We start from the raw sequence: 55,051 nt of genomic DNA, 5'->3' as shown, positions 1-55,051 counted from the left end.
CCCCCCCCCCCCCCCCCCCCCCCCCCCCCCCCCCCCCCCCCCCCCCCCCCCCCTTTTTTCAAGCATAAGACGGCATACGAGATGGTAACGCAGGTCTCGTGGGCTCGGAGATGTGTATAAGAGACAGTCTCATATCTCTAAAATAAAAACCGTCATTGTGAAGAGAAGCAACTTGACCATCCGATGATAGGGATGAGTTCATTATCTTCGCAATGACGGTGTTACAGTTATTTTTCTGTTATATCAGCTCTACGCTGCGACTAACAAAAGCAGTTAATTCTGCTCCGGTTAACATTCCCTGCGAAAGCAAGGCCAGGTCAACCGCTTGTTTGGCAAATTTACCTTGTTCCTCTTCGCTGGCACTTAGAATTTTGTTAACTAATTTGTGGTTTCCATTGATGGCTACCTTATAGCTGTCGGGCATATTTCCATAAAAATTCATTCCTCCACCCATTTTTGCCATATCTTTCATGCGACGCATGAATTCGTCCATGGTAATGGTTACCGGAGCATCTTCTGGATGAAGTCCAACAACTTCTACCGTATAGCCAGGTTTGTTAATGGCCTTCTCGAAAATTCCCTTAACCGTAGTCGACTGCTCTTCACTTAATACCGATTCTAGCTTTTCCTCTTTTTCTATCAGTTGATTAACTACGCTCGAATCAACGCGTTTCAATAAGGTTTTTTCTAGTTTTTGCTCTAAGCTGCTTACAAAATGCCCATCGATAGGGGAATTCATCACCAGTACATCGTATCCTTTCTTTTCTGCAGCTTGTATAAAACCGTCTTGTTTATCGGGATCTGTGGTGTATAGATAAACCACATTGCCATTCTTATCGGTTTGAACAGGACTTATTTTTTCCTTATACTCTTCTAGTGTAAAGCTCTCTTTTTTAGTATTGGTTAGCAAAGCGAAATCTTTAGCCTTGTCATAGAATTTTTCCTCGCTGATCATTCCGTATTTTACAAAAAGACCAATATCGCTCCATTTTTCTTCGTAAGCTTTGCGGTCTGCCTTAAACAATTCGCCAAGCTTATCTGCTACTTTTTTGGTGATGTAGTTGTTGATTTTCTTTACATTGCTGTCGGCCTGTAAGAAGCTTCTAGATACGTTCAAAGGAATATCAGGACTATCAATCACCCCATGAAGCAGCATTAAAAACTCAGGTACAATGTCCTTAACCTCATCGGTAATAAATACTTGACGACTGAACAATTTGATCTTGTTACGCTGCATGTCGAAATCTTCTTTCACCTTAGGGAAATAAAGTACACCAGTAAGGTTAAACGGATAATCTACATTGAGGTGGATCCAGAATAAAGGATCTTCCGAAAAAGGATAGAGTTGCTTGTAGAAGTCTAGATAGTCGGCATCTGACAAATCTGCAGGGGCCTTGGTCCAGATAGGGTTGGTCGTGTTTACGATATTGTCAACCTCTACACTTTTATATTTGGGTTTGCCTTCTTCATCTTTTCCATCTTCTTCTTGTTCAGTTTTGGTGCCGAACTTGATGGGAACAGGAAGGAACTTGGCATATTTGTCTAAAATTTCCTGAAGCTTGTATTGGCTTAAGAACTCTTCGCTATCTGCATTGATATGTAGAATAATATCTGTACCACGCGTGGTTCGGGTACCCGTAGAGATTTCAAATTCGGTACTGCCATCACAAGTCCATTTTGCGGGTTCTGCACCTTCTTGGTAAGATAATGTATTAATCTCAACTAAGTCAGCTACCATAAATGCCGAATAGAAGCCTAAACCAAATTTACCAATGATCTCATTCGCATCTTTGGCGTCCTTAAATTTCTCCACAAATTCACTGGCACCAGAAAAGGCAACTTGGTTAATGTATTTTTTAATCTCTTCGGCAGTCATTCCCAAGCCATTGTCACTAATGGTAATGGTTTTTGCTTTTTCATCCAATTTAACTTCCACCAGTGGTTGACCCACCTCTCCGTTAAACTGCCCTAATGCACCTAAGCGTTTTATTTTTTGTACAGCGTCAACTGCGTTAGAAACTAATTCCCTTAAAAAGATCTCATTGTCCGAATACAGGAATTTCTTGATGATAGGGAAAATGTTTTCAGTGTGTATGGAAATACTTCCTTTTTCTGTTGTCATATTTTAAACTATTTTTTTTGCTTATACCTTTGTTTATCAATGCCTGTTCCAAAATAAAATACAAGTCAAAATGACAGGTGGAGGCGCTCAAACCTTATGGCTTTTATCCAATAATCCGATAAATTGAGGAAGTTTTAATTTTTTTAAGTAGCTACAGTGGTTTTTAGGTACGATAGTCCCGCTTTCCGTTATCATCTTTTTGCTTCAACGCTTGTCATCCCGAGCTTGTCAAAGTATTTGTTTCATTGGTAGCCAATACTTCGATAAATTCAACGTGACATTATATCAAGAACAGTGATAGTAAAAGTATTTCCATTGCTAGAGGGTTGTTAAACTAAGGGTTTGTAAAAAAAAGTTTCTTACAAATAGCTTACATTTTATGGAAATTAGCGCAATATTTAATCCTGAGAATATGAAGATAAGTTTGGTAATATTAGTTTGCTTTTTCTGTATATCGCTATCTGTAAATGCACAAAACCTGAATAGAAAGAGCATTGCGTTTTTGGATTGGTTTTTTAACCAAAACAAGGGAATTCAATTGAAAAAAGGGCGTAATTTTTACTTGTCAGGGTTTTCTAAATACCAAATTGAGGGTTTGGAAAAACTTTTTTCCAAAGATACATTGCACCATATGAGGCAAAGCCGTACTGATACACCTCGATTTATATGCTTGTCAAAAAAAGATAAAACCTACATACGTCATCAAATCAAAAAATTAGGCGTGCAACAGTTGCCCAAAGAGATTTTGCCTCAGCTACAATATTTAGCGCCAGATACCATTAAAGCGCTTCCTCAACGATACCTTTTCTGGGAAAGTGCCTATAAGAAAGGAATACACGGTTTTTATGCATTTAATACACCTATATTTTTCGATAATGGAAAATTATGCTTATTTGTTTACGACTATAGCTGTGGTAATTTATGTGGATATGGTACGATTTCTATTTATAAAAAAACAAAAGTGGGCTGGGTGCAATATGTAGAACTCTCCAATTGGATCAGTTAGCTTAGGGATAATAACCTTACAATATTTCAACGTTTTAACTACAAAACAATGCGTATCTTTGCCGCTTCAAATGGAGTACAACGTACACACACTTAAGAATGGCATTCGTATTTTGCATGTTCCTGCAGTTTCGGCAATATCGCATGCCTGTATTTTAATTAATGCCGGTTCCCGTGATGAAGAAGATGCGCAAATGGGTTTGGCACATTTTATAGAACATCTTATTTTTAAACGTACCGAAAAGCGAAACACCATACAGATCCTAAACAGGCTAGAAAGTGTTGGTGCAGATCTTAATGCCTATACTACTAAGGAATACACCTGTGTTCATGCTTCTTTTCTGCATTCCTATCTGGACAGGACTTTAGAACTGTTTAATGATATTGTGTTTCATTCTACCTTTCCAGAAGATGAGATGGAAAAAGAGAAAGGGGTCATACTTGACGAGATTACTTCTTATCTAGATCAGCCTGAAGAGGCTATTAATGATGATTTTGAAGATATGCTCTTTAAAGGACATCAATTGGGACGAAATATATTGGGTACGCCCGAAACGGTGTCCCGTTTGTCTAAAAAGGATATTCGATCGTTTATTCAAAATGAATACCGCACAGATCAGATCGTGATCGCCGTGCTTGGTAATTATCCCTTTAATAAATTGACGAAGTTGGGCGAAAAGTATTATGCTGATGTGCCGGAAAAAACCTCTGCCAATAAAAGAATGGCCCCAACGGTAAATCCGGCTTTTCATCAGGTGATAGATAAGCAAATTTCACAAAGCCATTGTATGATGGGTACACAAGCTTATTCTTTGCATCATCCTTACAAAACAGGTTTGTTGTTGCTGAACAACATTTTTGGGGGCAATGGAATGAGCTCTGTTCTTAACTTACAGTTGAGGGAGAAATATGGCATAGCCTATACTATAGAATCGGCTTATAGTCCATTATCTGATACAGGTATTTTTGCCATTTATTTTGGTACTGATAAGGAAAAGACCGAAAAGGCCATGCAGCTCATTCGTAGGGAAATGACTAAGCTGAAACAGAAGCCATTAACGACTGTTCAATTGCATAAGGCCCAAAATAAATTTATAGGACAGATTGCCTTAGGTGAGGAGAATAGGATTGGACTGATCATCGCTATGGCCAAAAGCCTGTTAGACTATGACAAGATAGATAGTCTACAGACTGTTTTTCATAAGATTCGAGAAGTAAGCACGGAAGATATGGCAAATATTGTAAATGAAGTGTTTGATGAAAAAAAGCTGACGGCTTTGGTTTTCAATCCAATAGACTAGGTTTGTTGCATTTTATAGGTCATTCTAATTTAAAGAAGTGAGCCTATAGGTAACATTAGCCGCCAAAAAAAATCTTTTTCTTACCTTTGTATCATGAACTATTAGGGTTTTAACTATATGTAAAAATCATTTGCCAAGCCCATCATAGCTCATCGACCATTAAAAAATTAAAATACCCTGATGAAATTACCTATTGTAGCTTATGGAGATCCAGTTTTAAAAAAGGTCTGTGGACCAATTGACGAAAGTTATCCTGAATTGAACACCTTGATAGAAAACATGTGGGAAACCATGTACAATGCAAGTGGAGTAGGGTTGGCGGCACCGCAAGTTGGATTGCCTATTCGTTTATTTGTGGTAGACACAGGCGATAATGATGAGGAAGAACGATACAAAAAAGTATTTATCAATGCACAGATCATATCTGAATCTGGTGAACCTTGGGGATTTAATGAAGGTTGTTTGAGTATTCCTGAAATTCGCGAAGAGGTCATGCGAAAACCAAATATTGTCATCAGCTATTACGATGAAAACTGGATGAAACATGAAGATGAGGTGAGCGGTTTCTCGGCCCGTGTGATCCAGCATGAGTATGATCATATAGAAGGAAAGCTGTTTACCGAAAAACTAAGTTTATTGCGTAAACAATTGCTTAAAGGGAAATTAGATAAGATTGCCAAAGGAGAAGTCCGTACGGATTATAAAATGCGTTTTCCAAGGCAGTATAAAAGGAGATAAAAAAAGGCCAAGATTAATCTTGGCCTTTTTGTTAAAAGTAATTAAAGCACAATCAATTTGATATGCTTTTTAAAATCGTGGTCTGCCAAGGTTAAAATATACTGTCCTTTTGGTAGTGATCTTTTTAGGTTCAACTGAAATTGGGAAACTCCAGAGGCGGTATTGAACTCTTCTTCATGTACTATTTGGCCATACAAGCTGATCAGTTTTGTTTTAATAGACTTTCCAGTAAAGTTTTCTAGGTTAAAGTTGATATCTCTTCGTGTAGGATTTGGAAAGGCTTTTGCATCAACTACAATCAGTTCGCTAAAATTAAGAACGGCAGTTTCTGGTGTCGATGCTTTGCCGTCATTGTCGAACTGGGTTAGCTTATAATAATTTATTCCGTTTATTGGCTTATAATCCCATGTGAAATAGGTGCTAATTTCCTTTGTATTGGTTTTTACAGAAGGTTTTTTATCCAGAAAACCAAAAATGCCATTTGCTCCGGCCTTTTCTACCAAAAAATAGTCGTTGTTGGTTTCATTGGCGGTAGACCATTCTATTTTTACCCGATTGCCATTTTTCTTTGCCTTAAAAGCGATCAATTGTACGGGTAAAGTGACGGCATCCGGAACAATGTTGCTGGCTAGGCTTTCATTATTTATGCGATCTAATGAAGTAACAGCATAATAGTAGGGCGTGCCCTGCCCCGGAGACACTGAATTATCCGTATAGGTGGTATTTTCACTTGAAATCACTGCAATTAAATTGGTAGAATTATTAAAGTCGACACTTGGAGAAGTAGAGCGATAAATGGCATATCTCTTTACTTTCTGCAGTTCAATAGAAGTACTGGCAGGGGCTGTCCATGTTAATTTGGTTTTGCCACTGGCCAGACTAGGTGTTAGGTCAGTGGGTTCGGCAGGTGGAACATTATCTATCCAGGTCATGGCAGGAAGTAGGGCAGGTGTATTGTAAAGCTGACGAACTAGATCCATGGCTTCTTTAACGCCTGTTTTAGTGGAGATCAGGTCATGGGAAGTAAAATGAGCGGTGCCCATTATATTTGGGGTACTGGTACGTAAATAACTAATTTGATTTTTGATTTCGTTGATGGAAATTGTAGACGACCAGGCCGATCCATCTGCAGGGTCTACCCTATAGGTAGCCAAACCAATATATAAATGTCGAGCAAAGTTCTGCCTATTCCAGTAGTCGCTTATGTAGTTAAATTTGGCATTGGCTGTAGATTGGCTAAATGCCCAGTACACCTGAGGGATTAAGTAATCAATTAATCCCTGTTCCATCCAATATTTGGTGTCGGCATATTGAACGCTATAATGCTCCGAGCCAGTTGTGTTGGTGGTAGGGCTAACATTAGGCACCGTAAAGTTCCGATAAATTCCAGAGGGCGAGATGCCAAATTTTATCCATGGTTTTAAGGCTTTAATTTTCTCACCAACACCTCTGATCATTAAAGTGACATTATCTCTTCGCCAATTAGCTCTAGAAGTAAAGCCTCGGGGGTCCGATGTAAATTGGGCATTATCATCAGCATCTGAAATGCCTGATAGATAGAAATAATCATCAAAGTGTATACCGTCAATATCATATTTAGTGATGATCTCTTCGATTACATCTACAATATGGCTTCTGACACCTGCAATTCCAGGATTTAAATATTTGGTGGTGCCACTGGTAAGCAACCAGTCTGGATGGTTTCTGGCTACATGGTTTGTGGCGTATGTTGTAGCATAGGTGGAGGAAATCGCAGCTCTATATGGATTTAACCAAGCATGTATTTCCAGCCCCCTTTTGTGAGCTTCGTCAATTGCAAATGCTAAAGGGTCCCACCCGGGATTTTGGCCATAAGTTCCGGTTAACCAATGTGACCATGGAACTAGTGAGCTGTTATAAAGTGCATCTCCCGTTGTCCTAACTTGAAAATAAACAGCATTAATACCTACATCCTTTAACTTGTCCAAAATAGCAATCAATTTTGTTCGTTGCGTAGCAGGAGCATCACTAGCGCTTGGCCAATCGATTCCGTAAACAGTCGATATCCAAGCAGCCCTCAACTCTCTTTTTGGATTTTGTGCATTTGCCACCTCGTGAAATTGCAGGATAATAATAAGCAATACTAAAAGTCTTTTCATTGCCGGTTAGTTTGGTTTTTGCGGTTTTATGCAATGAATATAGTAAAATATTGTTTATTTAAGTGTTTTTGCGGTTTTTTATTGCAGCTTAAGGTGTTTTATGATGTATAAAATTTGGTCAAAATGAAATCTGAGTACTGGATGAGAATTAGGGTTAGCACAGATATCAAACTATAGAAAGGCTTAATATAGCTAGTCAATGCTAATGCTTCAAGAAATAATGATGGTTGTGCTTTTAAGCATTAATTTTGTACATAAAAAAGCATAATGATTATGCTCTACTATTTTAGGGAAACAGCAAGGGAATTGATCATGTACAAAACAAGGTCTTTAAATGCTGGAAGCTATTTTCTTTTATATGTGAATATAAGCTGAGAAGTTACAGGCGAATTATTCTGCGTATTTAGAATTATCAGGTCCTCTCTCCTTATTTCTAGCTGCGTACCATTATTTTTGAGTTGAAAGGCGTTAAAATATTTCCTTTCGCTTATGGTGTAGTTATCTTTAAATTCTTCAATAAAAAATAAAGTATTATTGCTGATGCTGAATTTTGAAGAAGTTGTAGGGAAATCTTTTTGATCACCTTCCCATATTAAATATCTAGCATTTTTATATTTGGTGACAAATTGCTCAACTATGCTGGTTGAAAGATCGTTATTAAGTCCCAACAATATTTTTCCAAATTGTTCTGTTCTCTGAAACGAAGAGTCGGTATTAAAAGTAATATTACAAGCTATGAAATTCTTGAAGGAATCTATAGGTAGCACAATTTGATTTTGGCCTGTAAAGGTAATGCTGCTTAATTCCCAGCTGCCTATTATTGTATTTTCAGTTTCTTTTTTATCTTTTTTACAGGATGATAATACATTTAAAAATATAACGAATGTACTTAAGATGATTATAGATTTTTTATAGGCTATCATAAATGCTTATTTGTCTTCGCTACTTCTGGCTTTATCGCCATTAAAGATTTCCTGCATGAGTTTTCCCCATGCAAAAGGATTTAACAAGGGGTTAGTTTGACGCATGTTGACATTCATCATCCTGTCGAAATTGTAGCGATAATTGCTATTGCTAATTTCCTGCGCATCTCGAGGGAGGGTGAGCTTCATGCCATTTATACTTTGTCGGGATAAATTTTTCTTTGCAATGGCCATATCGTCATCTGCAACTTTCATCGAAAGAAAGTCTTTATTGAATTCTTCTACCGTAGCCCATGGATTAACCCTAACCGTTTGTAGATAAACCACCTCAGACTTCATCTGGATCATAGCCGTGTACTTGTTTTCAACAATTGTTCTGGGCAGTACTAATGTTTTACTGGTAAAACCAACAGCCGAGAAAACTACGGTATCTCCAGGATTAACAATAAAAGAGAAGAAACCCTGGTAGTTTGCAGCATATTTTTGGCCTTTGTTGCTCAGGTTGGTGATGGTAACATAAGGCACAACCATATTGCTGTCAGCATCGGTAACTATGCCCGAAAACTGTACCAATTTGTTAGCCTTGGTTTTGTCTTGGGCAAAAACCGTTGCAACAAACAAAAGCAATATGATGGTCAATGCAAACTTCATCTGTATATATCCTGTTTTTTGGAACGTTTGCTTTAAAGTGCCAATTTATGGTTTTAAACCAAACGCTTATATATTACAAATGTAAATGTAATAGGTTTATATTTTTGGTTAAAATGTGTTAAAGTTATACTTGTTCAGCTAAATCAACCGCAATTACTCCCTTAATTTCAGGAACTTCTTTCATGATCGCTTGTTCAATACCTGCTTTCATGGTCATGAAGCTCATTTTGCAAGAGCCACAATTACCTAATAATTTTACTTTTACGATATGGTCAGGCGTAATTTCTTCAATAGCCACATTTCCCCCATCCGCTATCAAATAAGGTCTGATAGTTTCTAAAGCTCGCTCTACTTGTGCTGTTAAATCCATGTTATTATTTTTTTAAAATATAAAAATAGTAAAAATTTAGCAATTAGCCATTGGTTGCGCATTGCTGATTGAAATTTGTTGGGCAATTTTACCGGCAATTTCTGCAAATGCAATGGCTTGTGGATGGCCTTTCTCCATGGCTATAGGGGTGCCTTTATCACCAGCCTCGGTAATGCTTTGTACTAAGGGAATCTCCCCCAAAAAAGGTACATTAAAGCTTTTTGCCAATTCTTTTCCTCCATCTTTGCCAAAGATGTAATACTTGTTTTCCGGAAGTTCGGCAGGGCTAAAGTATGACATATTCTCTATTACGCCCAAAACAGGGATATTTATTCCCGGCATGCCGAACATGGCCAATCCTTTCCTGGTATCGGCTAGCGCAACCTGTTGGGGAGTGGTTACAATGACAGCGCCAGCAATGGGAAAACTTTGACTAATGGTAATATGTATGTCGCCAGTTCCAGGAGGCAAATCCACTAATAAATAATCTAACTCACCCCAGTCGGCATCATTAAATAATTGTTTAATGGCATTCGAAGCCATTGGTCCGCGCCAAGGCACAGGTTGGTCTGGATCGGAAAAGAACCCAAGAGATAGTAGCTTAATGCCATATTTCTCTATCGGAAGAATTAAGGTTTTCCCATCTGAGGTTTCCTTGGCACTGGGCTTTGCACCCACCAATCCAAACATGATGGGTACAGACGGGCCATAGATATCTGCATCGATCAGGCCAACTTTAGCGCCGTCTGCAGCTAAGGTAACGGCCAAATTACTGGAAACGGTAGACTTGCCTACCCCACCTTTACCAGAAGAAATCAGAATAATGTTCTTAATCGCTTTTAACTGACTGGTGTCAACAGGTTTGGTTACCCTAGAGGTAATGTTGACCTGGATATTTGCTTCTGCATCAACAAAATGTTTGATGGCATTGGTACAGGCATTTTTCAGCATGTCTTTTAGAGGACAGGCAGGAGTAGTAAGCTCTAAGGTAAAAAGAATATTTTTATCGTTGATTTTAACGTCTTTGATCATGTTCAAGGTCACCAGGTCTTTTTTTAAGTCTGGATCTTCAACATGGCGCAAGGCCGCTAAAATTTGTTCTTCGGTAATTATCATCTTCCAAAATTACTAAAACATAGCTATAAATAATTTTGTATCTATCTTTTTGTTGTAATTTTAACACGAAATAAACATTTGCCCTGAGCGTTTGTTAAAGCAATATTTCCTACATTTAGTTTATGCAGCTACCCAAAATAGTAATACCGAAGAAATACTTGAAGATTGGCGCCTGGGTTCTGGGCATTTTTATACTTTTATTAATATCGATAGGGGCTGTAGCTTATAGTAAACGCGAAGCGCTTTTAAAGAAGATGGTGGCAAAGGCCATTGCCAAAGCAGATAAAGATTTTGGGCTGAATGTAAAAATAGCTTCTTTCGGGTTTGAAGGGATGAGTTCTGTGCATATGAGTGGGATCTCGGTGGTACCTAAAGATAGGGATACCTTAACTACCATAAGTGATATTACCATTGGCGTGAAAATATGGCCATTGATTTTTGGTGATGTTAAACTTTCGGCCATAGATCTTAACCATGGCAAGCTCAATGTGGTGATGAGAGACACCCTAACCAATATAGATTTTATTTTAAAGAGAAAAAAGAAAGATAGCACAACGACCACAAACAAGGTGGCATTGAGCGAAATTGCCAGCAATTTACTGAATCAGGTGTTTTATAAAATTCCTGATGATATGGTGGTTAAAGACTTTGTAATGGGATTGAATGATAACGATACAGCCTTTGTAAAGTTTAATACCACAATAGCAACTATAGATGGCGGAAATCTTCAGTCGACCATTAAGGTAAATGATACTGCTGCCATATGGCATTTGAATGGCAAGTTAAACCCTGGCAGCAAAAAGTTAAATGTCATGTTATTTGCAGAGGGCAAAAAGGTAGAACTGCCCTATTTGGAGCGTAAGCTGCAGACCAAGATTAATTTTGATACCGTAAAGACGGAGATGAAAGATGCGAGTTTTAGTGGAAGCGACTATAGAATAGTTGGGTCTTGGTCCATCAAGAATTTGCTTATCAATCAAAAGCGGATCTCGGCTGATGATATTATTGTTCCCGATGCAAAGATTGAAGCGGATATGATTATTGGAGAGAATTTTGTCTGTTTAGATAGCACCTCTACGGTTTATCTAAGAGATGCCTATATCCATCCCTATTTGAAATACACCTTGTCACCCCACAAGATCTATGAAATGAAGCTTAATGCCCAAGAGCAAGATGCCCAAGCCATTTTTTCTTCTTTTCCGGTAGGGCTTTTTGAATCATTGGAAGGGATAAAAGTACAAGGAAAACTAAAGTACAGCTTAGATTTTTATCTGGACACTTCAATACCTGACAGTGTTAAATTTAGTTCTACTTTAACACCGAGTAATTTTAAGGTATTGCAATGGGGGAAAACTGATTTGCAAAAGATAAATTCCGACTTCATATATACTCCTTATGAATATGGTAAGCCAATGCGCAATATTACCATAGGGCCATCAAATCCTAATTTTACCAGGTTGGAAAATATCTCGCCAAATTTTAAAAATGCTTTGTTAACAGCAGAAGATCCTTCATTTTTCAGGCATAAAGGTTTTGTAGAGGAGTCGATCCGCAAATCAATTGCAGTAAACTTTAAAGAGAAGAAATTTAAAAGAGGGGGCAGTACAATTTCCATGCAGCTGGTCAAAAATGTTTTCCTGAGCCGTAAAAAAACACTGGTCAGAAAGGCAGAAGAAATTTTAATCGTGTGGTTGATCGAGAACAATAGATTGGTGAGCAAAGCCAGAATGTTGGAAGTTTATTTTAACATTATCGAGATGGGAAATAATGTTTATGGCATCGGTGAGGCATCGAGATATTATTTTGGTAAATCGCCGGCTGAGCTTAATATTGGCGAAAGCATATTTTTAGCCAATATTGTACCGAAGCCCAAAGCTGCTTTATATAAATTCATGAGCAATGGAGGATTGAAAGAATATTTATTGCCTTATTTCAGGTTTATTGGCGGTACAATGGCCAGAAGGGGACTTACTCCCGCAGATTCTGCTGGCTATGGCTTTTATGATGTACGCCTTAGAGAAGGTTTGAGGCAATACCTGTTGCCAGATTCTACCGTCATAGATACGGCCTCGGTAGATGTGGATGAAGATGGCATGATTACCCCCGAAGGGATGAACGATAAGTCTAAGAGTTTATTCGATAGACTATTCGGCTCTTCTAAAAAAGATACCGTCACAAAAGTACAGCCAGGTCAGGATACGGTTAAAACACGTAAACAATTAAGGCAGGAGCGAAGGGAAGAAAGAAGAAGACAAAGGGAGAAAAATGGATAATAGAATAGCTGTTCATGAAAAGGAGTTTGAACTACTCTTAACCCAAGAAACCATTTACAAGCGCATCAGATTAATGGGTATACAGCTGAATATGGACTATGAAAATAAGAGGCCAATATTCATTGGGGTATTAAATGGAAGTTTTCTTTTTATGGCCGATTTAATGAAGGAAGTAAATATTTCCTGCGAAATGGAATTTATAAAGGTGGCTTCCTATCATGGGACCAATAGTACAGGTACGATCAAAGATGCTTTAGGTATGCCTGAAAACCTAAAAGATAGGGATGTTGTTCTTGTAGAGGATATTATTGATAGCGGGCAGACCATGAAATATATTCTCGGTAGGCTTTATGAACAGTTTCCTGCTTCTGTTGCGGTTTGCACTCTTCTGTTTAAGCCTGCCGCCTTAAAAGAAGAGATAAAGGAGCTTACTTATGTAGGTTTTGAAATTCCTAATGAGTTTGTGGTGGGTTATGGCTTAGATTACGATGGTTTGGGCAGAAACCTTAACCATATTTACCGAGCAATTTAGGCTTTAGGGCAGAGATATTAAATCTTCGCTTTCGCTGATTGTTGGTGCCTACTATTCCGAGCCTCAAGACCTATTTCGTAAGGTAAAAGAAATTTCTTAGCTACTTGCCATCTCCAACTGGCGTTTAATTTGGTCTTAAATGCTTGTTTTACCATTGTTGTGTTTAATCAGAACATCAGGCAGTGGTAAAATAGACCTGATTGGATCGAATATACAGCCCAAATAATGGGCAAGTAAAGCGAAAAGCAGGAATATATTAAATAGCACTACTGTTTTTGCTCTTCAAAAAAGTAGGGCATAGAGGAATAACTAACTTTTTAGATTCCTTACTTCACTCCGAATGAAAAAAAAGTCCCCCAACAATATGCTGAGGGACTTGGTCTTTATTCTTTATGCTATTTCAGCTCTTTGCTTTAAGCCTTCAGCTTATTTGGACAAATACATCGATTTATCTTTAACCAGTTTTCGGAAGTAAGGATCTTCCAAATCTTTGATGAAACGAATGGCTTCACCGGTTGATTTCATCTCTGGACCTAATTCTTTGGCCACTTCAGGGAACTTTTCATAAGAGAACACAGGTTCTTTAATGGCAAATCCTTTTAGCTTACGCTCGATATTAAAGTCTTTTAACTTGTTCACGCCAAGCATAATTCTAGCTGCAATATTGATGTAAGGCACATCGTAAGCTTTGGCAATAAAAGGTACCGTACGTGAAGCACGAGGGTTGGCCTCAATTACATATACTTTATCATCTTTAACTGCAAATTGAATATTTAACAAGCCAATTACATTTAATGCCTTTGCAATTTTCTTCGAGTAGTTTTCCATGTCGGCAATTACCTTGTCAGACAAGCTGAAAGGGGGAAGTACAGCACTTGAATCTCCCGAGTGTATACCTGCAGGCTCAATATGCTCCATTAAACCAACAATGTGTACATCGGTACCATCACAAATCGAATCTGACTCGGTTTCTTCTGCCCTATCTAAGAAGTGGTCAATCAATACGCGGTTGCCAGGCAGATCGCCCAACAACTTCACTACTGCTTTTTCCAAGTCTTCGTCGTTAATGACGATGCTCATCCCTTGTCCACCTAATACATAACTAGGACGCACCAATACGGGGTAGCCTACTTCGTTAGCCACTTTGATTGCTTCCTCGGCATTTTCAGCAACACCGTATCTCGGATAAGGAATCTCTAATTCTTTCAATAAATCGGAGAAACTACCACGGTCTTCGGCAATATCCATGTCCTCGTACGAAGTGCCAATAATGCGGATATTGTTTTCATGTAGCTTCTCGGCCATTTTCAAGGCAGTTTGGCCTCCTAATTGAACAATTACACCGAGTGGGTTTTCAAGGTCGATGATTTCACGAACATGCTCCCAGAAAACAGGCTCGAAATAAAGTTTGTCGGCCATGTTAAAATCTGTGCTTACCGTTTCTGGGTTACAGTTAATCATGATCGCTTCGAAACCATTTTCTTTGGCCGCTAATAAACCGTGTACACAAGAATAATCAAATTCGATACCTTGGCCAATACGGTTAGGACCAGAGCCTAACACAATTACTTTCTTCCTGTCGGAAACGATAGATTCGTTAGTGCCAAGTTCATCTCCATCAGATAAAACTTCTCCGCTAACTAAAGAAATTTGTTGAGGAGCTTCTTCAAAGGTAGAGTAGAAGTAAGGTGTTTGTGCAGCAAACTCGGCAGCACAAGTGTCAACCATTTTGTAAGCTCTTTTAATGTTCAGCTCCTTACGGCGGTTGTAAACATCATCTTCAGTTACATTGCCTAAAATGAAGGCAATTTGTATATCAGAGAAACCTTTCTGCTTCAGGTTGAAGAAGAAATCTCTTGGGATGTTGGTTAACGAATAACGTTTTAGTTCGGTTTCTAAAGCGACTAGCTCTTGTATTTGATTTAAGAACCATTTATCAATTCTAGTTACCTTGCGGATAGATTCTAGTGGTACGCCCATGCTCATGGCATCTTTAATCAAGAATACTCGATTCCAGCTTGGGTGCTGTAGGCCATACATAATTTCTTCGATGTCACGTTTCTGACGACCATCTGAACCAATACCAGCACGGCCAATCTCTAAACTCTGACAAGCTTTTTGCAAGGCCTCGATAAAGCTGCGGCCAATGCCCATTACCTCACCCACAGCTTTCATCTGTAAGCCAAGCTCCATGTTGGCACCTTTAAATTTATCGAAGTTAAAACGAGGTATTTTTACAATGACGTAGTCTAGAGTTGGCTCAAAATAAGCCGAAGTGGTTTTGGTGATTTGATTTTCAATCTCATCTAAATTGTAACCGATAGCCAATTTAGCTGCAATTTTAGCAATCGGATATCCAGTTGCCTTACTTGCTAACGCTGATGAACGAGATACACGAGGATTGATCTCTATGGCAATAATTTCGTCGTTATCTGGGTTGACCGAGAATTGTACGTTGCAACCACCAGCGAAATTACCAATGGCTCGCATCATTTTAATGGCCTGGTTACGCATCTCTTGGTAGCAACGATCAGACAATGTCATCGCAGGAGCCACTGTGATCGAGTCTCCGGTGTGGATGCCCATTGGGTCAAAGTTTTCGATAGAACAAATGATAATTACGTTATCATTACTGTCTCTCAACAGTTCCAATTCATACTCTTTCCATCCCAAAACGGCCTGTTCTACGAGAACTTCATGAGTTGGCGAAGCTTCTAATCCACGTTTGAGCGCTGCATCAAAATCTTCTTTTCTGTGAACAAAACCGCCTCCAGAACCACCAAGTGTATATGAAGGGCGGATTACCAAAGGAAAGCCTATGATCTGTGCCGCTTCCTTGCCCTCTAAAAATGAGTTGGCAATTTTAGAAGTAGCTACGCCAACGCCTATGTCGACCATTAACTGGCGGAAAGACTCCCTGTTTTCAGTCTTATCAATCGCAGCAACATCAACACCGATAATTCTTACATTATGGTTTTTCCATAAACCTCTTTCCTCAGCGTCAACACAAAGGTTTAAGGCGGTTTGTCCACCCATGGTAGGCAGAACTGCATCAATTGTGGGTAGATTAGGGTTGTTTTTGTGTTCAATTAAAATCTCTTCAATCGACTCGAGTGTTAGCGGTTTTAAATAAACATGGTCACCAATTACCTTGTCGGTCATAATGGTGGCTGGATTGGAATTAATAATGGAAACCTTAATTCCTTCTTCTTTTAAAGAAAGTGCGGCTTGAGAACCAGAGTAGTCAAATTCGCAGGCTTGTCCGATAATAATGGGGCCAGATCCGATAATTAATACTGAATTGATGGAAGTGTCTTTAGGCATGTGGGTTTTTAAAAAAAAGTCTAAAGTGATAGTCTAATTGACCGATAGCTGGGAGAATTCCTCTTGCTATAGAAACGAAAATCCCAACATCTCTGTCGGGATGCAAAGATACGGTTTCGTAGCTAATTTATTAATGATTATTTTAAAATATATTCTGGTGGAAGATATAGTATAGCCAAATCAATAAATAAATCTTCGGTAAAAGGAGCTTAAGCTGTTTAACCGCCTATATATGCTATAAAACCGACCAAACTTTTTTTGCTAAAAGCGAAGGTTATGGTAGGTCCGTAAGGGTTGCCATAATGCCAGATGGTATATTGCCCGTGGCAGGCCAGGTAAGAGGAGTGATTTGGCGAGTGGCGATGAGATTTTTTGTTTAACTTATTGGTTTTTAGGTTTTTATTTATGTATGTTTTACTGTACACTGTCTGTTAAATAGGGCTATCACATGTACGCCAGATGCCAAAATGTGCTGCCATAATTAACATAATATGTTAATATTAACTTGACCTAAAAATAGGATAGTGTGCTTTAAACACCCTCATTATCCTTAAAAGGTCATGTTAACGTCATGAAATGGGGCTTTTTAAATTATTGGCAAAAATGTTGTAATAAAAGTAAACAAATAGAGTTTTATTATTGTTAGTAAAACAGATTGATGGTTGAGACATCAATTAAATTTTGAAAAATTGATCTAAAGCATCCTCGAAAGAGGGTATTCTTCATAAATAGTTTGTTTGGTTTATTTTCCGGTAGGGGTTGTTCCCTACCGGATTTCTTTTTTATAGACCTTATTTTTCCAGTTTAAACTCAAGAGTATTTTATACTTTTGGTACGTGTTACTTCTTATACTATCGATGAAGGAAAGTTTACAGCAGTTTTTTTTAGGAACTGGAGCTTTAGAGTGGGCAGGTGTTTTTACGGGACTTTTATGCGTTTGGCTCGCTGCGAAAAATAACATATGGAACTGGCCAATTGCAATTGTCAGCGTATCTATTTATATCTTTATCTTTTTTGAAAGTAAGCTTTATGCTGATATGGGGCTGCAATTCTACTTTTTTGCCATGAATATTTATGGATGGTATTATTGGAGTAAGACAAAAGATGATCCAAGTTTGGAAAGACCAATTAGCTTAATGAGCAGGAAAGAATGGCTTGGGTCAGTAATAGCCATTGGTATTTTTACCATATTGTTGGGTACCACCCTGCATAGACAAACGGATGCCTCTTTTCCGTTTATCGACAGTTTTTGTACAGCTTGCAGCTTAATAGCCCAGGTGTTCTTGGCAAGAAGGGTATTGCATAATTGGTTGATCTGGATTTTTGTGGACATTATTTATGTAGGTGTATATTTCTCTAAAGGATTATATCCAACGGGATTAATGTATGCGGTGTATATTTTTATTGCCGCTATGGGCTATAGAGATTGGAGAAAAATTTATCGTGAACAGAAGAATTAGAAAAATTGCCATTGTAGGCCCTGAAAGCACAGGGAAATCTACTATTTCTGCGCAATTGGCTAAATACTATCAAGTAGCCTGGGTACCGGAATATGCCAGATATTATTGTGCAGCACTTACCGAGGCCTGTACGCTACAGGATGAGGTTAATATGTTTCATGGACAGGTGGCTTTAGAGGAATCGGTGCTGTCTATGGTAGAAACAGATTTCATTATCTGCGACACCACTTTTCTTACCGTAAAAATTTGGAGTGATGCTTTTTTTGGGGAAACACCACAGGTTGTTTTAGATGCGCTAAAAGAAAGGCCCTATGATTTTTATGTGCTATTAGATATCGATCTGCCTTGGCAAGATGACCCATTAAGGGATTTTCCCAACCAAAGGGAACATTTTATGGAGGTTTGGCATCGCGAGCTAAAGGTATTGAATGCCAATTATCAAGTAGTTTCGGGTCTGGACGATGACCGATTTAATAATGCCATTGCTGCAATTGATCACTTTCTGCTGAATGTCGTAGATTAACTGATGCTGAACAGACGTAGCTAAATCTCCTTATTAACAGGAACGGTTTGGCTATTCAAAAAAAATAATACCTTTGTAGCATCAATAAGGGGTGCCTTGTTTTGCATAAAACACAAATAAAGGCTGAGAACATACCCATTTTAAGTAAAAAGTGAAAAGCAAAAAGTTTGAACAACTCAGACTTTGAACTTTAAACCTTAAACTTAAATGCACCTGATCCAGATAATGCTGGCGTAGGGAATGGTTTATGGAGTTTAACTAAAGTCGGGAGTAACCCCTACTGTCGGCAGGTTTAACTAAAAACAACAAAAAGTTGAAAAAATTAATGATCGCAGCGTTAGCTGTAGTTTTGTGTCCTGTTTTTTCGTGGGCTCAATTCAAAATTTCAGGAAAAATTACTGAAACAAATGGTAGGGCACTTTCTGGTGCAAGTATCAGGTTAAAAAACAAATTGTTTACGGCAGCCAGCAATAGCGCAGGTCTTTATGAGTTTAGCAATTTGCCGGCAGGAAATTATCAGATTGTAGTGAGTTATTTGGGCTTTGCTACGCAAGAAAAGAATATTCAGCTTTCTGGTCATGTTACGGCAGACTTTACCCTGAGCCCTTTGGCTTTTGTGGCAGATGAAGTGGTGGTCAGTGCAACAAGGGTTGCCAAAAATGCAGCATTTACTTATAAAAATCTTACAAGAGCCGATTTAGAGAAGGTAAATCAAGGTCAGGATTTGCCTTATTTATTGAATCAAACCCCCTCTGTAGTGGTGACTTCAGATGCGGGTGCGGGAATCGGCTATACAGGTCTGAGGATAAGGGGTAGCGATGCTACAAGGATCAATGTGACCTTGAATGGCATTCCTTTAAATGATGCGGAAAGCCAAGGTAGTTTCTTTATCAACTTGCCCGATTTGGCTTCTTCTGTTGATAATATACAAATCCAGCGGGGCGTAGGAACTTCTACCAACGGGGCAGGAGCCTTTGGCGCAAGTTTAAATATACAAACGACTACGCGTAGGGATTCGGCCTATGCTGAACTGAATAATACTTATGGTTCGTACGAAACTTGGAGAAACACGGTAAGCGCAGGAACTGGTTTGATTAATAATAAGTTTAGTTTTGATGCACGTTTGTCGAGGATTAAGTCTGATGGCTATGTAGATAGGGCTTCGTCGAACTTGAAATCTTTTTTTGTAACGGGTGCTTATTATGGTAAAAATGATATTTTACGTTTAAATGTATTCAGCGGAACGGAGAAAACTTATCAAGCTTGGAATGGTATTAGTGAAGAAATGTTGCAGACTAACCGTAGGCATAACGATTTTACGTACGATAATCAAACGGATAACTACCAACAGGATCACTATCAGTTATTTTATACCCGTAATATTACGAAGCAATTGGTCGCTAATGCAGCTTTGCATTATACCTATGGTAGAGGCTATTATGAAGAGTTTAAGAAAGATAGAACGTTGTCAGACTATCAGATAGATCCGGTTATAATTGGAGGGACCACCATCTCTAAATCTGATTTGGTGCGTCGTTTATGGTTGGACAACGATTTTTATGGATTGACCTATTCGTTGACATACACGCCAAAAACTAACTTGAATTTTACTTTGGGCGGAGCTTATAATCGCTATGATGGTAAACACTTTGATGAAGTAATTTGGGCGCAGTTTGCTAATTATAATGGAAGTGGTTCTATTAGACATAGGTATGACGATAATGATGCTTTTAAGAGCGATTTCAATATTTTTGGTAGAGTAAGCTATCAGCTAGGCCAGTTGAATATATTTGCTGATTTGCAGTACCGGAATATTTTCTATTCTTACTTTGGCCTAGATGAAAATGCAGATCCTGGCCAACAGCGTGCCCGTCTGGAATTTTTTAACCCCAAATTCGGTTTAACCTATAACCTAACGGACAAGAGCAATGTATATGCTTCAGTTGCAGTGGGGAATAAGGAGCCTAATCGCAGAGACTTTACCGATTCGAATGTAAATACACGTCCCAAACATGAAAATTTAACCGATATTGAGTTTGGCTATAGAACTCAATTGGCCAAACTAACAGCTGGCATAAATGGTTTTGCCATGTTGTACAAAGATCAGCTTATCAATACAGGCAAATTAAATGATGTAGGAGGGCAAACCCGTCAAAATGTGCCAAACAGTTATAGGATAGGTTTAGAATTCGATGCCCGTTGGCAGATCGTTAAAAACTTCTCGTGGACGGCAACGGCTACCTTAAGTCAAAGCAAGATCAAAAACTTTACGGAATATGTTTATGATGATACCATAGATGGGGATTTGTTGACTTTTGATTATAACAATACCAATATTGCTTACTCCCCAAAAATTGTGGCTTCAAATGAATTTGCTTATTCGTATAAAAATGCGGGGATAGCTTTAATCAGTAAATATGTAGGTGAACAGAACTTAGATAATACTTCTGCTAGTGATCGGGTTTTGGATGCCTTCTTCGTGAACGATGTGCGTTTAACCTATAATCTATCTTTGCCTGGTATTAAAAATGTAGGCTTAAACTTTTTGGTGAACAATATTTTTAATGTAAGGTATGAGTCAAATGGTGGAAGCGGGGCCTATTTATCGAACGGAGATTTTGGTCGATATAAGTACTTTTACCCACAAGCTACACGTAATTTCTTGTTGAGCTTGAACTTGAAATTTTAGTTTGATAGAGCGGTCGTCATTTCGAGCATAAAGTAGTGGGCCGAGAAACCCATAAACCTCGTAGGTTTTAGATCTACGAGGTTTTCTTTTAAGTTACTTCTTCAACGGCTGCAAAAGATATTCTAGCCCATTAAGTTTGATCTCATAAAGTGTACCCAGCAACATCCCTAATTTTCCAGCGGGAAAACCTTTTTCATTGTACCATACTAAATAGGGCTCTGGCAAATCACACAACAGCCTGCCTTGATATTTGCCATAAGGCATTCGCATGGTCACCAAGTCCTTCAAAAGTTGTGGGTTCATGGTTTAAAGGTAGACATTTTTAGGGAAGGGGCAGTATTTCAATTCAGGAACAGTTCGCTTATAAATATAACTATACGTTATATTTATAATGATTTATTATAATTTTTTACGAGTTTTGCACTAAACTAAAAAAGAATTAAATGACAATACATAAAGAAGGATACACCTCCATTGCGCTAACCGTACTTTTTATATTTGTAATCAATGCATTTGTAGATTACAAATTTGCAGATATTACTTGGCTGAGATGGTTTGTCTATATTCTATCGTTTGCGCTATTTGTTATTGTACTACAGTTTTTTAGAAATCCGAAGCGTACTTTTACCAACGGTAATAACCTGATTATTTGTCCTGCAGATGGCAAGGTAGTGGTGATTGAAGAGACTGAAGAAGGAGAATATTTTAAAGATAGGCGCCTACAGGTTTCCATCTTTATGTCTCCCGTAAATGTTCATATCAACCGAAATCCCATTTCTGGAGTAGTTAAGTTTTTTAAATATCACCCGGGTAAGTATTTGGCTGCTTGGAATCCAAAATCGAGTACAGAGAATGAACGTACAACAGTGGTGGTGGAGCATCAAAATGGAACACCTGTATTGTTCCGTCAAATTGCAGGAGCTTTGGCCCGTCGTATTGTTTGGTATGTGAAAGAAGGTGACCAAGTAGTGCAGAATGAACAATTCGGCTTTATCAAATTTGGTTCTAGAGTTGATATCTTCCTCCCTTTAGGTACTAAGGTTAATCTAGAATTGGATCAAGTGGTAAAAGGTGGCATTACTGTGCTTGGAGAATTAAGCTAAAAAATTAATCGGCAGCGATATAAAGCCTCGTGAGTTTGAAACTCAAGAGGCTTTTTTGTGGTTTCCCTTGGTCTTCGAATTAATAGTGAGCTAAAGCTGGTTTAAAAGCTGATGCTGAAATAAATCCGATAGGTATCGGATCAGCATGATGGATTTTGCAAATGTAACACCACTCTGACCTGTAGCAAAGAGCTATAAATAAATTTATTTTTAGGGCTTGTCATAGACATGAAAATGCTTTTGCATAAAATTACTCCGTTACTTGGAATGGCGTAAAATGTAAAAAAGATTGAAACGAAAAGCCCGACTAAAATTAATCGGGCTTTTATAATTGGCTTTCTAAACAAAAGATTACTTACCTGCGGGCGCTGTATTTTCGCCTACGGTACGTTGTGTTGGGTATGCAAATTCAGATCCATTGCGTTGTACAATCTCAATGATCTTAAAATTAGCTTCTTCCTTGATTTTTAACAGGTCAAACTCTTTTTTCATTGGAACTAAATAGATGATTTGCACCTTTAATGATGAATCGCCGAAAGAGTCGAGGGCAACAGTGCCATCCGTAATACCGGGATGTTCCTTTAAATAACGGTTAATCTCTTCAATGATTTTCTTTACGGATTCGGAACTGGTCTCGTAGGTTAGGCCGATATCGAACTTTACCCGACGGGCGTTGCGCATGGTAATATTCTCTAGCACACCGTCTATCATCGATCTATTGGGAATTACATAGGTTGTTTTGTCTGTGCTACGCAACACAGTGCTTCTGAAGCCTACACGCTCTATAGTGCCCTCAACACCATCTACCTTTACCACATCGCCAACGGTAAAGGGTTTGTCCATAAAGATCAGGAAAGAACCTAACAGGTTTTCCAAGCTTTCTTTGGCAGCCATGGCTATGGCAATACCTCCAATACCCAAGCCAGTTATGAGACTTACTGCATTTACTTCAAAAACATAACCCAATAGTACGAAGAAACCAATAAAAGCGATGATGAACTTTAACAGCTCCTTGATAAAAGGTACAAGCTGATCGTCGGATTTGTTTTTGGTCTTAGCGGCACGTACCAAAAGTACATGGGCAATAAAATCGACCATTCTAAGTACAATCCAGAAAATAGACAGAATGATCAGGAAAAGAAAAATCTTGTCAATGAATTCGCCAATGGTAAAAGCTTCATTTATTTTTACTTTATCTACTATTTTTTTATAATGGAAAAAAGTAACTTCTAATGGATGCTTTAGCTGGTTAATGGCAATGTATAGGGTAGAAAGTGTAATGAAAAACTCTATTGGCTTTAACAGCAGCGATATAAAGGTTTCGGAATTAACCTCGTCGGCAAATTTTTTGAAGAGTTTGAAAACCAGCTTACTAAGTAAGCGGGATACTATTCTTTTAAAGAAAAGACCTATCAGGATGATAGCTGCAAAAATGCAATACTGCTTTATGGTATTGCCCCAAAAGATTTGTTCGAAAAAGTTAACTTCCATTATACTAATTGTTTTAATGCAATTTCAAAAGCAGTTCTTGATAAATTTATTTTTTTGTTCGAATTCTGGTGTATTGCTTTTAAGGCATTGTAGATAATGTTGGAAGCATCTGAAAAGATGGCATCATCACTCATTTCTACGTTACGTTGCATGAGATAGGCAAATACCCTAGCCATGCCACAATTGGCAATAAAGTCTGGAATAACGGCAAGGTGATTGTCGGCATGCTCCATAATACTACCGAAAAAGATTTCCTTATCTGCAAATGGCACATTGGCACCACATGCGATCACTTCTATGCCACCTTTGATCAATTGATCTACTTCATTTTGTTTGACTAACCTGGAGGCTGCGGCTGGTACAAAAATTTCTGCACCCATTCCCCATATTTTTTCATTGGCTTCATCAAAAGAAAGTAAGTGTTCGGAAACTAAGGTGTTGTTGACCCGATTATTGAATAATTCGGCAATTGTAGATGGTGTGAAGCCTTTTGGGTCGATTAAACCGCCAACGCGATCAATGATGCCAACTATTTTAACACCTTGTTGTGATAGGTAATAGCCTGCGGCAGCAGCTACATTGCCCCAGCCTTGTATAATGGCCCGTTTCCCATGGAGTTCACCACCCCAGATATGGTAAAAATGTTTAATGGATTCGGCAACGCCATAACCCGTAATCATATCGGCCACTTTGTACTTTCTCTTGATGTCGGGCGTATAGCTTAAATCTTCAAGGACTTTTGAAACGCCATAGCGTAATTGTCCAATTTGATGGATACGTTCATTTTCCCTAGCTTGATAATGGCCGTTAATTACACCTTCCTGAGGATGCCAAAGGCCATAGTTTTCGGTAATGGGAATAACTTCATGTATCTCGTCGATGTTTAGATCGCCCCCAGTGCCATAATAACTTTTCAATAATGGCATTACGGCTTTGTACCAACGTTCAAGCACTCCTTTTTTGCGCGGATCGGCAGGGTCGAAATTAATGCCCGATTTGGCACCGCCAATGGGTGGTCCTGAGACGGTGAACTTCACTTCCATGGTTTTTGCCAGGGATTCTACTTCTCTTTTATCCAGGCCCTTTCTCATTCGGGTACCACCACCGGCTGCACCACCACGTAACGAATTGATCACAACCCATCCTTCGGCTTCCGATTCTTTATCTTTCCATTCAAAAACAATTTCCGGTTGTTTTTCTTCGTACTTTTTTAAAAGTTCTTTCATTATTATTGGTCTCTATTTGGTACCTGCAAAGATATAAACAAAAAAACCTCCACGAAGTTAATCGTGAAGGTTATATGTTTTGTTTTAAGAAAAATTACTTTCTTAAAGATTTGATACGTGCTGCTTTACCAGTTAAGCTGCGTAGATAGAACAATTTAGCTCTACGAACTTTACCGTGACTGTTGACTTCAACTTTCTCTATGTTTGGAGAACTGAAAGGAAAGATACGTTCCACACCAACGCCATTGCTAATTTTACGTACTGTAAAAGTTTCGTTGGCACCAGCACTGTTGCGTTGAATAACAACACCTTGGTAAATTTGGATACGCTCTTTGTTACCCTCGCGAATTTTATAGTGGACACTAATGGTATCTCCTGATTTGAAAGAAGGAAATTCTTTTTTAGTGCTTACCTGTTCTTCTACAAATTTTACTAAATCCATGATTTTAAGCTATTAAGCCGATTTTTGTATTGTTTAAAATCGGACTGCAATATTAGGAAATATATTTTGAAAATAAAAGCGAATATTAAAAATATTTGAAAATGTATATTTTCCTCTTTTCAAATGGTTTATGTTTTACTTTAAAAGGTCTGGCCTCCGTTGTTGGGTACGTTTAAGGGCTTCTTCATGACGCCACTCATTTATCTTAGCTTCGTGGCCACTTAATAATACATCTGGTACCCTATGTCCTTGCCAATCTGCTGGTCTAGTGTAGATGGGGGCATCTAATAATTCTCCTTGAAAGCTGTCCGATAAAGCAGAGGTCTCATCATTGAGTACACCAGGGATTAACCTGGTTACCGCATCTACCAAAACGGCAGCAGGTAATTCTCCGCCAGACAGTACATAATCGCCAATAGAGATTTCTCGAGTTACGTAGATATCCCTTATGCGTTGATCAATACCCTTGTAATGCCCACATAAAATAATGATGTTCTTTTTTATAGATAGGCCATTGGCGATGGTCTGATTTAGCGTTTCCCCATCAGGGCTCATGAAAATCACCTCATCGTAGCTGCGTTCGCACTTTAGTTTTTCGATGCAGGCGGCAAAGGGAGGAATGCTCATGACCATGCCACTGCCACCGCCATAAGGATAGTCGTCTACACTTTTTTGCTTGTTAGTGGCATAGTCACGTAGATTGTGTACTACAATTTCGGCAATACCTTTAGTCTGGGCCCTTTGTAAAATAGAATGGGCAAAAGGACTGGTTAACAAGTCGGGTAATACAGAGATAATATCAAAACGCATGGGGCAAATATACGGCATTGCAAGAAGTTTAACGTAATTTCTAAAAAGCATTAACGATAGAAGTAAAGAGATGAGCTGCGATATTTTAAAAGCGATTATAAATTTGTTTTTATGTTAAAGTCATTATATTTGGTTTACCAATTTTTGGTCAACCAAATATACCTTTCATGAAACCAATTAGTTACTTTTTAACAGGGCTTCTGTTTTTGCAGTTGTCTTCGCTGGCGCAAACTGTTATCAAAACATCGTTCGAATCACCAATCTATGCTTTGGGGGGAATAAATGGCCAAGGTTTATGGACGGTAGCGGCAGGGAATTCCATAGTGAGCAACTCAAAAGCAAAAACGGGAACTAATAGTTTAAACTTTAGTAATGCATCATCTGCGTTATTAGTCAATTACAACGCCTATTCTGGTGTAGAAACAGGTATTAGAGAGGTGTTTTATACGGATATGTGGATCAACCCTGTTTCTTTTGTTACTAAAGGCATCTACTTGACCGCATATGACCAGTATGGAGGTAGTTTAAAAAGAATTTACGTGGTTGAATTCACTGTCGATAATAAAATTAGGGTATCAAATGGGAGTTCTTTTGTGGATGTAGGTACTTGGGCAAGCAATAGCTGGCTCAGGATCTCAATAAAAACAGACCTTGTATCCGAAAAATTTCGGATAGCTCTTAATGGGATGTTAAATGCTACTGAGTTTTCGTTAAGAGAAGCCTATAATCCAACAGTGAGCGGAAATAGGGCTGCTGTTTTTAAGGAGTTTCATGCTTTAAGAATTAATCACACCACCGATACGCAGGTGGCCAGTTCTGATTTCGCTATTGATGATGTTTATATAGGTAAAAATCCAATTGCCGATATTTCATTTTTATCATCGCCAACAGCCAGAATTATTAATGTTGAACAACCGAGCTATGGTACCATTAACCTAAGTCCTTCTCAGACTAGTTATCAGGTTAATGATCAGGTTACCGCTACATTAACCTTACCGCAAGGTTATATTAATAACGGTTGGACTGGAGATTTATCTGGCACGGAATTGACCAAAACATTTAACATTGCCACCAATATGGTTATTGGGGCCAATGTAGCTGTAGATCATACCGCTCCTCCTGCAGACTATACCGTTACGGTAGTGCAACCTTCAAATGGCTTGATCACCTTATCGCCAACTTCAACAAATGGTAAGTATTCTAGTGAAACTACAGTTACTGCTACAATTACGACAGCGTCATGTTATCAGCTTAATGGTTGGACAGGAAGCTTATCTGGTACTCAGGTATCAAAAACGTTTATCGTCACTTCCGACATGTCTATTGGGGCAACGGTGGACATTAACACTACACCTGGAATCACTCGTAACGTAAGTACCGTAGCCGAATTTAAGGCCGCGCTTTCGGCAATGAATCCTGGCGATGTTATTTTGGTGGAAAACGGCACCTATGATTTAAGCAGCTTAACCATTAACCGTTCCGCTTGTCCCAATCGGCCAATCCTCATCAAAGCTAAAAACCAGGGGCAAGCGATATTAAATGGCGCAACTGCTCTTGTTTTAGATGGACTCCAGTATTTGACCCTACAAGGGTTCTCGTTTAAAAGTGCAAATGTTGGAACGGGAATTAAAATGTTAAACTGCAGCAGGGTTAGCATTACGAGAAATAGTTTTGCTCTTGATGAAACAAATATAGCTTCCTGCAATTGGCTTTATATTGGCGATACTTTTGGAAGTACAGCCCCCTTAAAATCTGGGCATAACAAGATTGATTATAATTTATTCGAAGGGAAAACGAAATCGGGCAAGTTTATACTGTTAGATGGAAATATCAATCAGCAAACCCAACATGATACGATTAGCTATAATATTTTTAGGAATAATGGCCCAAGGGAAGAAAATGAAAAGGAAACCATTCGTATCGGCGTAAGCACACTTTCTCAAAGTAACGGTTACACTGTAGTAGAATATAATCTTTTTGAAGATTGTGACGGCGATCCGGAAATTGTATCGGTAAAGTCTTTTGCGAATACCATAAGATATAATACTTTCAGGAGGTCCTTAGGTACGTTATGTTTGCGACAGGGCAATAATAGCGTGGTAGAGGGAAATTATTTCTTCGGAGAGGGAAAAACAGCAAGTTATACCAATGAGAATGGCAATACCAGCATTATTGGCTGTGGTGGTGTTAGGGTTTATGGCAAAAATCATAAAATTTTCAATAACTATTTTTCAGGTCTAACGGGAAGTGTTTTCGATGCTGCAATTACCATTACCAATGGCGATGCATTTAACGTGGAAAATCCGACAGATTTGGCTAAGCACTATGTGCCAGAAGAGGTTGTGGTTGCCTTTAATACTTTTGTGAACAATAAATCGAATATCGAGATCGGCTATAAATATGATAAGGCCCCGATTAATTGCTTGATCACAAATAATGTGGTGGTGGAAGATGCCACTCAAATTGTAAAGGCTTACAGTACCGCTTCTTTAGCTGGCGTGGCTTTTAGTAATAACATCATGTATACCACTAATACAGCTACCATTGGTATCACCGTCCCCGAAGTACAAATTAAAAATATCAATCCGTTATTAGAGCAGCCTAATTGTAATGGTACTGGTTGCGAATTAAAAAAAACCAATAAAGTTTTACGCTTAAGTTCGGCTAGTCCTGCGATTAATGCTTCGGTCGGCTCGTTTAGTTATGTTCTAAAAGATAACGAAAGTCAAGGTAGAAATGGGGTAGCCGATATTGGGGCAGATGAGTATGACAGAGAAAATGCAATTCTGATCAGTGCGTTGGATGAAGATAATGTTGGACCTAATGCGGTAGCCTTCTCCTATAATTATTTCAATACATTGCCAGTAAAGATATTGTCATTTAATGCCATTTATAACAAACAACAGGTAAACTTAAATTGGCATGTTGCATCGCAAGTAAATGTAAAGCGTTATGAACTAGAATGGCGTACAGATTTTACTGATTATAAAAAAGTGGCAGAGCAGCTGGCAGTTGAAAACAAGTTCGTTTACCAAGCTAGGCATTCTTCGCCGGTAACGGGCAATAATTATTATCGCCTTAAAGCAGTGGATGAAGATGGTAAATTTGATTACTCAGTGGAGAAAGTGGTTAAAATTCTAAGTAATCAGTCTGTACTAATTTATCCAAACCCAGCTAGTAAAGACGTTACTGTAAACTTAGGATACATTCCAACAAATTATGCTAAAGTAGTTTTCGTTAACTCCATTGGCGTGATTGTTTTTGAAGCCGTAATTAGAGGGGTGTCATGGTATACGGTTCCAGTGGACTTGTTTGCTGCAGGACTATATTTTGTGCGAGTTATAGAAACCAATAAACCGGCAGTTTCGTTGCCTTTAATTATTGCCCATTAAAAGCAGATATGCTAGGTAGTCCATTGATCATGTACAATGGCTACCAAATAATAATTACCTTGATACAGTTTAAAAACCAAACGAAGGCTTGCCCAGTCCATGCCGGCATATTCTTCATCAAAACCGCTAAAGTAATATTCGATAAATGGATACTTCGGGAAAATCTCGTTCAAGTTATTTAAGGAATTTCCCTTGCCTATAATTTGGTTGTAGGCTGTTTTTTCTGCATTTAAGAAGTCTACATTGTAAACGAACTTGTTCATGTATTGGGCTATGGTTAAATCTATAGGCTCTCCAGATCCATCATAATTTCCCCAGTTAATGTTCCTTTTATCTTTAACCAACTGTATGAATTCTGTCTTGGTTAATTTTTTGGCCGTCTTGATATCTATAAAACCGTAGGGAGAAAACAATGTCTTTTCTGTGGGATGGAAGTAAGCCGCTAGCGTAGTATAATCTTTGGCCTTTAAGGTAGTGAGAATTTCTGTAGCAATCGTTTTTAACGTTTCTTCATTAGCTACAGTATCGGTGATTTTTGTAGTTTTAATAGTATCTGTCGACAAAGAAGAATCTGCTAACTTATCCGATCTATGGCAGCTAGAAGTTAAAATAAAAAATATTCCAATCCAAAATAGATATAGCGATTTCATGATTGTACAACTGAAATAAGGCCAATTTTGTTTGCTAAGCTAAGGATTAAGGTAGATGTCCAATAGTCCTTCTGGTAAATCTAAAGTAAGAATGTGCTCTTCATCGTCTATTTCCACAATAAAATCTTCGTTTAAGGGGAAAAGAATTTCTTTTTCTTTATAAAGCACTGTTGCTACGAATTGCTGGGGATATTCATTCACTTCTATAATTTCACCTAGTTCACCCAGTGTTTCATCGACGGCGATAAATCCTTTTAAATCGGTATAGAAAAACTCGTCTTCGTCACGTTCAGGTTTTTTATTCAACGGTAAATAAGCTTTTTTCTTTACCAAGGGTTGCGCTTTATCAATATGGTCAATATCATCAAAATAAAACAGACCAGTTTTGTTCTCGTACAATTTATGGTTTGAAATAAAAAACGGAACCATTTTTCCATTCAGCTCCAGAAATATAACATCAAGATCCAGTTCTTGGTACTCGTCAAATTCGAAAAAAATTTGGAGCTCACCTTTTAATCCTTTGGTTTTGGTAATGTAGCCTATATAAAATGATTCTTCTTTGGTCATGGACTTTAATGTTAATAAAAATAGCGTTCCGATTTTACCCGAAACGCTATTTCTTTTGAAGTAAAGTTAATTATTCAGCTTTATCTTCTGCTTGAGTTTCTTCAGCAGGAGCCTCTGTTGCTGCCTCAGCTTCTGCTGCTGGAGCCTCTTCAGTGGCCACTTCTTCTTCTACAACTTCTTCCGCAACAGGTGCGTTTTTAGCTGCAATAGCTGCTGCTCTGTCTTCATTTTTCTTAGCTTCTGCTGCTAAAGCTGCTTTACGCGCCTCAGCTTTGCTAGCGGCTAAACCTTCTGTTTTTCCAGAGATTTGACCTGTTTTGCCTTCTAACCACTGTGCAAATTTGGCATCTGCCTGTTCTGCGGTTAAAGCACCTTTTCTAACACCACCTTCTAAGTGTTTTTTGTAAAGTACACCTTTGTAAGAAAGGATAGCACGAGCTGTATCTGTAGGCTCGGCACCATTAAGTACCCAATTTACAGCTTTTTCGAAATTAAGTTCGATGGTTGCTGGATTGGTGTTAGGGTTGTATGAACCTAAACGCTCAATGAACTTTCCATCTCTTGGAGAGCGAGAATCCGCTACTACCACATGGTAAAAAGGTTTCCCTTTTTTACCGAATCTTTGCAATCTGATTTTGGTTGCCATTCTTTTATTAAGTTTATGTATTCAACATAGTTCCCGGAACTTCATGTTGCGGGGCTGCAAAGTTAAGTAAAATGTTAATAATTAGCAAGCTATGGTGAAAATTATGGGAGTGCCCATTTTCAGCTAAAAGATGAGTTGGAAAAAAAAGTGGCTTTTTCACCGCAAATGCAGTCCTGTTATCTGCTACCATTCCCAATTTTAATCGGGATAGAGGCGCTTTCATCAGGTTTATTTACACATGATCTGTATAAATTAACTCTGAAAATTAGATTTACTTTACAAAAAAGACATAGGTTTTATAGATATTTGATGGTATGAGAATTGCCATAGATATGGATGAAGTCCTTGCCAATCCGATCCATAAGTTCATACAACTCTATCATAGAGATCATCAAGTTCCCTTAGATTTAATCATCGCACCTGGTACCGAAATTTTTCAAAATGTACCCGAAGAGATTAATGGTAGATGGTTCGAGTATATCAACGAAAAAGGTTTTTTTCGCGACCTTCCCGTTGTTGATGGGGCTGTTGAGGCGGTGAGGCAGCTGCAGGAAAAATATGAAATATATGTGGTTTCTGCTGCCATGGAATTTAGAAACTCTTTAGAAGATAAAATGGATTGGTTAACAGAATATTTCCCTTTTATAGATTGGAAGCATATTGTTTTTTGTGGAGAAAAAATTGTAAATGTAGATATCATGATCGATGACAGGATAAAGAATTTTAGAGACTTTAAAGGAAGACCCTTATTGTTTACTTCGCCACATAATCTCCTGTTGACGGAATATGAACGTGTAGATAACTGGCAACAGGTATTAGACAAATTGATGTAGCCATTTGAAATAGTTATTTACTTTTAAACCTTAAATTTTGGATTTAGAACCTGAACCAATAGAAAAAAAAGATCCTTTTGCTGCGTTACGCTATCGAGAGTTTCGATCTTATATAAGTATGCGCTTTTTCTTCACCTTTGCCTATCAGATGCAAGCTGTTGTGATAGGGTTTCATATTTATCATTTAACAAAGGATCCGCTTGCATTGGGACTGATTGGATTGTGTGAAGCTATTCCGGCAATAAGCATCGCATTATATGGTGGTTATGTAGCTGATAAATCTGAAAAGAGAGGGTTGTTGTTGAAGATTTTCTTTGCTGTATTTTTGTGCTCGGCCATTATGTTGGTTTCTACATCCAGGCAAATGCACGGTTACGTGCCCACAAGCTATATCGTTCCCATTATGTATGCCATGGTTTTTTGCATTGGTTTGGCTAGGGGCTTTTTCGGTCCGGCCACCTTTTCCTTAATGGGACATATTATACCTAAAAAGCTATATCCAAATGGAAGCACATGGAGTAGTTCCAGTTGGCAAATGGCTTCCATATTAGGACCGGCAACAGGAGGGCTCGTTTATGGTTTTTTTGGAATAACTGCAACCTATATTGTTATCCTTACCTTCATTTTTATTGCTTTAATCTGTATATTCTTCTTAAAGAAACATTACCCACATTATATCCCTAAAGAGAATATTTTTCAGAGTGTATCTGTAGGTCTGAAGTTTGTTTTTAAAAATAAAATGATGTTGGGAGCGATGTGCCTAGATTTGTTTTCGGTGTTCTTTGGAGGGGCTGTTGCCCTATTGCCTGTGTTTGCAAACGACATCTTAAACGTAGGCTCTGAAGGCTTGGGCTTTATGAGGGCGGCAGCTTCTACCGGAGCTATACTGACCATGTTGTTAATGACCAGATTTTCTCCAATGAACCGCCCTTGGCGTAACTTGTTAATCGCCGTTGTTGGGTTTGGAACAAGCATTATCTGCTATGGGCTTTCTAAGAGTTTTTACCTTACCTTGTTCTTCCTGTTTTGTGAGGGAGCTTTCGATAGTGTAAGCGTCATTATCCGCCAAACCATTATGCAGCTGCTTACCCCAGATGAAATGCGGGGAAGGGTTTCAGCGGTAAATAGCATGTTCATCGGATCTTCAAATGAAATAGGCGCTTTGGAATCAGGACTAACGGCAAAATTAATGCGAACTGTGCCTGCAGTAGTGTTTGGTGGGAGCATGACCATTGGCATTGCTGTAATCACATGGTTTAAAACTAAATCATTAACAAAACTAAAATTGAACGATATACATAGGCGGTCCCAATAATCTAATTTGACTTCTTATTACAATTGGACATGCAAATATATAGTACATCTATAATTCTTGCTTATAGCAATCAAAGAAATGTAGGTTAGCATGGCCCTATGTTGTAACAAGTTGTGTATATTGCCAGTCATAAAAAGATGTATATTGAAGGTTAATTGAGAAAAAAGGACAGGAAATGACTCAGAAACTGAATACAACTTTTTTATTACAAATAAATTAATTGTGTATGTTTGCACGCATAAAGTCTTACTGAAAATATAAATGAAAGTTGCGCTTATTACGGGAGTGACCGGCCAGGATGGTGCTTATTTAACAGAGTTTCTGCTGAAAAAAGGCTATTTTGTGCATGGCATAAAAAGAAGGTCTTCATTGTTTAATACGGATAGAATTGATCATCTTTATCAAGATCAACATGAGAGCAATGTGAACTTTAAACTGCATTACGGAGATTTAACTGATTCTACAAATCTTATTCGGATTATCCAGGAAACGCAGCCAGACGAAATCTATAATTTAGCTGCGATGAGTCATGTGCGGGTAAGTTTTGAAATGCCAGAATATACAGCCAATGCCGATGGTATTGGTACTTTAAGGCTACTGGAAGCGATCCGCATTTTAGACTTGACGAATAAGACAAAAATATATCAGGCCTCGACTTCAGAGCTCTATGGTTTGGTACAGGCCGTACCTCAAAGTGAAACAACCCCCTTTTATCCACGATCTCCTTATGCTGTGGCCAAAATATATGGATATTGGATTACGGTCAATTATAGAGAGGCTTATAATATGTATGCTTGTAATGGGATTTTATTTAATCATGAAAGTCCATTAAGAGGAGAAACCTTTGTTACACGAAAAATTACGCGAGCGGCCTGTAAGATTGCACTTGGTCTGCAAAACTGCTTATATCTTGGGAATCTTTCAGCCCAAAGAGATTGGGGACATGCTAAAGATTATATAGAAGCGATGTGGCTAATCCTACAACAAGAAAAAGCTGAAGATTATGTCATCGCTACTGGGATTACCACCACTGTTCGTGATTTTGTAAGAATTAGCTTTGCTGAACTTGGAATTACCGTAGAGTTTTCTGGGAAGGATGAGAATGAAAAAGGTGTAATCATTGATATAGATACGGACAAAGCAACCGAGTTAGGTTTAAATCTGGAAACTTTGAAAATTGGCTTGACTGTTGTTAAAGTTGACCCTAAATATTTTAGGCCTACCGAGGTTGATTTGCTACTGGGAGATCCCTCTAAGGCAAAAACTAAGTTAGATTGGAATCCTAAATATAATTTACAAACTCTAGTTGAAGATATGATGCAGTCTGATCTAAATTTAATGAAGAAAGATGAGTATCTGAAGCAAGGGAATTATAAAACGTTAAATTATTTTGAATAATTTTTTTGTTTTGAAATAAGTCCAAAGGGTATATGCCAAATATTTTATGAAAAAAATTTTCTTTTCCATATTACTTGCCATCATTACGATTTCAACTTTTGCCCAATTGGGTTCAAATATTAAAGTTGATGAACTCTCTGATGCACAAATACTGCAGTTAGTAAAGCAGGCAGAATCTATGGGTTATACGAGCGAAGAACAATTAGCTCAAGTAGCTTTATCTAAAGGTATAAAGCAGGAAGAACTTGTAAAGTTTAAGGCTAGGGTAGAAAAATTAAAGAAGCAAGGTGCAGGTGTACAAACAACGGATAAACCTGCGGTTGGTACTGGTAGGGAATATAGTGAAACTACTGTCGGTGGTTCTATTGCCAATCAGAAGAAAGAAGATGATGGAGAAATACAGTCTAAAATATTTGGGTCAGATTTGTTTAAAAATGGTAGTATAACTTTCGAACCTAACCTTAGAATCGCCACGCCAAAAAGCTACATCATAGGTCCTGACGATAAGTTGATTATAGATCTTACAGGAGATAATGAACGCACCTACAATTTACAGGTAAGTCCAGAGGGTGTAATTAACTTGGAATATGTAGGAAGGATATCGGTTGGAGGTTTGAGTATTGAACAGGCAAGCTCAAAAATAAGAACTTCAATGTCAAAGACCTACCCTTCATTAAGGACAGGGCGGACTTCGGTAGCGATTAATCTTGGAAATATAAGAAGTATACAGGTTACTATTACAGGGCAGGTAGTAAAGGCAGGTACTTATACCTTGCCCTCTTTAGCTAACGTTTACAGAGCGCTTTATGTGTCTGGTGGACCTTCACAGAATGGAACTTTTAGAAACATTCAGTTAATTAGAAATAATAAGGCTATTGCCACTATAGATGTGTATGACTTTTTACTTAAGGGCATTCAGCAGGGTAATATTCGTTTACAAGACCAAGATGTCATCAATATTCCCGCCTACGATAAAAGAGTAGAGATATCAGGAGAAGTGAAGGAAGCAGCTATTTTTGAGATAAAACCTAACGAAACTTTACAAGACATCATCAATTTTGCTAAAGGATTTACCGCAGAAGCTTATACCGCTAAAATTAAGACCTTTCAAAATACCAATAGGGAAAGAAGAATAAAGGATGTCCCTTCTTCGCAATATGCTAGTTACGAACCTAAGAATGGAGATAAATTTATTGTAGAAGCAATACTCGATCGCTTTGAAAACAGAGTAGAAATTATCGGTTCAGTATTTAGGCCAGGAGTATATGCCTTGGATAAAGGCTTGACACTTGTTGGGCTAATAAAGAAAGCGGATGGAATAACCGAAGATGCTTTCTTAAATAGGGGATACATCAATCGTTTAAATCCCGATAAAACGCAGTACTTCATTTCCTTTGACGTGGCTAAAATTATTTCTGGAGAAGAAAAAGATATTCCTTTAACTAGAGAGGATAAAGTGACTATTAGTTCTATTTTCGATCTTAGGGAGGAGTATACGATTACTGTACAAGGAGAAGTACGTGCGCCAGGAACCTTCGAATATGCAGATAATATTAAGCTAGAAGATGTGATACAGATGGCTGGAGGTTTCAAAGAAGGGGCAACTCCTAGCAGAATAGAAGTTTCTAGAAGGGCGAAGAATTCAGATGCAACTTCTTTGTCTTCACAAACGGCAGAGCTATTTGTCGTCAGCGTAGACCAAAATCTGAAAATTTTCGGAGATAAATTTGAGTTAAAACCTTTTGATATCATTTCTATTCGAAATTCTGAGGGATATACCATACAAAAGCAGGTAAAAGTTGAAGGAGAAGTTTTATATCCGGGTTTATATACCATTACAAGTAAGGATTATCGAATTTCTGATGTCATCAAAAGAGCTGGTGGGCTGACTTCTTTTGCTTATCCAGAGGGAGCGTCTTTAAAAAGACCTGGGGCAGAAAAAGTAAATCCAAGTGATAAAAATGCCATCAATAATAAAGAGGAAGAGGAAAAGAAATATCTCAATTTGGAAAGGGTTCAAGAGAAAACCAAGGAGGGTGAAGAAAAGAAAATCGATGAGAAACTAGTGCAATCTGATCTTGTCGGAATCAACTTGGTCAAAATTTTGGATAAACCATTGTCTAGGCATGATTTAATTGTGGAAGAAGGTGATATTATACGTGTCCCTAAGCAACTACAAACGGTTAAGGTGACTGGTGAAGTTTTGAACCCAAATAGCATTGTATATATGCCTGGTAAAAGCTTTAAGCAATACATTAGCGGAGCAGGGGGATATACGAGTAATGCCAAAAAAAGTGGTGCTTATATTAAATATGCAAATGGTTCTGCTGAATCTGCGAAGAAGTTCTTGTTTTTTAATAATTACCCAAAAGTAAAACCAGGTGCAGAAATTTTAGTACCTGTTAGGGCTGAAAGAGAAAAAATTACGGCTCAGGGCTGGATAGGAATAGGGACAGGTATAGCGTCAGTAGCTGCAATTATAGTAAGTTTATTAAGATAAGTTGAGAACGCTATCCAATACGAAGATTGCTATAATCGGTTTGGGCTATGTTGGCTTACCATTGGCTATCGAATTTTCTACTAAATATGAGGTGGTTGGTTTTGATATTAATGCCCAGCGAGTGACACAACTGTCTAGGGGCATAGATATTACTAAAGAGGCTGATTTATTAAGGCTTAAAAATGCAATTACTCCAGATGGATATAATGCTAGATTGCGATTTATAGATGACCTATCCTTGCTCAGAGATTGTAATGTTTTCATAGTCACAGTCCCTACTCCAATAGACCAATTTAAGGCACCAAATCTTGCTCCGTTGCTAATCGCATCAGAAATGATAGGAAGTATTTTAAAAAAAGAAGATATAGTCATTTATGAATCTACGGTTTATCCAGGTTGCACCGAAGAAGATTGCGTACCTGTATTGGAAAATAGATCGGGACTTAAATTCAACAAAGATTTTTTTTGCGGCTATTCACCAGAACGAATCAATCCGGGAGATAAGGTTAATACCCTAACTAAAATTAAAAAGGTGACCTCTGGTTCAACACCAGAAATAGCAGAATTTGTGGATCAGCTCTATAAAAGTATTATTATTTCAGGAACACATAAAGCACCTTCTATTAAAGTAGCAGAAGCAAGTAAGTCCATAGAAAATGCCCAAAGAGATGTTAATATTTCATTTGTAAATGAATTAGCTCTAATCTTTGACAAGATGGGGATAGATACCAATGATGTTTTAGAAGCAGCTGCTACAAAGTGGAATTTTTTAAAATTTAGTCCAGGTTTAGTGGGAGGGCACTGCATAGGGGTAGACCCATACTATTTAGCACATAAAGCGCAATCATTAGGTTATCATCCAGAAGTGATCTTATCTGGACGTAGGGTAAACGATAACATGGGAATGTTTATTGCCAATAAAGTAGTTAAACTTATGATTAATCATGGACAAGCTATAAAAAATGCAAGAGCCCTCATACTTGGTGTTACTTTTAAAGAGAATTGTCCAGATATTAGAAATTCACGAGTAGTAGATATTTATAATGAATTGGAGCAATTTGGAATTAATGTAGATGTTTTTGATCCGCATGCTAATTCCCAGGAAGTTTTAGATGAGTATGGCATAGTCTTGTCTAAGCAGTTAGAAGGAAAATACGATAGTATCATTTTAGCAGTAGGTCATTCAGAATTTTTACATTTAGACTACTTGCAATTAAAGGCAAGAGAAGAAACCATTATCTTTGATACTAAGGCCTTTTTGGATAGAAATATTGTAGATGCCAGGCTATAGTTATACTTAAAACTATTATCATTAAATATGAAGAACGATTTAGACAAGCTTAATGATAGGAAAGATGATGAAATTTCTTTGAAGGAGCTTATTCTTAAAATAAAAGAATGGTGGCTATACCTTTGGAGCAAAAAATGGACAATTGTCATAGTGTGTATTTTGGGGGGGGCTTTAGGTTTGGCATATTCCTTTATGAAAAAACCTATTTATACTGCAACTACAACATTTGTTTTGGAAAGTGGCGAAAAAGGTGGGGGCTTAGGAGCTTATGCAGGAGTAGCGTCTATGATGGGTATAGACTTAGGGGGGAGTGGGGGAGGTGGTATATTTCAGGGAGATAATATCTTAGAACTCTACAAGTCTCGTACGATGATAGAAAAGACGTTGTTTAGTCCTGTAGATAGCGTCACCAAACAGCCCTTGATAGAAAAATATATTGAAATGAACAAGCTAAGAGAAGGATGGGAGAAAAAACCGGAACTGAAAAGTTTACATTTTTCTATGGTCGATTTGAACAAAAAAATAGCTGATCCTAAAGTTAAAAGGTTAAGGGATAGTGTAATAAGTGAAATCATTGGAGGTATTGTAAAAGGTAATTTAAGTGTAGCTAAACCAGATAAGAAATTGAGTATCATTAAGGTAGATATAAGATCTGGCGATGAAGTATTTGCCAAACGCTTCAATGAGGAATTGGTGAAAAATGTTAACGACTTTTATGTCCAAACCAAAACAAAAAAATTTTTAGATAATGTCCAGATATTACAACATAAAACAGACTCCGTAAGGGCAGTTATGAATGGTGCCATATATTCAGCTGTGGCTGTTGCGGATGCAACACCTAATTCTAATCCAACAAGACAAGTTCAAAGAGCAGTTCCAATACAGCGTGCGCAATTTTCTGCGGAAACAAATAGGGCGGTATTAGGAGAAATGGTTAAGAATTTAGAAATGTCCAAAATGGCATTGATGAAGGAAGCACCTTTAATACAGGTGGTAGACGAGCCAATTTTTCCATTGCAAAAAGAAAGGCTTGGAAAGTTTAAGGGAATTATTATCGGGGGAACTTTAGCTATGTTTATCAGTATAATTATCCTTTTAGTAAGATATTTTTTTAAACAAATTTTAAACTAATATGTATAAAGATAAAACGCTTTTAATTACCGGAGGAACTGGCTCTTTTGGGAATGCAATGCTTAAAGGATTCTTGAATTCTGAATTAAAAGAAATTAGAATTTTCAGCCGTGATGAAAAAAAGCAAGAAGATATGCGCATCAGTTATAAAAATGATAAGCTCAATTTTATAGTGGGTGACATTAGAGACTTTGATAGTATTAATAACGCCATGTTAGGTGTCGACTTTGTATTTCATGCGGCAGCTTTAAAACAGGTGCCGTCTTGTGAGTTTTATCCAATGCAAGCCGTACAAACAAATATTCTTGGAGCAGAAAATGTACTAGAGGCTGCAGCTAGAAACGACGTTAAAAGGGTTGTTGTTTTAAGTACAGACAAAGCGGTTTATCCTATAAATGCGATGGGAATATCCAAGGCATTTATGGAAAAACTAGCGGTGTCTAAAGCTCGCGACTCTAGGGTTAAAAATGCAGAGGCTATTTATACCGCCACTCGATATGGTAATGTGATGTGTTCAAGGGGTTCAATTATACCATTATTTATTAGTCAAATAAAAGAAGGTAAAGCATTAACCGTCACGAACCCTAAAATGACACGCTTCATGATGTCTCTGGAGGATTCTGTAGAATTAGTGTTGTTTGCGTTTAAAAAGGGGAGACCTGGGGATATTTTTGTTCAAAAGTCACCAGCATCAACTATCGCTGAATTGGCGCAAGCCTTAAAAGAACTGTTTAATGCAGATAATGAAATAAAAATTATTGGGGAACGCCATGCGGAGAAAATGTCTGAAACATTATGCTCAAAAGAAGAAATGGCAAAAGCAGATGATTTAGGAGACTTTTATAGGATACCCGCCGATTTTAGAGATTTGAACTATACCAAGTATGTTCAAAAAGATGGACCAAAACTTCTTGATAATGAGTATAATTCGGATAACACAAAGAGGTTAACTATTGAGGAGTTAAAAGCACTCTTGTTAACATTGGATTATGTTAAAGAAGAGCTCGCCTCTTACAAAAAAAAATAGAATCTATGTTGCCGTTAGTAAAAACAAGTATTCCACCCCGAGAAATTTTGATGCCAATGCTTGAGAGAGTATTGTATAGTGGCTATGTTGCTCAAGGCGAAGTGGTTGATGAATTTGAGAAAAAATTTGCAGAATATATCGGTGGAGGTTATACCTTATCATTAAATTCAGGAACAGCTGCTTTGCATATAGCTTTAATTTTAGCCGGTGTTAAAGAGGGTGATGAGGTAATAAGTACCGCATTAACAGCCGAGCCAACAAATGTAGCTATTAAAATGGTTGGGGCTAAAATTAGATGGGCAGATGTAGATTATGAAACAGGTAATATAAGTCCAGATTCAATTGAAAGAGTCATTAATTCCAAGACAAAAGCCATAATAGTCGTAGATTATGCTGGAGTACCTGTAGACGTAAAAAAGATAACTGAAATCTCAGAGAAATATCAAATTCCAGTAATTGAAGATGCTGCACATGCACTCGGTTCAAAATATAAAAACAAAAGAGCAGGAAATCATTTCCCGTTTACAGTATATTCTTTCCAAGCAATAAAACACCTAACAACTATTGACGGCGGCGCTCTACAGGTTTTAGATAAAGACTTATATGAAAAAGGTAAAATAATAAGGTGGTTCGGACTTGATAAAAAATTAACAAGAATGGATAATAACATCCAAATTCAAGGTTATAAATATCATATGAACAATGTAAATGCATCAATAGGTATTACACAACTTGCTGAAATCGAGAATTTAATACAAGTTTATATCGATAATGGTAAATTTTTTGACGAACAGCTAAAGAATGTCAAAAACGTTGAGCTGTTAAATTATTATCGAGATACGGAGCCGTCATATTGGTTATATACACTCAAAGTTGAAAATAGAGCTGGATTTATTAAAATGATGACAGAAAATGGAGTTATGGCTTCTGAGCTTCATAAACGTAATGATTTACATGCTTATTTAAACGATTTTCCAAGCGAATTACCAAATTTGGACAGGTTTTATAATAAAATGGTGCATATCCCATGCGGATGGTGGATTACTAAAGAAGATAGGGAAAGAATTGTTACTTTAGTAAAACAAGGCTGGTAATGATACCAATTTATAAACCATATATGCCTAATAATATTGGAGCAGAGATAAATGAAATACTTTATTCAGGGCAATTAGGATATGGTAAGTACGGAAAGATGTTCGAAAATAAATTGCAAGACTTTGTAGGGTGTAATTACGTAATTTCAGTAAATTCTTATAATATAGCAATGCTTATACTTCTGTCTACCCTAGGGTTACAGGCTAATGACGAGGTAATAGCAAGCCCAGTAAGTTGTTTGGCGTCTAATCAACCGTTTGCTGTTAAAGGTGTTAAAGTAATTTGGGCTGATATAGATCCTAAATTTGGAAGCCTTTGTCCGGATAGTGTGAGAGCAAGAATCACTAAAAATACAAGAGCTATTTTTCATAACCATTTTTGCGGATATTTAGGCAATATAAGTGCAATAAATGCTATTGGAAAAGAATATGGCATACCTATAATAGATGATGGTATTGAGGCTTTTGGATCAAAATACAATGGTAATCGATTGGGGAATGTTGGAACAGATATTACAATATTCTCTTTTCAAACAGTAAGATTGCCAAATACAATTGATGGTGGTGCAATTGTATTTAATAATGAGGAGTTATACCAAAAAGCTTTATTAATAAGAGATTATGGAATTGATAGGCGAGAATTTAGAACAGAAGATAATGAAATTAATCCAGCCTGCGACATAAAATTAGAAGGATATGGAGGCTTAATGAGCGAATTGAATTCTTTTATAGGGATAAAACAAATGGATGATATTGAAGAATTGCTACAAGTTCAAAATACAAATGCTAATAATTGGAAGAATAAATTTGAGAACGTTGCTACAATTCAGTCTCTAGGAGAAATAGAAGGTTCTGAGCCTAATTTCTGGGTCTTTGGCACCCTATGTGAAAATAAAAAAACGGCCATAAGAGAATTTAAGGAAAGGGGATTTTACGCAACAGGAGTACATATTAATAATAATATTTATTCTGTTTTTAATAATATGACTGTTTTACCTGGGGTAAATGAGTTTATGAAAAAATTTATTGCAATTCCTTCGGGTTGGTGGTTTAAAAATAAATACATATAAAATAAAAAACTATGAAAGTAATTTTTCTAGCATATAGAGATTGGTCTCTTAAAGTATTTCCATCCGTAAAAAAACACCCTAAAGTATCAGAAATTGTCTTGTGTACGACACACGAAGAATTGCTAAATTTGAAGTTGGAGAACTATGATTTGATTGTTTCTTGTGGATGGAGTGAGGAATTGGGAAAAGATGTGACAAAAAGAATTTTAGCTATTGGGGTTCATTGTGCAGAACTAGATCGTTATTCTTATGGTACACCTATTCAATTGCAAATAATAGATGGGATAACTCGGTCAAAGCATAGGATTTTTAACTTTACATTTGACGAAAATTCAGCAAGAGCACACACTCATAATACATCATTTTCTCATGAAGTTGATTTAGATCTTTCTGGAAATATGGAAGATATTTTGGAGCAAATGACAACAACTAGTAAAGTTTTATTTAACAGATATTTGGATGATTATCCGAATATTGTATGGAAAGAATGGGAAGTTGAAGAGTTAGTTAGGGAAAAACGTAAACCTGAAGACAGTTGTCTAACAAAGGATACGCTTTTAAAGATGAGCACTGAACAATTGTATAATTTTTTTAGATGTCTCGAAGATCCCTACCATAATGGTTATATAGAAGACGAGGTAGGAAGACTTTACATTAAAAAAGTAGAATTTAAAAAGAAATAAAATGACTAAAGTTATTTTGTGTGGATATCGTGACTGGGCAAACAGAATATTTGAAAATGTAAATTTGCATTCTAAAGTATTCGTTGTTGATACTATTCGAAGTCACGAAGAATATATTCAAAAAGTTGATTTTTTCCCAGAAGATATAGACTTAATTTTATTTATAGGTTGGAGTTGGATTATACCTAAAGAAACAACAGAAAAATTTAAGTGCTTGGGTATTCATCCTTCAAATCTACCCTTTTTTCGTGGAGGCTCGCCTCTTCAACATCAGATAATCAATGGAGTTCAAGAATCAAAGGTAAGTTTAATGACATTATCATCAACTAAATTAGACGCGGGTGAAATTTGGCTCCAAGAAGATTTGGATTTATCAGGTAAAAACATGACCGAAGTTTTTAAAAATATAACTAGTAGTTCAATCAAGATGTTGAATCTTTTTTTTGATAATTACGTTGATATTGTGCCAAAAGAACAAGACACTACCTTGGGCTCTTATTTTAAAAGACGCACTGAAGTTCAAAGTAAAATAACATTAGAGCAATTGCAACAAATGAATCTTAAAGAAATCTATGATTTCATTAGATGTTTGACTGATCCTTATCCAAATGCATATTTGGAAGATAGTAAAGGAAATAAACTCTTCTTTCAAGAAGTTTCCTATGTTCCAAGAGGAAATTAATAGGGATTACGTATAAAAAAATGCGAAATTTCTGAACTATATAGGGATATAAATTTATAAGAAGACTTGAATTAGGTTTGCTAATGTGATGGTAAAAATATTTTGGCTATTATGTTGGTAAGATCTGGAGAATTTTTTCAGTATTATTTTTGTACCATTCTATATTAAAATTTTAGGGCTTAAAGCTTATGCTGTAATAAATTTTTATGCGTAATACTAACAATTATAGATTTTGCTGATGGTGGTCTTACTGTAACTTTAAATAGAGAAATTGCTAAGAGTAAGGATAAACATACTATGATATTTAATTATAACAATCAGGTAGCAAAACTTGAATATAATGATACTTTACTTTAAGTTTTATGCTGGGGAAAATTAAAAATGTATTTAGTTATTTAAAAAAATCAATTCTTGTAAATCTACAAGAGGAGTTTTCCAGTTTTCGTATTAAGTATTATAGAAAAAGAGGTTTTGATATTCATGAATCAGTTTACATTGCTTCTAATGTAAATTTGAAGGGAGTAATTTCTATAGGAGAAGGTTCGTCTCTTGCCCACAACTGTATTTTATCTGGAGCATCAGAAGGTATATTAATTGGAAAGAATGTAATGATCGCACCCAATGTTGTAATTATTGCGTTTAATCATGGTACGGAAAATAATGGCATACCAATGGCTAAACAGAAAAATGTCGAATCAAGAGTTGTTATCGAAGATGATGTTTGGATTTCTGCTAATTGTACGATAGGTAAAGGGGTAACAATTGGTACAGGATCTATTATTGCAGCTAATTCATTTGTTAATAAAGATATTGAACCTTTCTCAATTGTAGGAGGTGTTCCTGTAAAGTTTATTAGAAATAGATAGCATGAAGAAAAACATTTTCGCCAACATAATTGGACGATTTTGGGGTATTTTGTCTAACTTTTTATTTATTCCTCTCTATATTAAAATTTTGGGATTTGAGAGTTATTCGGTAATTAGTTTTGCCTTGATGATAGCAGGAATAATGGCTATTTTGGATGGAGGCCTCACTGCTACTTTATCAAGAGAATTTGCAAGAAAAGATACGAGTGTTCTAGAGAAAAGAAAAGTATACAATACCTTAGAAGCCTGTTATTATATTGTTGTGTTACTTTGTATAAGTATTATATTCTTTTCTTCTAATTTTATAGCAATCAATTGGATAGATGTAAAATATTTTTCTACAGACCAGATTTCTTTTTTTTTTAAAATTTTAAGCTTTGAAGTTGGTTTTCAGTTTTTGTTTAGATTTTATATGGGTGGTCTGCTAGGGATGGAGAAACAAGTTGAAGCCAATCTATATCAAATTGGTTGGGGATTTGTTAGAAATGCTTTAGTACTCTTGCCTATTTATTTTTATCCTCGTTTAGATTTATTCTTTATGTGGCAAGCTGTTTCTAGTATTTTGTTTACCATACTTATTAAGCTCTCTTTGCAGAAAAAGATTGGCGAAAAATTGGGTTCATTTGTTTTTAAAATAGATAGAAAGATACTTCGCAATGTACGTAAATTTGCAGGAGGAATGATGCTTATAGCTGTTGTTGCTGCATTCAATACCCAACTGGATAAAATTTCTATAAGTAAGTTCTTATCTATAGAAAATTTGGGATATTATACATTAGCAGTTTCTATTTCACAAGGATTAATCGTTTTGGTAAATCCAATCACTACTGCTCTACTACCTCGTTTTACAGCTCACTATTCTTTTGAAGAAAAAAATGAAGCATCATTACTATTTGAAAAATCATCTATGGTAATTTCTATTTTCATATTTGTTATTATGGTGGTAATGTCTTTTTTTGCGAAAGATTTAATATGGATATGGACAGGGAATTTAGAAATTGCACATAAAACACAACAAATTGTCCCCATAGTTCTCTTCTCTTACGGAATGTTGGCTATAGCAATGCTACCCTACAATATTGCGATCGCCAACGGGAATACGAAGATTAATAATATAATGGGAATCATTAGTCTAATTATAACCATACCTGGATATATTCTTTTTACCAAGAAATATGGATCGATTGGTGCAGCAAGTGTATTTTGCCTGGTTCAAACAACTACAACGTTTGTGTATCTGTATTTTATAAATAAAAAATATTTAAATCTTTCATTTATAAAAGACATTTTGATTAAGCGCTTGTGTTTGCCCTTAGTTTTAATTACTTTGATTGTTTTTGGGCTATCAAAAATTCCCAATATTTTTCAAGAAAATAGAATTTTAAACTTATTGTGGATTGGGGTTTGTTTTGTAATTACTTTGCTAGCTACATTTCCTTTTTTCATTTCTATAAATGAGATAAAAAAATACCTATCAACTAAATCAAGTGGATTAAAATGAAGAATCAACCATTATTATCAATAGTTATTGCAACAAGAAATAGAGAAGCCTATTGTATAGAGGCCATTAAGTCAATCTTATCAATAAATTCTGATAACATTGAAATAGCAATAGCAGACAATAGTGATAGCAATAAAATAAGGATATTTGTTGAGAACTTAAATAGTAGTAATACAGTAAGATACATTTATGATAATTCGCCGACAAGTTCAATCGCTAACTTTAATAGAGCAATGGGCTTGGCAACAGGTACATATGTTTGTATGATAGGTGATGATGATGGGATTAACCCTGACATAATTGAAGTTACGGAGTGGGCGTTGAAAAATGATATAGATGCACTTTTTGGAAGCATGTCTGCAAATTACCGGTGGGAAGGTACCGGTGCACCTGATACGCTATTTACAAAAATGACAGGAAGCACACTAACCATTACACCATTTAATGGTAATGCGGAGCTAGTTGATATCAGGAAATCTTTGGAAAGGTTTATGAAAAATGGTTGCACTAATTATGCAAATTATAAACTACCTAGATTATATCATGGTATTGTGAAGAGGAAATTCTTTGAGATTTTAAAAGCTGAGACCGGAGAATATTTAAAAGGTTTAAGCCCAGATATTTATTCATCGTTAACATTAGCTTGTAAAATTGAAAGACTTATTTTTTTAGATTATCCTATAACAATACCAGGTGTATGCGGAGTAAGCACATCCGTTATTGAAGGTCAAAAAAAATCCAATTCAAAAAAAATAGAAGATATTCCACATTTAAAAAATAGGGGAGATTATACTTGGAGTGAGTATGTGCCACGATTTTATTGTGTGCAAACTATTTGGGCCGACTCGGGCTTTGCAGCTTTAAAAGAATTAGGCCGTGAGGATTTAATTAAAAAATTTAATAGGCATAGTTTATACGGGAAGATATTAAATGCAGATTTTAGTTTAAGAAGTTATTTATACCATCATATTGTTAATGACTGTGAGTTAAATAATAGGTATTTTTCAGTTGAAATAACATCTACATTTTTTCATTATATAAAGTTTTTTATACAAAGAAATCTATTCTTTAGAGCTTATAATAGGCTTTGTATCAATCTTGGATTAAAGAGAATGGATACTTTAACAAGTTTGCCCGAAATTACTCGAGCAATGAATGCCTTAACTGATAATATAAAACAACGGCAAGTAAACTATAAGCTAGGTTTGGCTAAAGTTGAAGGGGAAATATAGTATTGGTAAAATTATAGGCTAGCTAGCACATCATTCTACCAGAGAAATATATTATATGATTTATTTGATTATTGGTTTTTTTATTATTGTAGTTACTTATGTAGATACGATAACCATAAACAGAAAAAATTCCCACTACATTTCTTTTGTAGTTCTAACCATAATGCTTTTACTAGTGTCGCTGCGACATAAAGTAGGTACAGACTGGGATGCCTATTACGATTTTTATAATGGAAATAGATCAACAGAAAACTTAGAAATTGGCTATGCTTTTTTAAATAATCTTTTCGCAAGTCTTGGTTTACATTTCAATTTTTTCATATTTGTAATTAATGCATTTGCACTCGCATTGATGTTTTTTTTTCTAAAAAGAAACAGTGTTTTGTTGTGTGTTGGGCTGCTAATTTTTTTTTCAGATTTATTTTTGTACTTAAATTTAAGCGGAATTAGGCAGGGGGTTGCATTGGCAATTACATGCTTTAGTATCAATTTTGCTATTCAAAGGCGGTTATTTCCTTTTATAGTTTGTATTGTACTTGCTGCTTGTTTCCATGGTACAGCCGTAGCTTTTCTCATAGTTTATTTTTTGCCAAGAGGAAAAATGAAAATTCGTACGGTGATTTTTTGTTTTGTTGGTTTCTTTCTTTGCAATTTGTTCTTGCAATCTATTTCTGAGCTGATTACCTTATACACAATTAAAAGTGCTGATTTTTATACCAGCCAACAGGAAAAAATTGATAATATAATGAGTTTATTTTACATAGGAATAGCTAAACGCTCTGTTATTGTGCTTGTTGTGCTCTTTTTGGGGCGAAAAATGTTTGATTTGCCAAATACTCACTATTTTTTTAATATATACTTGTTTGGGTTTGGGATTTATCTAAGTTCTTATCTTATATCTCCCGATATTGGTGCTCGCTTGAGTAGTTACTTCACTATATTTGAATTACTCTTAGCTGGAAATTTGCTTTATGCCATAAAGAGTTTAAATACTCGAATACTTATTACATCGATATTTTCAGCTATGGCTTTTTACAAGTTATTAGGTTATATGAGTTTCGAAACATACATATATCATAGTATATTTAGTACATATTAAGCATCACAGCCGGATAGGAATAACAATGTAATTGTTTATTTTGAACGTAGCTAGTTAAGTGAAGATTACACATAAATGCAAAATCAAGATCTTGATAGACAAACCTTAACTATTAACTAAATTTGATTTGTTTAAATTGAAAAGAAATTAAAATTCCTGTTTACAATTTATATATATACTATGAGCTTATTTTCAACAATTAAATTTATCACTACTCACCCAATGAATAAGTATAATAAAACTGCTGCTGTTCTCAGGTTTATTAAGTGGCAGCTGAATAGTGTTATGAATCCGTACCCTATAATTTATCAATTTACTGAAAAAAGTAAATTGATTATCAAAAAAGGAATGACGGGTGCGTCAGGTAATTTATATTGTGGTCTATTCGATTACCAAGAAATGTTTTTCTTACTCCATTTTCTTAGGAGAGGTGACTTTTTTGCTGACATTGGAGCTAATATAGGAAGCTATACAATTTTAGCGTCAGCACAAATTGAGGCTAATACTATTTCAATAGAACCCATGCCATCTACTTATTTAAATTTACTTGATAATATTTCAGTTAATAGACTGCAGAATGTCAAGCCTTTAAACATTGCATTGGGTTCTAAGAAAGGAAAAATTGACTTTACTAAAACAGCATTTGATACGACTAACCATATAGCAGTTAAAGGAGATAAAGATGTTATTACCGTAGATATAAATACATTGGATGATATATTAGCAACAGGCGAAGATATCCCTTTGCTTTTAAAAATTGATGTTGAAGGTTATGAAACAGAAGTATTAAATGGGGCTTTGGAAACGTTAAAAAATGAAAATTTAAAAGCTATAATAATTGAATTAAATGGCTCTGGAGAGAGATATGGATATGATGAGGCCTTGATCCATAAAGAATTGACTGACAAAGGTTTCTTGCCTTATACCTACAATCCCTTAGAAAGAGCTTTGACCTTGGTTGAGAGCTTTGGTTCATACAATACCATTTATATACGCAATTTAGAGTTCGTAAATGAAAGATTGAAATTCGGGGAAAAGATACAAATAAGGAAAAATAAAATATAAACTAAAATCTAATGACAAGTCCTGTTTTGTATTTAATTTTTAATCGTATAGACGAAACCAAAGTGTCTTTTGAAACGATTCGAAAAGCCAAACCACCAAAACTGTATGTTGCAGCAGATGGTTCGAGAAGTTCCGTAGATGGTGAGGATGAAGTTTGTAAGTCTGTACGAGAAATCGCTATCAATGTGGATTGGGAATGCGAAGTTTTCACTCTTTTTAGAGAGAATAATTTAGGTTGCAAAACAGCTATCATAGAGGCTATCGATTGGTTTTTTGAGAACGAAACTGAAGGGATAATTATCGAGGATGATGTTATACCTAATGAAGAGTTTTTCCCATTTTGTGATTCACTTTTAGATAGGTATCGTAATAATAATATGATTAAGGCGATAAATGGATTCAATCAATTTGGACAAGAAGTAACTAGCAACTCTTATTTTTACTCGCGTGGGTTTTATCCTTGGGGATGGGCTACTTGGAGAACTAGATGGGCAAATTATAAAGCTGATAATATTGATATATCCAGATTAAATGATAAAGATATAAGAAGTGTATATCATAAAGCTGCAATTGAAGGTGTGAAGTTTAATTTAAATATTATTAATAAAGGTGTCTTAGATACTTGGGATTATCAAATGGTATACATGATAATGAACGAAAAAGGATTTGTTATAACGCCTTTTGCGAATCTAACATCTAACATCGGTGTTAATGGAGCTCATTCAACTAATAATCAAAACATTTTCTTTAAATATGGAAAGATGTCGATTGACACTTTAGTTCACCCAAAACAAATCGTAGACAATGAAGTAATGAATGCTAAATTATGGGAAGAATATAAGGAGGCCTATTTTTCAGTAAAAATTAAGAGCATACTATTTAAAACTAATTTATATGAGCCTCTCAGGGCCTTATATAAGAGAATGATGAAGTTTTACCTCTCTTTTTCTAAGTAGTCGTTTTATAGTATATGAAGAAAATTCTGTTTTACTTTAGCAGCATGACTCCAGCAGGAGGAATTGAAAGGGTGATCGCGACTTTAGCTAACAAGTTCTCAGAATTCCTAGATGTTACTATTCTGGTAAAGGACGATGTTTTTAGTCACTATCCATTAAACTCTAGAGTGAAACTAGAAAGTTTGGATAACGAGATTAAATTTGATTTAAACAGTAAGGTTAATAGGGTAATAGAAGCGGGACGGAATTTGATAAGCAGTAAGAAGAAGCTAAAAAAATACTTGTCAAATAAGGAGTTTGATTACTATTATATTGCCCATCCTCTTAACGTTTTAGAATTTCACTTAGCAAAAGGAATTGATAAGCAGGTAATTATTACGGAACATGGTGGCATAGATGCTTACAATGCTATATATAAGAAACTTAAAAGATGGTTATATCCTAAGGCAAAAACTTATGTTGTTCCAACTAAAACCGATACAAAGCTCTATAAGGAAATAGGCTTACCTTCATTGTACATTCCACATTTCAAGTCGGATCTGCATTACTCCAAAAGCTTGCAAAATAAAAAAATAGCCATTACAATTGGTAGGATGACGGAAGCTAAGAGACAATGGATTTTAATAGACTTGTGGGATAAAATTGTTCATGATCATCAAATATTAGATTGGCAGTTGAAAATTGTTGGCGATGGAAACCTTAAGCCTCAATACTCGAAAAAAATTGAAGAACTTAAATTAGAAAAATATGTTAAGCTTCTTCAGCCAAAGCAGGATGTAGAAGATTATTACAAGGATGCTTCATTTTTCTTGTTAACTTCTAAATCGGAAGGTTTTGGAATGGTGATTTTAGAAGCAATGTCATTTGGTGTACCATGCGTGAGCTACGATTGTCCTGCAGGACCAAGAGACATGATAACAAATAATGTAGATGGTTTTTTGGTAGAGATGGATTCTTTTGAAGTGTTAAAAAAGTCTACCTTGGAGCTGATTAAAAATCGAGAGAAAATGTTGGAATTCGGAAATCAAGCTTATCTCGCGAGCGAGAAATGGGTTGGTGATAGTATTTTGGAGGAATGGAAAAGACTATTGAATTAAAAAAAATATCAGTAGTTATACCTATGTATAATTCTGAAAATAGTATTGAAAGATCAATATTATCTATATTAAATCAATCTTATAAGGGACCTATAGAGATTGTCATTGTAAATGATGGGTCAGCGGATAAATCTATTGATATAGTAAATAACTTTATCTCGCGTTATTCAAATTGGGACATTAAGTTAATCAATCAAAAAAATGGTGGAGTATCTGTAGCACGTAATACGGGATTAAAAATTACTACAGGAGCTTATATCGCTTTCTTAGATGCGGATGATGCATGGCTACCTCAAAAATTAGAAATACAAACTAGCTACTTGGAAGCTAATGATAATATTGATTTTTTAGGCACTTCTTTTGATGGATTTGGTTTCAAAAACAAACGAGATGGGCACTTAATTAGGATAAAGTTTAAAGATTTATTATTTAAAAACTATTTTCAACCCTCTACAGTTCTTTTTAAAAAGGAAATTTTAGATAAAATAGGTTATTTTGAGGAAAGTCAGAGATATGCCGAAGAAGGTAATTTTTTTATGAGAGTAGCAAAAGAATTTAACTGTTTTTTCCTAAATACAAATCTAATTGTTTTTGGAGATGGTAAATCAGGCTTTGGTGAAAGTGGCTTGAGTGCTAATTTGAAAGAAATGGAAAAAGGAGAATTAAAGAATTTAAAGTTTGTTTATAAACAGGGTTGGATTAATCCTGGATTATATTTGTTTACCATTTCATTCTCTTTATTAAAATATCTTCGAAGAGTTTTAATTGTTAGATTTAGATAAATGAAGTTATTTAGAAGATATTCATTTTTACAGCTACTATCTCTTGTTTATTGTAAAATAAGGACCTTTTTTATATTTAAAGATGCTCGTATAATTCGTTTTCCAATGGATATTAGAGGTAGAAGATTCATTAGGGTTTCTAAAGGATTTACAACGGGGGTGGGTTGTAGAATAGAGGCTTATCCAAAAAATAATCATGCTACATTATTCTTCGGTGAAAACTTTCAAATGAACGATTATGTACATATTACAGCAATGAGAAATGTGACAATCGGTAACAATGTCCTTTTGGCTAGCAAAATATATATATCAGATTGTTCTCACGGGAGTTATACAGGAGATGAAGATGATTCAAACCCCAATTCAATTCCTCATAGCAGACCTCTATATGCAAAATCTGTGATTATCGAAGATAACGTTTGGTTGGGAGAATCTGTATCTGTTCTCCCTGGTGTGACAATTGGAACTGGTACTATAGTTGGAGCAAACTCGGTAGTTTCGAAAAGCTTACCTCCAAATGTCATTGCAGTCGGATCTCCGGCAAAGCCTATAAAAAAATACAATTTTGAATCTCAACGTTGGGAAAGAATTAAAATAAATTGTTAAATATAAATGAATAATATACTCATCACAGGCGGGGCTGGCTTTATTGGAAGCAATTTAGCTTTAAAGTTAATCAGCAAGGGTTATAGAATAACTGTACTTGATAATCTTTCAGTACAAATTCATGGTGAAAATGCTGAAAAGACTTCACCTCTTTATTTGAGCATAAGAGATAAAGTTAATTTTATCAAAGGTTCAGTAACCTCTAAGACTGACTGGCAAAAAGCCATCAAAGGACAAGATATAATTGTTCATTATGCAGCAGAAACAGGGACTGGTCAATCTATGTATGAAATACAGAAATATGTTGATGTTAATATTAATGGTACAGCTATACTTTTAGACTTGTTAGCTAATGAGCCAAATAAAGTTAAAAAAGTTGTAATTGCTTCATCGAGATCAATCTACGGTGAAGGAAAATATAAAAGTAGGGAATTAGGATTTGTTTATCCAAAGCACCGCACCGCAGAATATATGGATAAGGGTGACTTTGAGGTTAAATATATGGGGTCTGCAGCTCTGGAATTAGTAGCAACAGATGAAGATTCTAAAATACATCCCTCTTCAGTATATGGAATTACTAAACAAAATCAGGAGCAAATGATAATGACAGTTTGCCCCACTATCGGTATTGCTCCTGTTGCATTTCGCTATCAAAATGTTTATGGTCCTGGTCAATCGCTAAAAAACCCGTATACGGGCATTATTTCTATATTTTCTACACAGATAAAAAATGGGAATGGCATTAATATTTTTGAGGATGGAAAAGAAACCAGAGACTTTGTTTTTATTGACGACGTTGTTGACGCTACTATTCTGGGGATAGAAAAGAAGGAAGCAAATGGAGAAGTTTTTAATGTAGGTACAGGGGTAGCAACCGATGTTATTAGTGTCGCAAAAGGCTTAATTAGTAATTATGGGATCGATGTGCCAATAAGTATTAGTGGAAATTATCGTTTGGGTGATATACGCCATAACTATGCAGATTTAACCAAAATAAGAAGCAAATTGAGCTTTGAACCTAAGTTCAGTTTCGACCAAGGATTGAAACAATTTACTGATTGGGTTGATACACAAGAAGTGCAGGAGGATAGATATGCCAGATCAATTGAAGAGATGAAAGCTAAAGGACTGTACAAGTAGGCGTTATGACATTAAGAAGTAAGATTTATGGGAAAAATATAATATTTTTCTCTGTACAAACCTTTAATTTAGAAAAGGAGATCAAACGTAAATTAGAAGAATTAGGTGCAAATGTATCTTATTACTGTCTCTTATACACATCTGACGCTGCCGACGATCGAGCCATAGTGTAGTTGTCGGGGGTGGGGGGT

Annotated in this window: 47 protein-coding genes; 32 read left to right on the top strand and 15 right to left on the bottom strand. The window is 36.4% G+C overall.

The window, feature by feature from the left end:
* Window positions 1–238: 238 nt before the first annotated feature.
* Window positions 239–2,122: a molecular chaperone HtpG gene (htpG, locus tag JHD79_RS14330; RefSeq protein WP_199119991.1), complete on the bottom strand. Its 1,884-nt coding sequence runs from the start codon at window positions 2,120–2,122 to the stop codon at window positions 239–241.
* A 670-nt stretch (window positions 2,123–2,792) separates the two neighbouring features.
* On the opposite strand from htpG, the gene JHD79_RS22810 reads away from it, so the two are divergent.
* The 3 genes from JHD79_RS22810 to def all read left to right on the top strand — a co-directional run bounded on the left by JHD79_RS22810 (window position 2,793) and on the right by def (window position 5,166).
* Entirely contained in the window at window positions 2,793–3,128 is a 336-nt protein-coding gene (locus JHD79_RS22810; RefSeq protein WP_233164715.1) for a hypothetical protein, read from the top strand.
* 70 nt (window positions 3,129–3,198) lie between these two features.
* The gene (locus tag JHD79_RS14320; protein ID WP_199119989.1) at window positions 3,199–4,428 is read left to right on the top strand and encodes a pitrilysin family protein; all 1,230 of its coding nucleotides are present in this window, start codon (window positions 3,199–3,201) and stop codon (window positions 4,426–4,428) included.
* A 180-nt stretch (window positions 4,429–4,608) separates the two neighbouring features.
* Window positions 4,609–5,166 carry a peptide deformylase gene (def, locus tag JHD79_RS14315; RefSeq protein WP_199119988.1) on the top strand — a complete coding sequence of 186 codons (558 nt, stop codon included), beginning with the start codon at window positions 4,609–4,611 and terminating at the stop codon, window positions 5,164–5,166.
* Between the two features lie 41 nt (window positions 5,167–5,207).
* On the opposite strand, the gene JHD79_RS14310 is transcribed toward def, so the two are convergent.
* The 5 genes from JHD79_RS14310 to JHD79_RS14290 form a co-directional block, all read right to left on the bottom strand.
* Entirely contained in the window at window positions 5,208–7,304 is a 2,097-nt protein-coding gene (locus tag JHD79_RS14310; protein WP_199119987.1) for a family 10 glycosylhydrolase, read from the bottom strand.
* Window positions 7,305–7,648: 344 nt separating this feature from the next.
* Window positions 7,649–8,227 (bottom strand): hypothetical protein, encoded by a 579-nt coding sequence (locus JHD79_RS14305; RefSeq protein WP_199119986.1) that lies wholly within the window; start codon window positions 8,225–8,227, stop codon window positions 7,649–7,651.
* Window positions 8,228–8,233: 6 nt separating this feature from the next.
* Window positions 8,234–8,878 (bottom strand): hypothetical protein, encoded by a 645-nt coding sequence (locus JHD79_RS14300; RefSeq protein ID WP_199119985.1) that lies wholly within the window; start codon window positions 8,876–8,878, stop codon window positions 8,234–8,236.
* 124 nt (window positions 8,879–9,002) lie between these two features.
* On the bottom strand, window positions 9,003–9,248 hold the full coding sequence (locus JHD79_RS14295; RefSeq protein ID WP_199119984.1) for a NifU family protein: 246 nt from the start codon (window positions 9,246–9,248) through the stop codon (window positions 9,003–9,005).
* A 36-nt stretch (window positions 9,249–9,284) separates the two neighbouring features.
* Entirely contained in the window at window positions 9,285–10,364 is a 1,080-nt protein-coding gene (locus JHD79_RS14290; protein WP_199119983.1) for an Mrp/NBP35 family ATP-binding protein, read from the bottom strand.
* Between the two features lie 122 nt (window positions 10,365–10,486).
* Here JHD79_RS14290 and JHD79_RS14285 point away from each other — a divergent pair, with 122 nt between their 5' ends.
* Window positions 10,487–12,637 (top strand): transglycosylase domain-containing protein, encoded by a 2,151-nt coding sequence (locus JHD79_RS14285; RefSeq protein WP_199119982.1) that lies wholly within the window; start codon window positions 10,487–10,489, stop codon window positions 12,635–12,637.
* On the top strand, window positions 12,630–13,169 hold the full coding sequence (hpt, locus tag JHD79_RS14280) for a hypoxanthine phosphoribosyltransferase (protein ID WP_199119981.1): 540 nt from the start codon (window positions 12,630–12,632) through the stop codon (window positions 13,167–13,169). Before JHD79_RS14285 ends, hpt begins: the two co-directional genes overlap by 8 nt.
* 426 nt (window positions 13,170–13,595) lie before the next feature.
* Here hpt and carB read toward each other — a convergent pair whose 3' ends face one another.
* The gene (carB, locus tag JHD79_RS14275; RefSeq protein WP_199119980.1) at window positions 13,596–16,493 is read right to left on the bottom strand and encodes a carbamoyl-phosphate synthase large subunit; all 2,898 of its coding nucleotides are present in this window, start codon (window positions 16,491–16,493) and stop codon (window positions 13,596–13,598) included.
* An 857-nt stretch (window positions 16,494–17,350) separates the two neighbouring features.
* Here carB and pnuC point away from each other — a divergent pair.
* The 3 genes from pnuC to JHD79_RS14260 all read left to right on the top strand — a co-directional run bounded on the left by pnuC (window position 17,351) and on the right by JHD79_RS14260 (window position 21,165).
* Window positions 17,351–17,953 (top strand): nicotinamide riboside transporter PnuC, encoded by a 603-nt coding sequence (gene pnuC, locus JHD79_RS14270; protein ID WP_199119979.1) that lies wholly within the window; start codon window positions 17,351–17,353, stop codon window positions 17,951–17,953.
* Window positions 17,937–18,476: an ATP-binding protein gene (locus tag JHD79_RS14265; protein ID WP_199119978.1), complete on the top strand. Its 540-nt coding sequence runs from the start codon at window positions 17,937–17,939 to the stop codon at window positions 18,474–18,476. Before pnuC ends, JHD79_RS14265 begins: the two co-directional genes overlap by 17 nt.
* A 325-nt stretch (window positions 18,477–18,801) precedes the next feature.
* Window positions 18,802–21,165, top strand: coding sequence for a TonB-dependent receptor (locus JHD79_RS14260; protein ID WP_199119977.1), 2,364 nt, complete (start codon window positions 18,802–18,804; stop codon window positions 21,163–21,165).
* A gap of 93 nt (window positions 21,166–21,258) precedes the next feature.
* Here the strand turns inward: JHD79_RS14260 and JHD79_RS14255 are convergent, their stop codons facing one another.
* Window positions 21,259–21,468, bottom strand: a complete 210-nt coding sequence (locus JHD79_RS14255; RefSeq protein WP_199119976.1) for a DUF3820 family protein — start codon at window positions 21,466–21,468, stop codon at window positions 21,259–21,261.
* Window positions 21,469–21,608: 140 nt separating this feature from the next.
* On the opposite strand from JHD79_RS14255, the gene JHD79_RS14250 reads away from it, so the two are divergent.
* Window positions 21,609–22,268: a phosphatidylserine decarboxylase family protein gene (locus tag JHD79_RS14250; RefSeq protein WP_199119975.1), complete on the top strand. Its 660-nt coding sequence runs from the start codon at window positions 21,609–21,611 to the stop codon at window positions 22,266–22,268.
* Window positions 22,269–22,619: 351 nt separating this feature from the next.
* Here JHD79_RS14250 and JHD79_RS14245 read toward each other — a convergent pair whose 3' ends face one another.
* The 4 genes from JHD79_RS14245 to trmD form a co-directional block, all read right to left on the bottom strand.
* Window positions 22,620–23,759 carry a mechanosensitive ion channel family protein gene (locus tag JHD79_RS14245; RefSeq protein WP_199119974.1) on the bottom strand — a complete coding sequence of 380 codons (1,140 nt, stop codon included), beginning with the start codon at window positions 23,757–23,759 and terminating at the stop codon, window positions 22,620–22,622.
* On the bottom strand, window positions 23,759–24,985 hold the full coding sequence (locus tag JHD79_RS14240; RefSeq protein ID WP_199119973.1) for a Glu/Leu/Phe/Val dehydrogenase dimerization domain-containing protein: 1,227 nt from the start codon (window positions 24,983–24,985) through the stop codon (window positions 23,759–23,761). Before JHD79_RS14240 ends, JHD79_RS14245 begins: the two co-directional genes overlap by 1 nt.
* 94 nt (window positions 24,986–25,079) lie before the next feature.
* A complete protein-coding gene (gene rplS / locus JHD79_RS14235; RefSeq protein ID WP_199119972.1) occupies window positions 25,080–25,427 on the bottom strand; it encodes a 50S ribosomal protein L19 in 348 nt (115 codons plus the stop codon).
* Between the two features lie 135 nt (window positions 25,428–25,562).
* Complete coding sequence (gene trmD / locus JHD79_RS14230) at window positions 25,563–26,237, bottom strand: tRNA (guanosine(37)-N1)-methyltransferase TrmD (RefSeq protein WP_199119994.1); 675 nt, start codon at window positions 26,235–26,237, stop codon at window positions 25,563–25,565.
* Window positions 26,238–26,404: 167 nt separating this feature from the next.
* Here trmD and JHD79_RS14225 point away from each other — a divergent pair, with 167 nt between their 5' ends.
* Window positions 26,405–29,629: a polysaccharide lyase 6 family protein gene (locus JHD79_RS14225; RefSeq protein WP_199119971.1), complete on the top strand. Its 3,225-nt coding sequence runs from the start codon at window positions 26,405–26,407 to the stop codon at window positions 29,627–29,629.
* An 11-nt stretch (window positions 29,630–29,640) separates the two neighbouring features.
* Here JHD79_RS14225 and JHD79_RS14220 read toward each other — a convergent pair whose 3' ends face one another.
* From JHD79_RS14220 to JHD79_RS14210, 3 genes are all read right to left on the bottom strand, one after another.
* Window positions 29,641–30,279: a hypothetical protein gene (locus tag JHD79_RS14220; RefSeq protein WP_233164713.1), complete on the bottom strand. Its 639-nt coding sequence runs from the start codon at window positions 30,277–30,279 to the stop codon at window positions 29,641–29,643.
* Window positions 30,280–30,318: 39 nt separating this feature from the next.
* Window positions 30,319–30,846 (bottom strand): ribosome maturation factor RimM, encoded by a 528-nt coding sequence (rimM, locus tag JHD79_RS14215; protein ID WP_199119969.1) that lies wholly within the window; start codon window positions 30,844–30,846, stop codon window positions 30,319–30,321.
* Window positions 30,847–30,916: 70 nt separating this feature from the next.
* Entirely contained in the window at window positions 30,917–31,492 is a 576-nt protein-coding gene (locus JHD79_RS14210) for a 30S ribosomal protein S16 (RefSeq protein WP_199119968.1), read from the bottom strand.
* A 314-nt stretch (window positions 31,493–31,806) separates the two neighbouring features.
* Between JHD79_RS14210 and JHD79_RS14205 the strand changes: the two genes are divergently transcribed.
* The 22 genes from JHD79_RS14205 (at window position 31,807) to JHD79_RS14100 (ending at window position 55,033) form a co-directional block, all read left to right on the top strand.
* Window positions 31,807–32,325, top strand: coding sequence for a 5'(3')-deoxyribonucleotidase (locus tag JHD79_RS14205; protein WP_233164712.1), 519 nt, complete (start codon window positions 31,807–31,809; stop codon window positions 32,323–32,325).
* A 37-nt stretch (window positions 32,326–32,362) separates the two neighbouring features.
* The gene (locus JHD79_RS14200; protein WP_233164711.1) at window positions 32,363–33,640 is read left to right on the top strand and encodes an MFS transporter; all 1,278 of its coding nucleotides are present in this window, start codon (window positions 32,363–32,365) and stop codon (window positions 33,638–33,640) included.
* A 261-nt stretch (window positions 33,641–33,901) separates the two neighbouring features.
* On the top strand, window positions 33,902–35,038 hold the full coding sequence (gmd, locus tag JHD79_RS14195; protein ID WP_199119967.1) for a GDP-mannose 4,6-dehydratase: 1,137 nt from the start codon (window positions 33,902–33,904) through the stop codon (window positions 35,036–35,038).
* Window positions 35,039–35,084: 46 nt separating this feature from the next.
* Complete coding sequence (locus tag JHD79_RS14190) at window positions 35,085–37,538, top strand: SLBB domain-containing protein (protein WP_199119966.1); 2,454 nt, start codon at window positions 35,085–35,087, stop codon at window positions 37,536–37,538.
* Between the two features lies 1 nt (window position 37,539).
* A complete protein-coding gene (locus JHD79_RS14185; protein ID WP_199119965.1) occupies window positions 37,540–38,829 on the top strand; it encodes a nucleotide sugar dehydrogenase in 1,290 nt (429 codons plus the stop codon).
* A gap of 27 nt (window positions 38,830–38,856) precedes the next feature.
* A complete protein-coding gene (locus JHD79_RS14180) occupies window positions 38,857–39,960 on the top strand; it encodes a Wzz/FepE/Etk N-terminal domain-containing protein (RefSeq protein ID WP_199119964.1) in 1,104 nt (367 codons plus the stop codon).
* A 1-nt stretch (window position 39,961) separates the two neighbouring features.
* Window positions 39,962–40,987: a polysaccharide biosynthesis protein gene (locus JHD79_RS14175; protein ID WP_199119963.1), complete on the top strand. Its 1,026-nt coding sequence runs from the start codon at window positions 39,962–39,964 to the stop codon at window positions 40,985–40,987.
* 5 nt (window positions 40,988–40,992) lie between these two features.
* Window positions 40,993–42,081, top strand: a complete 1,089-nt coding sequence (locus JHD79_RS14170) for a DegT/DnrJ/EryC1/StrS aminotransferase family protein (protein WP_199119962.1) — start codon at window positions 40,993–40,995, stop codon at window positions 42,079–42,081.
* Window positions 42,081–43,151: a DegT/DnrJ/EryC1/StrS aminotransferase family protein gene (locus tag JHD79_RS14165; protein ID WP_199119961.1), complete on the top strand. Its 1,071-nt coding sequence runs from the start codon at window positions 42,081–42,083 to the stop codon at window positions 43,149–43,151. Before JHD79_RS14170 ends, JHD79_RS14165 begins: the two co-directional genes overlap by 1 nt.
* An 11-nt stretch (window positions 43,152–43,162) precedes the next feature.
* Window positions 43,163–43,834: a hypothetical protein gene (locus JHD79_RS14160; protein WP_199119960.1), complete on the top strand. Its 672-nt coding sequence runs from the start codon at window positions 43,163–43,165 to the stop codon at window positions 43,832–43,834.
* Window position 43,835: 1 nt separating this feature from the next.
* Entirely contained in the window at window positions 43,836–44,516 is a 681-nt protein-coding gene (locus JHD79_RS14155; RefSeq protein ID WP_199119959.1) for a formyltransferase family protein, read from the top strand.
* Between the two features lie 362 nt (window positions 44,517–44,878).
* Window positions 44,879–45,382 carry a DapH/DapD/GlmU-related protein gene (locus JHD79_RS14150; protein ID WP_199119958.1) on the top strand — a complete coding sequence of 168 codons (504 nt, stop codon included), beginning with the start codon at window positions 44,879–44,881 and terminating at the stop codon, window positions 45,380–45,382.
* Window position 45,383: 1 nt separating this feature from the next.
* On the top strand, window positions 45,384–46,883 hold the full coding sequence (locus JHD79_RS14145; protein WP_199119957.1) for a lipopolysaccharide biosynthesis protein: 1,500 nt from the start codon (window positions 45,384–45,386) through the stop codon (window positions 46,881–46,883).
* A complete protein-coding gene (locus JHD79_RS14140; RefSeq protein ID WP_199119956.1) occupies window positions 46,880–48,115 on the top strand; it encodes a glycosyltransferase family 2 protein in 1,236 nt (411 codons plus the stop codon). Before JHD79_RS14145 ends, JHD79_RS14140 begins: the two co-directional genes overlap by 4 nt.
* Before the next feature lie 55 nt (window positions 48,116–48,170).
* Window positions 48,171–49,214: an EpsG family protein gene (locus tag JHD79_RS14135; RefSeq protein ID WP_255533906.1), complete on the top strand. Its 1,044-nt coding sequence runs from the start codon at window positions 48,171–48,173 to the stop codon at window positions 49,212–49,214.
* A gap of 180 nt (window positions 49,215–49,394) precedes the next feature.
* The gene (locus JHD79_RS14130) at window positions 49,395–50,279 is read left to right on the top strand and encodes an FkbM family methyltransferase (protein WP_199119954.1); all 885 of its coding nucleotides are present in this window, start codon (window positions 49,395–49,397) and stop codon (window positions 50,277–50,279) included.
* Between the two features lie 11 nt (window positions 50,280–50,290).
* The gene (locus JHD79_RS14125) at window positions 50,291–51,235 is read left to right on the top strand and encodes a nucleotide-diphospho-sugar transferase (protein WP_199119953.1); all 945 of its coding nucleotides are present in this window, start codon (window positions 50,291–50,293) and stop codon (window positions 51,233–51,235) included.
* Window positions 51,236–51,249: 14 nt separating this feature from the next.
* Entirely contained in the window at window positions 51,250–52,332 is a 1,083-nt protein-coding gene (locus JHD79_RS14120) for a glycosyltransferase (protein ID WP_199119952.1), read from the top strand.
* Entirely contained in the window at window positions 52,311–53,114 is an 804-nt protein-coding gene (locus JHD79_RS14115; RefSeq protein ID WP_199119951.1) for a glycosyltransferase family A protein, read from the top strand. Before JHD79_RS14120 ends, JHD79_RS14115 begins: the two co-directional genes overlap by 22 nt.
* Window positions 53,115–53,720: a DapH/DapD/GlmU-related protein gene (locus JHD79_RS14110; RefSeq protein WP_199119950.1), complete on the top strand. Its 606-nt coding sequence runs from the start codon at window positions 53,115–53,117 to the stop codon at window positions 53,718–53,720.
* A 6-nt stretch (window positions 53,721–53,726) separates the two neighbouring features.
* Complete coding sequence (locus JHD79_RS14105) at window positions 53,727–54,860, top strand: NAD-dependent epimerase/dehydratase family protein (RefSeq protein ID WP_199119949.1); 1,134 nt, start codon at window positions 53,727–53,729, stop codon at window positions 54,858–54,860.
* Between the two features lie 5 nt (window positions 54,861–54,865).
* Window positions 54,866–55,033 carry a hypothetical protein gene (locus tag JHD79_RS14100; RefSeq protein ID WP_199119948.1) on the top strand — a complete coding sequence of 56 codons (168 nt, stop codon included), beginning with the start codon at window positions 54,866–54,868 and terminating at the stop codon, window positions 55,031–55,033.
* Window positions 55,034–55,051 lie beyond the last annotated feature (18 nt).

It is taken from the genome of Pedobacter sp. ASV28 (assembly GCF_016428855.1).
GTDB lineage: Bacteria > Bacteroidota > Bacteroidia > Sphingobacteriales > Sphingobacteriaceae > Pedobacter.
This window is presented reverse-complemented; position numbering and strand designations above follow the sequence as displayed.

Coding starts and splice junctions, on each gene's coding strand:
- htpG (WP_199119991.1), bottom strand. CDS start 2,122: ATGACAACAGAAAAAGGAAGTATTTCCATACACACTGAAAACATTTTC.
- JHD79_RS14320 (WP_199119989.1), top strand. CDS start 3,199: ATGGAGTACAACGTACACACACTTAAGAATGGCATTCGTATTTTGCAT.
- def (WP_199119988.1), top strand. CDS start 4,609: ATGAAATTACCTATTGTAGCTTATGGAGATCCAGTTTTAAAAAAGGTC.
- JHD79_RS14310 (WP_199119987.1), bottom strand. CDS start 7,304: ATGAAAAGACTTTTAGTATTGCTTATTATTATCCTGCAATTTCACGAG.
- JHD79_RS14305 (WP_199119986.1), bottom strand. CDS start 8,227: ATGATAGCCTATAAAAAATCTATAATCATCTTAAGTACATTCGTTATA.
- JHD79_RS14300 (WP_199119985.1), bottom strand. CDS start 8,878: ATGAAGTTTGCATTGACCATCATATTGCTTTTGTTTGTTGCAACGGTT.
- JHD79_RS14295 (WP_199119984.1), bottom strand. CDS start 9,248: ATGGATTTAACAGCACAAGTAGAGCGAGCTTTAGAAACTATCAGACCT.
- JHD79_RS14290 (WP_199119983.1), bottom strand. CDS start 10,364: ATGATAATTACCGAAGAACAAATTTTAGCGGCCTTGCGCCATGTTGAA.
- JHD79_RS14285 (WP_199119982.1), top strand. CDS start 10,487: ATGCAGCTACCCAAAATAGTAATACCGAAGAAATACTTGAAGATTGGC.
- hpt (WP_199119981.1), top strand. CDS start 12,630: ATGGATAATAGAATAGCTGTTCATGAAAAGGAGTTTGAACTACTCTTA.
- carB (WP_199119980.1), bottom strand. CDS start 16,493: ATGCCTAAAGACACTTCCATCAATTCAGTATTAATTATCGGATCTGGC.
- pnuC (WP_199119979.1), top strand. CDS start 17,351: ATGAAGGAAAGTTTACAGCAGTTTTTTTTAGGAACTGGAGCTTTAGAG.
- JHD79_RS14260 (WP_199119977.1), top strand. CDS start 18,802: ATGATCGCAGCGTTAGCTGTAGTTTTGTGTCCTGTTTTTTCGTGGGCT.
- JHD79_RS14255 (WP_199119976.1), bottom strand. CDS start 21,468: ATGAACCCACAACTTTTGAAGGACTTGGTGACCATGCGAATGCCTTAT.
- JHD79_RS14250 (WP_199119975.1), top strand. CDS start 21,609: ATGACAATACATAAAGAAGGATACACCTCCATTGCGCTAACCGTACTT.
- JHD79_RS14245 (WP_199119974.1), bottom strand. CDS start 23,759: ATGGAAGTTAACTTTTTCGAACAAATCTTTTGGGGCAATACCATAAAG.
- JHD79_RS14240 (WP_199119973.1), bottom strand. CDS start 24,985: ATGAAAGAACTTTTAAAAAAGTACGAAGAAAAACAACCGGAAATTGTT.
- rplS (WP_199119972.1), bottom strand. CDS start 25,427: ATGGATTTAGTAAAATTTGTAGAAGAACAGGTAAGCACTAAAAAAGAA.
- trmD (WP_199119994.1), bottom strand. CDS start 26,237: ATGCGTTTTGATATTATCTCTGTATTACCCGACTTGTTAACCAGTCCT.
- JHD79_RS14225 (WP_199119971.1), top strand. CDS start 26,405: ATGAAACCAATTAGTTACTTTTTAACAGGGCTTCTGTTTTTGCAGTTG.
- JHD79_RS14220 (WP_233164713.1), bottom strand. CDS start 30,279: ATGAAATCGCTATATCTATTTTGGATTGGAATATTTTTTATTTTAACT.
- rimM (WP_199119969.1), bottom strand. CDS start 30,846: ATGACCAAAGAAGAATCATTTTATATAGGCTACATTACCAAAACCAAA.
- JHD79_RS14210 (WP_199119968.1), bottom strand. CDS start 31,492: ATGGCAACCAAAATCAGATTGCAAAGATTCGGTAAAAAAGGGAAACCT.
- JHD79_RS14205 (WP_233164712.1), top strand. CDS start 31,807: ATGAGAATTGCCATAGATATGGATGAAGTCCTTGCCAATCCGATCCAT.
- gmd (WP_199119967.1), top strand. CDS start 33,902: ATGAAAGTTGCGCTTATTACGGGAGTGACCGGCCAGGATGGTGCTTAT.
- JHD79_RS14190 (WP_199119966.1), top strand. CDS start 35,085: ATGAAAAAAATTTTCTTTTCCATATTACTTGCCATCATTACGATTTCA.
- JHD79_RS14180 (WP_199119964.1), top strand. CDS start 38,857: ATGAAGAACGATTTAGACAAGCTTAATGATAGGAAAGATGATGAAATT.
- JHD79_RS14175 (WP_199119963.1), top strand. CDS start 39,962: ATGTATAAAGATAAAACGCTTTTAATTACCGGAGGAACTGGCTCTTTT.
- JHD79_RS14170 (WP_199119962.1), top strand. CDS start 40,993: ATGTTGCCGTTAGTAAAAACAAGTATTCCACCCCGAGAAATTTTGATG.
- JHD79_RS14165 (WP_199119961.1), top strand. CDS start 42,081: ATGATACCAATTTATAAACCATATATGCCTAATAATATTGGAGCAGAG.
- JHD79_RS14160 (WP_199119960.1), top strand. CDS start 43,163: ATGAAAGTAATTTTTCTAGCATATAGAGATTGGTCTCTTAAAGTATTT.
- JHD79_RS14155 (WP_199119959.1), top strand. CDS start 43,836: ATGACTAAAGTTATTTTGTGTGGATATCGTGACTGGGCAAACAGAATA.
- JHD79_RS14150 (WP_199119958.1), top strand. CDS start 44,879: ATGCTGGGGAAAATTAAAAATGTATTTAGTTATTTAAAAAAATCAATT.
- JHD79_RS14145 (WP_199119957.1), top strand. CDS start 45,384: ATGAAGAAAAACATTTTCGCCAACATAATTGGACGATTTTGGGGTATT.
- JHD79_RS14140 (WP_199119956.1), top strand. CDS start 46,880: ATGAAGAATCAACCATTATTATCAATAGTTATTGCAACAAGAAATAGA.
- JHD79_RS14135 (WP_255533906.1), top strand. CDS start 48,171: ATGATTTATTTGATTATTGGTTTTTTTATTATTGTAGTTACTTATGTA.
- JHD79_RS14130 (WP_199119954.1), top strand. CDS start 49,395: ATGAGCTTATTTTCAACAATTAAATTTATCACTACTCACCCAATGAAT.
- JHD79_RS14125 (WP_199119953.1), top strand. CDS start 50,291: ATGACAAGTCCTGTTTTGTATTTAATTTTTAATCGTATAGACGAAACC.
- JHD79_RS14120 (WP_199119952.1), top strand. CDS start 51,250: ATGAAGAAAATTCTGTTTTACTTTAGCAGCATGACTCCAGCAGGAGGA.
- JHD79_RS14115 (WP_199119951.1), top strand. CDS start 52,311: ATGGAAAAGACTATTGAATTAAAAAAAATATCAGTAGTTATACCTATG.
- JHD79_RS14110 (WP_199119950.1), top strand. CDS start 53,115: ATGAAGTTATTTAGAAGATATTCATTTTTACAGCTACTATCTCTTGTT.
- JHD79_RS14105 (WP_199119949.1), top strand. CDS start 53,727: ATGAATAATATACTCATCACAGGCGGGGCTGGCTTTATTGGAAGCAAT.
- JHD79_RS14100 (WP_199119948.1), top strand. CDS start 54,866: ATGACATTAAGAAGTAAGATTTATGGGAAAAATATAATATTTTTCTCT.